54 protein-coding genes (2 of these 54 cut by a window edge) are annotated in these 57,671 nt (G+C 61.3%); 30 read left to right on the top strand and 24 right to left on the bottom strand.

Annotated elements, in window-relative coordinates; all coding sequences use genetic code 11:
* The 8 genes from AB8B02_RS19940 to AB8B02_RS19905 form a co-directional block, all read right to left on the bottom strand.
* Nucleotides 1-176 carry the beginning of an alpha/beta fold hydrolase gene (locus tag AB8B02_RS19940; protein WP_439065906.1) on the bottom strand. The gene continues 970 nt to the left of window position 1, outside the view, so the window shows 176 of its 1,146 coding nt (coding positions 1-176); the start codon lies at nt 174-176; its stop codon lies off the left edge, out of view.
* A 76-nt stretch (nt 177-252) separates the two neighbouring features.
* The gene (locus tag AB8B02_RS19935; RefSeq protein ID WP_439064959.1) at nt 253-1,491 is read right to left on the bottom strand and encodes a class I SAM-dependent RNA methyltransferase; all 1,239 of its coding nucleotides are present in this window, start codon (nt 1,489-1,491) and stop codon (nt 253-255) included.
* Entirely contained in the window at nt 1,484-2,239 is a 756-nt protein-coding gene (locus AB8B02_RS19930; RefSeq protein ID WP_439064958.1) for a TlyA family RNA methyltransferase, read from the bottom strand. Before AB8B02_RS19930 ends, AB8B02_RS19935 begins: the two co-directional genes overlap by 8 nt.
* 2 nt (nt 2,240-2,241) lie before the next feature.
* A complete protein-coding gene (locus AB8B02_RS19925) occupies nt 2,242-2,784 on the bottom strand; it encodes a nucleoside 2-deoxyribosyltransferase (protein ID WP_439064957.1) in 543 nt (180 codons plus the stop codon).
* A 140-nt stretch (nt 2,785-2,924) separates the two neighbouring features.
* Nucleotides 2,925-4,850 carry a 1-deoxy-D-xylulose-5-phosphate synthase gene (gene dxs, locus AB8B02_RS19920; RefSeq protein ID WP_184511912.1) on the bottom strand — a complete coding sequence of 642 codons (1,926 nt, stop codon included), beginning with the start codon at nt 4,848-4,850 and terminating at the stop codon, nt 2,925-2,927.
* Between the two features lie 343 nt (nt 4,851-5,193).
* Nucleotides 5,194-6,501, bottom strand: a complete 1,308-nt coding sequence (locus tag AB8B02_RS19915; RefSeq protein ID WP_439064956.1) for a hypothetical protein — start codon at nt 6,499-6,501, stop codon at nt 5,194-5,196.
* Between the two features lie 100 nt (nt 6,502-6,601).
* Nucleotides 6,602-6,853, bottom strand: coding sequence for an exodeoxyribonuclease VII small subunit (locus tag AB8B02_RS19910; protein ID WP_089265989.1), 252 nt, complete (start codon nt 6,851-6,853; stop codon nt 6,602-6,604).
* Nucleotides 6,854-6,945: 92 nt separating this feature from the next.
* Nucleotides 6,946-7,881: a histone deacetylase family protein gene (locus AB8B02_RS19905; protein WP_093757041.1), complete on the bottom strand. Its 936-nt coding sequence runs from the start codon at nt 7,879-7,881 to the stop codon at nt 6,946-6,948.
* 309 nt (nt 7,882-8,190) lie between these two features.
* Here AB8B02_RS19905 and AB8B02_RS19900 point away from each other — a divergent pair, with 309 nt between their 5' ends.
* Nucleotides 8,191-10,266 (top strand): putative bifunctional diguanylate cyclase/phosphodiesterase, encoded by a 2,076-nt coding sequence (locus AB8B02_RS19900; RefSeq protein WP_439064955.1) that lies wholly within the window; start codon nt 8,191-8,193, stop codon nt 10,264-10,266.
* A 1,034-nt stretch (nt 10,267-11,300) separates the two neighbouring features.
* Here the strand turns inward: AB8B02_RS19900 and AB8B02_RS19895 are convergent.
* The 3 genes from AB8B02_RS19895 to AB8B02_RS19885 form a co-directional block, all read right to left on the bottom strand.
* Entirely contained in the window at nt 11,301-12,953 is a 1,653-nt protein-coding gene (locus AB8B02_RS19895; protein ID WP_439065905.1) for a bifunctional metallophosphatase/5'-nucleotidase, read from the bottom strand.
* A 323-nt stretch (nt 12,954-13,276) separates the two neighbouring features.
* Nucleotides 13,277-14,038, bottom strand: a complete 762-nt coding sequence (locus AB8B02_RS19890; protein WP_089265991.1) for a crotonase/enoyl-CoA hydratase family protein — start codon at nt 14,036-14,038, stop codon at nt 13,277-13,279.
* A 107-nt stretch (nt 14,039-14,145) separates the two neighbouring features.
* Nucleotides 14,146-15,921, bottom strand: a complete 1,776-nt coding sequence (locus AB8B02_RS19885) for an acyl-CoA dehydrogenase (protein ID WP_439064954.1) — start codon at nt 15,919-15,921, stop codon at nt 14,146-14,148.
* A gap of 218 nt (nt 15,922-16,139) precedes the next feature.
* Between AB8B02_RS19885 and AB8B02_RS19880 the strand changes: the two genes are divergently transcribed.
* A complete protein-coding gene (locus AB8B02_RS19880; RefSeq protein ID WP_439064953.1) occupies nt 16,140-16,523 on the top strand; it encodes a YkvA family protein in 384 nt (127 codons plus the stop codon).
* 13 nt (nt 16,524-16,536) lie between these two features.
* On the opposite strand, the gene AB8B02_RS19875 is transcribed toward AB8B02_RS19880, so the two are convergent.
* Both AB8B02_RS19875 and AB8B02_RS19870 read right to left on the bottom strand, forming a co-directional pair.
* Nucleotides 16,537-18,954, bottom strand: coding sequence for a TonB-dependent receptor (locus AB8B02_RS19875; RefSeq protein ID WP_439064952.1), 2,418 nt, complete (start codon nt 18,952-18,954; stop codon nt 16,537-16,539).
* A 106-nt stretch (nt 18,955-19,060) separates the two neighbouring features.
* Nucleotides 19,061-20,482: an ATP-binding protein gene (locus tag AB8B02_RS19870; RefSeq protein WP_439064951.1), complete on the bottom strand. Its 1,422-nt coding sequence runs from the start codon at nt 20,480-20,482 to the stop codon at nt 19,061-19,063.
* Between the two features lie 214 nt (nt 20,483-20,696).
* Here AB8B02_RS19870 and AB8B02_RS19865 point away from each other — a divergent pair, with 214 nt between their 5' ends.
* Nucleotides 20,697-21,317, top strand: a complete 621-nt coding sequence (locus AB8B02_RS19865; protein ID WP_068734560.1) for a response regulator transcription factor — start codon at nt 20,697-20,699, stop codon at nt 21,315-21,317.
* A 71-nt stretch (nt 21,318-21,388) separates the two neighbouring features.
* The gene (gene fghA, locus AB8B02_RS19860) at nt 21,389-22,234 is read left to right on the top strand and encodes an S-formylglutathione hydrolase (protein ID WP_439064950.1); all 846 of its coding nucleotides are present in this window, start codon (nt 21,389-21,391) and stop codon (nt 22,232-22,234) included.
* A 13-nt stretch (nt 22,235-22,247) separates the two neighbouring features.
* On the opposite strand, the gene AB8B02_RS19855 is transcribed toward fghA, so the two are convergent.
* A complete protein-coding gene (locus AB8B02_RS19855) occupies nt 22,248-22,727 on the bottom strand; it encodes a DUF3280 domain-containing protein (RefSeq protein ID WP_089266262.1) in 480 nt (159 codons plus the stop codon).
* 163 nt (nt 22,728-22,890) lie between these two features.
* Between AB8B02_RS19855 and AB8B02_RS19850 the strand changes: the two genes are divergently transcribed.
* From AB8B02_RS19850 to AB8B02_RS19830, 5 genes are read left to right on the top strand one after another with little or no spacing between them, the layout of a single operon-like run.
* Nucleotides 22,891-24,072: an ABC transporter substrate-binding protein gene (locus AB8B02_RS19850; RefSeq protein ID WP_439064949.1), complete on the top strand. Its 1,182-nt coding sequence runs from the start codon at nt 22,891-22,893 to the stop codon at nt 24,070-24,072.
* A 17-nt stretch (nt 24,073-24,089) separates the two neighbouring features.
* Nucleotides 24,090-25,061, top strand: coding sequence for a YVTN family beta-propeller repeat protein (locus tag AB8B02_RS19845; RefSeq protein ID WP_199711998.1), 972 nt, complete (start codon nt 24,090-24,092; stop codon nt 25,059-25,061).
* Nucleotides 25,058-25,879, top strand: coding sequence for an ABC transporter ATP-binding protein (locus AB8B02_RS19840; RefSeq protein WP_439064948.1), 822 nt, complete (start codon nt 25,058-25,060; stop codon nt 25,877-25,879). Before AB8B02_RS19845 ends, AB8B02_RS19840 begins: the two co-directional genes overlap by 4 nt.
* Nucleotides 25,876-26,724 carry an ABC transporter permease gene (locus tag AB8B02_RS19835; RefSeq protein ID WP_439064947.1) on the top strand — a complete coding sequence of 283 codons (849 nt, stop codon included), beginning with the start codon at nt 25,876-25,878 and terminating at the stop codon, nt 26,722-26,724. Before AB8B02_RS19840 ends, AB8B02_RS19835 begins: the two co-directional genes overlap by 4 nt.
* The gene (locus AB8B02_RS19830) at nt 26,721-27,329 is read left to right on the top strand and encodes a hypothetical protein (RefSeq protein ID WP_439064946.1); all 609 of its coding nucleotides are present in this window, start codon (nt 26,721-26,723) and stop codon (nt 27,327-27,329) included. The genes AB8B02_RS19835 and AB8B02_RS19830 overlap by 4 nt, the downstream gene beginning before the upstream one ends.
* A 211-nt stretch (nt 27,330-27,540) precedes the next feature.
* Here the strand turns inward: AB8B02_RS19830 and AB8B02_RS19825 are convergent, their stop codons facing one another.
* Nucleotides 27,541-28,242, bottom strand: coding sequence for an alpha/beta fold hydrolase (locus tag AB8B02_RS19825; RefSeq protein ID WP_120287034.1), 702 nt, complete (start codon nt 28,240-28,242; stop codon nt 27,541-27,543).
* Between the two features lie 247 nt (nt 28,243-28,489).
* Here AB8B02_RS19825 and AB8B02_RS19820 point away from each other — a divergent pair, with 247 nt between their 5' ends.
* On the top strand, nt 28,490-29,374 hold the full coding sequence (locus AB8B02_RS19820) for a LysR family transcriptional regulator (RefSeq protein WP_120287033.1): 885 nt from the start codon (nt 28,490-28,492) through the stop codon (nt 29,372-29,374).
* 121 nt (nt 29,375-29,495) lie between these two features.
* On the opposite strand, the gene AB8B02_RS19815 is transcribed toward AB8B02_RS19820, so the two are convergent.
* From AB8B02_RS19815 to AB8B02_RS19805, 3 genes are all read right to left on the bottom strand, one after another.
* Nucleotides 29,496-30,851, bottom strand: coding sequence for a serine hydrolase domain-containing protein (locus tag AB8B02_RS19815; RefSeq protein WP_120287032.1), 1,356 nt, complete (start codon nt 30,849-30,851; stop codon nt 29,496-29,498).
* A 63-nt stretch (nt 30,852-30,914) separates the two neighbouring features.
* Complete coding sequence (locus tag AB8B02_RS19810) at nt 30,915-31,469, bottom strand: PQQ-dependent catabolism-associated CXXCW motif protein (RefSeq protein ID WP_439065904.1); 555 nt, start codon at nt 31,467-31,469, stop codon at nt 30,915-30,917.
* Between the two features lie 2 nt (nt 31,470-31,471).
* Nucleotides 31,472-32,368, bottom strand: coding sequence for a substrate-binding domain-containing protein (locus AB8B02_RS19805; RefSeq protein WP_439064945.1), 897 nt, complete (start codon nt 32,366-32,368; stop codon nt 31,472-31,474).
* A gap of 156 nt (nt 32,369-32,524) precedes the next feature.
* On the opposite strand from AB8B02_RS19805, the gene AB8B02_RS19800 reads away from it, so the two are divergent.
* Entirely contained in the window at nt 32,525-33,451 is a 927-nt protein-coding gene (locus AB8B02_RS19800) for a quinoprotein relay system zinc metallohydrolase 2 (protein ID WP_089266264.1), read from the top strand.
* A 55-nt stretch (nt 33,452-33,506) separates the two neighbouring features.
* The gene (locus AB8B02_RS19795; protein WP_089266003.1) at nt 33,507-34,337 is read left to right on the top strand and encodes a quinoprotein dehydrogenase-associated SoxYZ-like carrier; all 831 of its coding nucleotides are present in this window, start codon (nt 33,507-33,509) and stop codon (nt 34,335-34,337) included.
* Between the two features lie 26 nt (nt 34,338-34,363).
* Here AB8B02_RS19795 and AB8B02_RS19790 read toward each other — a convergent pair whose 3' ends face one another.
* A complete protein-coding gene (locus AB8B02_RS19790) occupies nt 34,364-34,705 on the bottom strand; it encodes a hypothetical protein (protein ID WP_089266004.1) in 342 nt (113 codons plus the stop codon).
* Nucleotides 34,706-34,808: 103 nt separating this feature from the next.
* Between AB8B02_RS19790 and AB8B02_RS19785 the strand changes: the two genes are divergently transcribed.
* Nucleotides 34,809-35,165, top strand: coding sequence for a hypothetical protein (locus AB8B02_RS19785; RefSeq protein WP_089266005.1), 357 nt, complete (start codon nt 34,809-34,811; stop codon nt 35,163-35,165).
* 3 nt (nt 35,166-35,168) lie between these two features.
* Here the strand turns inward: AB8B02_RS19785 and AB8B02_RS19780 are convergent, their stop codons facing one another.
* Nucleotides 35,169-35,378, bottom strand: coding sequence for a hypothetical protein (locus tag AB8B02_RS19780; RefSeq protein ID WP_068734580.1), 210 nt, complete (start codon nt 35,376-35,378; stop codon nt 35,169-35,171).
* 79 nt (nt 35,379-35,457) lie between these two features.
* Nucleotides 35,458-36,333: a hypothetical protein gene (locus tag AB8B02_RS19775; RefSeq protein WP_439064944.1), complete on the bottom strand. Its 876-nt coding sequence runs from the start codon at nt 36,331-36,333 to the stop codon at nt 35,458-35,460.
* A 175-nt stretch (nt 36,334-36,508) separates the two neighbouring features.
* On the opposite strand from AB8B02_RS19775, the gene AB8B02_RS19770 reads away from it, so the two are divergent.
* Complete coding sequence (locus AB8B02_RS19770; protein WP_231079394.1) at nt 36,509-36,817, top strand: EthD family reductase; 309 nt, start codon at nt 36,509-36,511, stop codon at nt 36,815-36,817.
* Between the two features lie 87 nt (nt 36,818-36,904).
* On the opposite strand, the gene pqqA is transcribed toward AB8B02_RS19770, so the two are convergent.
* Together pqqA and AB8B02_RS19760 are read right to left on the bottom strand one after the other, a co-directional pair.
* On the bottom strand, nt 36,905-36,985 hold the full coding sequence (gene pqqA, locus AB8B02_RS19765) for a pyrroloquinoline quinone precursor peptide PqqA (RefSeq protein ID WP_081421972.1): 81 nt from the start codon (nt 36,983-36,985) through the stop codon (nt 36,905-36,907).
* Nucleotides 36,986-37,103: 118 nt separating this feature from the next.
* Entirely contained in the window at nt 37,104-38,081 is a 978-nt protein-coding gene (locus AB8B02_RS19760; RefSeq protein WP_170849575.1) for a helix-turn-helix domain-containing protein, read from the bottom strand.
* A 446-nt stretch (nt 38,082-38,527) separates the two neighbouring features.
* Between AB8B02_RS19760 and xoxF5 the strand changes: the two genes are divergently transcribed.
* The 9 genes from xoxF5 (at nt 38,528) to AB8B02_RS19715 (ending at nt 49,938) form a co-directional block, all read left to right on the top strand.
* Entirely contained in the window at nt 38,528-40,333 is a 1,806-nt protein-coding gene (gene xoxF5, locus AB8B02_RS19755; protein WP_089266008.1) for a lanthanide-dependent methanol dehydrogenase XoxF5, read from the top strand.
* Nucleotides 40,334-40,440: 107 nt separating this feature from the next.
* Nucleotides 40,441-40,932, top strand: coding sequence for a c-type cytochrome, methanol metabolism-related (locus tag AB8B02_RS19750; protein WP_231081034.1), 492 nt, complete (start codon nt 40,441-40,443; stop codon nt 40,930-40,932).
* A gap of 101 nt (nt 40,933-41,033) precedes the next feature.
* Nucleotides 41,034-42,143 (top strand): S-(hydroxymethyl)glutathione dehydrogenase/class III alcohol dehydrogenase, encoded by a 1,110-nt coding sequence (locus tag AB8B02_RS19745; protein ID WP_068734594.1) that lies wholly within the window; start codon nt 41,034-41,036, stop codon nt 42,141-42,143.
* A gap of 76 nt (nt 42,144-42,219) precedes the next feature.
* Nucleotides 42,220-42,783 (top strand): S-(hydroxymethyl)glutathione synthase, encoded by a 564-nt coding sequence (gene gfa, locus AB8B02_RS19740; RefSeq protein WP_231079395.1) that lies wholly within the window; start codon nt 42,220-42,222, stop codon nt 42,781-42,783.
* 446 nt (nt 42,784-43,229) lie between these two features.
* The gene (locus tag AB8B02_RS19735) at nt 43,230-44,096 is read left to right on the top strand and encodes an ABC transporter substrate-binding protein (protein WP_244527955.1); all 867 of its coding nucleotides are present in this window, start codon (nt 43,230-43,232) and stop codon (nt 44,094-44,096) included.
* A gap of 49 nt (nt 44,097-44,145) precedes the next feature.
* Nucleotides 44,146-45,756, top strand: coding sequence for an amino acid ABC transporter permease/ATP-binding protein (locus tag AB8B02_RS19730; RefSeq protein ID WP_439064943.1), 1,611 nt, complete (start codon nt 44,146-44,148; stop codon nt 45,754-45,756).
* A 46-nt stretch (nt 45,757-45,802) separates the two neighbouring features.
* On the top strand, nt 45,803-47,044 hold the full coding sequence (locus tag AB8B02_RS19725) for an acetamidase/formamidase family protein (RefSeq protein WP_439064942.1): 1,242 nt from the start codon (nt 45,803-45,805) through the stop codon (nt 47,042-47,044).
* Between the two features lie 128 nt (nt 47,045-47,172).
* Nucleotides 47,173-49,533, top strand: coding sequence for an acetamidase/formamidase family protein (locus AB8B02_RS19720; RefSeq protein WP_439064941.1), 2,361 nt, complete (start codon nt 47,173-47,175; stop codon nt 49,531-49,533).
* An 18-nt stretch (nt 49,534-49,551) separates the two neighbouring features.
* Nucleotides 49,552-49,938: a RidA family protein gene (locus AB8B02_RS19715; protein WP_439064940.1), complete on the top strand. Its 387-nt coding sequence runs from the start codon at nt 49,552-49,554 to the stop codon at nt 49,936-49,938.
* 25 nt (nt 49,939-49,963) lie between these two features.
* On the opposite strand, the gene AB8B02_RS19710 is transcribed toward AB8B02_RS19715, so the two are convergent.
* Nucleotides 49,964-50,401: a MarR family winged helix-turn-helix transcriptional regulator gene (locus AB8B02_RS19710; RefSeq protein ID WP_068735340.1), complete on the bottom strand. Its 438-nt coding sequence runs from the start codon at nt 50,399-50,401 to the stop codon at nt 49,964-49,966.
* 173 nt (nt 50,402-50,574) lie between these two features.
* On the opposite strand from AB8B02_RS19710, the gene AB8B02_RS19705 reads away from it, so the two are divergent.
* From AB8B02_RS19705 to AB8B02_RS19675, 7 genes are all read left to right on the top strand, one after another.
* A complete protein-coding gene (locus AB8B02_RS19705; protein WP_439064939.1) occupies nt 50,575-51,756 on the top strand; it encodes a substrate-binding domain-containing protein in 1,182 nt (393 codons plus the stop codon).
* Nucleotides 51,757-51,922: 166 nt separating this feature from the next.
* Nucleotides 51,923-53,437, top strand: coding sequence for an amidase (locus tag AB8B02_RS19700; RefSeq protein ID WP_184511887.1), 1,515 nt, complete (start codon nt 51,923-51,925; stop codon nt 53,435-53,437).
* Nucleotides 53,438-53,472: 35 nt separating this feature from the next.
* Nucleotides 53,473-54,330, top strand: coding sequence for a branched-chain amino acid ABC transporter permease (locus tag AB8B02_RS19695; protein ID WP_439064938.1), 858 nt, complete (start codon nt 53,473-53,475; stop codon nt 54,328-54,330).
* Nucleotides 54,331-54,334: 4 nt separating this feature from the next.
* On the top strand, nt 54,335-55,555 hold the full coding sequence (locus AB8B02_RS19690; protein WP_320445368.1) for a substrate-binding protein: 1,221 nt from the start codon (nt 54,335-54,337) through the stop codon (nt 55,553-55,555).
* Nucleotides 55,556-55,626: 71 nt separating this feature from the next.
* Nucleotides 55,627-56,658, top strand: a complete 1,032-nt coding sequence (locus tag AB8B02_RS19685; RefSeq protein ID WP_439064937.1) for a branched-chain amino acid ABC transporter permease — start codon at nt 55,627-55,629, stop codon at nt 56,656-56,658.
* A 2-nt stretch (nt 56,659-56,660) separates the two neighbouring features.
* The gene (locus AB8B02_RS19680) at nt 56,661-57,395 is read left to right on the top strand and encodes an ABC transporter ATP-binding protein (RefSeq protein ID WP_439064936.1); all 735 of its coding nucleotides are present in this window, start codon (nt 56,661-56,663) and stop codon (nt 57,393-57,395) included.
* On the top strand, nt 57,388-57,671 hold the beginning of the coding sequence (locus tag AB8B02_RS19675) for an ABC transporter ATP-binding protein (protein WP_068734624.1). Its footprint extends 418 nt past the window's final position; only the first 284 of its 702 coding nucleotides appear in the window; the start codon lies at nt 57,388-57,390; its stop codon lies off the right edge, out of view. Before AB8B02_RS19680 ends, AB8B02_RS19675 begins: the two co-directional genes overlap by 8 nt.

Genomic DNA, 57,671 nt, shown 5'->3' with positions numbered 1-57,671 from the left:
GCAAGCTGCGGCATCACCTTGCGCCAGCTGAAGGCCAGCTCGGGAAATCCGTGCACCAGCAGGATGCAGGGCCGGCCCTTGGTTTCGAAGCCGGCCTCCAGCACATGGACGCGCAAACCGTTGATGTCCTCGACAAAGCGCGAGCGAATTCCAGCCGGCAGAATGTTGGGATCGATGGGTGTCACGTCGCCTCCATGCTGCACTTGTGCGGCAGCGTGAGTGCACTCCAGCGCAAGCACCGTGAAAAGACAACTAGCGTTTGAAGCGGGCCACCAATTCGATATGGGGCGTATGCCGGAACTGGTCCACGGGTGTGACGCGGTCGAGCTTGTAGCCGCCATCGATCAGGGTCTTTGCATCGCGTGCGAAGGTCTGGACGTTGCACGACACGGCGACGACGACGGGGATCCTGCTGGCCGCGAGCCGTTCGACTTGTGCCTGCGCGCCCTGGCGCGGCGGATCGAACACGACAGCGTCGAAGTCGCGCAATTCCTGCGGCACCAGTGGACGGCGAAACAGGTCGCGCATCTCTGCCTTGATGGGCTTCAGGCCCTTGGTGTCCTTGATGGCCTGCTGCAGCGATGTGATCGCGCCTGCATCGCTATCGAAAGCTGTAATCTTCGACTTGGTGGCCAACCGCAGCGCGAAGGGACCGATGCCGCAGAACAGGTCGGCAATGTTCTTCGCGCCTTTGCCGAGCTGGAGCACAAGCGCCGCCAATGTCTCTTCACCGGCGGCCGTGGCCTGCAGGAATGAGCCCGGCGGCAGTGTAACCTGCGCGCTGCCCATCGTGACCACAGGCGGTACGCGCATCAGCACGAGTTCACCATGCCGCGTGAGGCGTGCCAGTTTGTGCGCCTCGGCGATGCGCGACAGCGCTGTGATGATAGCGGTCGGCAATGGCCCGGTGCCGCGGACGTCGATATCGAGTCCGTTGCTGGCCGCCGTCACCTGAATGTCCAAGGGCTTGCTGACCGGCTTCAACACCTCGGCCAGCGCGCGCGCTGCATCGAGCGCGCCATCCAGCGCGGGATCCAGAATCGGGCACGCGTCGATAGCGATGATGGCGTGGCTTGCCGATGCCGCGAAGCCGACACGCAGTCCGCCATCGCTGCCACGCCGGGCATGCAACGTCACGCGACGGCGGCCGGCGCCATGGGCATCGACGATCGGATCGACCGGGCAAGTGATCTTCGCCTGCGCCAGCGTGTCGATCACGATCTGGCGCTTCCAGGCCTGATAGGGATCGGGTTGCCAATGCTGGATGGCGCAGCCGCCGCAGCGCGTGAAGTAGGTGCAGAACGGATCAATTCGTTCCGAGCTGGCGGTGTCGATCTGCAGCAATCGTCGACGCTCCGGATGTTCGTCGTCGCGTTCCGTCTCGACGATCTCATGCGCCAGCGTGTAGGGCACGAACAGCGACGCGCCACTGGTGAGGCTGACGCCGTCGCCGCGCTGGCCGACATGATCGATGGTCAGGTGTTCAGCCACGCCGGGCACCCATGAAGAACTCGATATTGCCATCGCCGCCTGTGATCGACGACGGGAAGACCTCGATATCGGTGCAGCCGAGCGTCCTGGCAAAATCCGTGATGTCGTCGCAGATGGCCTGATGCACGGCAGCGTTCTTGATGATGCCGCGCTTGGATTGCTTCCGGTCGGCCTCGAATTGCGGCTTGATCAGCGCCAGCAGACTCATCGGCGCCGCGGCGAGCGACAGCGCGATGGGCAGTACCGCCTTCAACGAAATGAAGCTGACATCGATCACGACCACATCCGGGCGGGCCGGCAGGCGCTTGTTCTCATAGCTGCGGATATCCGTTTCTTCCATCGAGATGATTTTCGGATGGCCGTGCAGCGATGGATGAAGCTGGCTGTGCCCGACATCGATGGAGAAGACCATGCTGGCGCCGTTGGCGAGCAGCACTTCTGTAAAACCGCCGGTGGAGGCGCCGACGTCGAGGCAGACGTGGTCCTCGATCTCGATCGGATATAGCTCGAGCGCGCCGGCCAGCTTGACCCCGCCGCGCGAGACCCAGGGATGCGCCGGTTCAGCCTCGATCGCGGCGTCGAGCAGTAGCGGTTCTGACGCTTTGGCGACCGCTTTGCCGTTGGCCTTCACAAGCCCCGCTTCGATGGCGGCTTGCGCACGCGCGCGGCTTTCGAAAATTCCGCGGTCGACGAGAAGCGTATCGGCGCGTTTGCGCGGCGCGGCAGCAGTGTTCTGAGATTTCGTCATGGTCAGTACGATGCAGCAAGTTTCAAACAGGCTTCGAAGCTCGTCAGATCCTGCCAGAGATCATTGGGTGCTTCGCGGGGGACGATCATGGGCGCGCCATAGAGATCGAGCGCGTGGATCATCATTAGATTGTCGGCGAGGCCGAAATTTTCGACGGTGAGCCCATCCGCATCCACCAGATGTCCGTCCCGATCGGTGACCTCTGTCATGCGGCGGACACGGTCGATATAGAGCGTGGGGTCATTGCAATAGCCGAAGCAGAGCTTGCCGTGGCCCGCCATATAGCCAAGCTCGAACACCGTGCCGGCATCGGCGCTGGGACCGCGGAACGGCGTGAGATTGGCGATGATAATGTCGCAATGATTCATCATCGCTTCGTTGCCGTGGAAGATCTGGCGCGAAGCGTCGCCGGCATTGATGTCGATGGCGTTATCGAGCGGGAAGAACCCGTGCGCGCCGTAGCGCTTGCAGAGCGCGACCTTCTGCCGGCCGATCTCGGCGGCATTGGGCAGGAACACGTCGGGGCCTGCGAGATAGATATTCATGAAGTCCCCGTCTCATGGTGAGCCGCGCCGACATTGACGAGCCAATTCAGACGAGAACGAGGCAATCCGGCGGTTCCTGCCGAATTGCCTCGTCGTATTCTCTTCGCAATTGCAAACGCGATGTCGCGTTCAACGACAGATCAAGCGAGCTTGACGGTCTCGGCCTTGAAATCCTTGCCGAGGGTCTCGAACACCTTCTTGACGATCCCCTTGGAGTCCAGACCCGCTTGGGCATACATCGCTGCCGGCGTGTCGTGATCCTGGAACATGTCGGGCAGCACCAGCGAACGCATGCGCAGACCGCCGTCGAGCATGCCGTTGTCGGCGAGCAGCTGCATCACATGCGAGCCGAAGCCGCCAATCGAACCTTCTTCGACGGTCAGAAGGATCTCGTGATCGCGGGCGAGCTTGAGGATCATGTCAGTGTCGAGCGGCTTCATGAAGCGTGCGTCGGCAATCGTGGTCGACAGGCCATGGGCGGCGAGTTCGTCGGCGGCCTTCTCACATTCGGCAAGGCGCGTGCCGAACGACAGAAGAGCAACCTTGCTGCCTTCGCGGACGATGCGGCCCTTGCCGATTTCCAGTGGGATGCCGACTTCAGGCATCTCGACGCCGCGGCCTTCGCCGCGCGGGTAGCGCAGGGCGCTCGGTGAATCGTTGATGGCGACCTGGGTCGCGACCATGTGCACCAGTTCGGCTTCGTCGGAGGCGGCCATGATGACCATGTTCGGCAGACAGCCGAGATAGGCATTGTCGAATGAGCCCGCATGGGTCGCACCATCCGCACCGACCAGTCCGGCACGATCGATGGCGAAGCGCACGGGCAGATTCTGGATCGCCACGTCGTGGACGATCTGGTCGTAGCCGCGCTGCAGGAAGGTCGAGTAGATCGCGCAGAACGGCTTGTAGCCTTCGGTGGCGAGGCCAGCCGCAAAGGTCACCGCATGCTGCTCGGCGATGCCGACGTCGAAGGTGCGGTTCGGGAACGCCTTGTTGAAGATGTCGACGCCTGTACCCGACGGCATGGCCGCGGTGATGGCGACGATCTTGTCGTCCTTCTCGGCTTCCTTGACGAGGCTCTGGCCGAACACGTTCTGATAGGCCGGGGCGTTGGGCTTGGACTTCGATTGGGTGCCGGTGGCGACGTCGAATTTGACGACCGCATGATATTTGTCAGCGGCGGCTTCGGCCGGACCGTAGCCCTTGCCCTTCTGGGTCACGACGTGGAGCAGGATCGGGCCGGTCTCCATGTCGCGGACGTTCTGCAGTACGGGCAGCAGGTGATCGAGGTTGTGACCGTCGATCGGGCCGACATAGTAAAAGCCGAGCTCTTCAAACAGCGTGCCGCCGTTGACCATGAAGCCGCGTGAATATTCTTCGACGCGCTCGGCGCGGTCTGCAATCAGCTTCGGCAGATGTTTGCCGAGCTGTTTGGCGGCATCGCGCAGCGAGCGATAGGTCTTGCCCGAATACATGCGCGACAGATAGGCCGACATGGCGCCGACCGGCGGCGCGATCGACATGTCGTTGTCGTTCAGGATGACGATGAGGCGGGAATTCATCGCGCCGGCGTTGTTCATGGCTTCATAAGCCATACCTGCCGACATCGAACCGTCACCGATCACGGCGATAACGTTGTTCTTGCCGCCGGAGAGGTCGCGGGCGACCGCCATGCCGAGGCCAGCAGAAATCGAGGTCGAGGAATGCGCGGCGCCGAACGGATCGTATTCGCTCTCGCTGCGCTTGGTGAAGCCCGACAGGCCACCGGCAGTGCGGAGCGTACGGATGCGGTCGCGGCGACCGGTGAGGATCTTGTGCGGATAGGCCTGATGGCCGACGTCCCAGATGATGCGGTCGCGCGGCGTATCGAAGACGTAGTGGAGGGCGGTGGTCAGTTCGACAACGCCAAGACCGGCGCCGAAGTGGCCGCCGGTGACGGACACCGCATCGATGGTTTCCTGACGAAGCTCGTCGGCAACCTGACGAACCCGCTCGATCTTCAGCTTCCGGAGATCGGCCGGAGTCTTGATGGTATCGAGCAACGGTGTCTTACTAAAATCGGTCACGGCACTATTCCAATTTTACATGTCCGGGACTGCGTCTGGCATCGGGGCCGTCGCGTTTCCGCGCGCCCACTGGACAACCGCAGCCTCCAGAACCGGGAAGCCTGTTTCGAGGCCTTATAATGGGCTTCGATTTTTCAGTGTGATATCTAACATGCTTGGCGGCGACTTCATCTGATCATTTTTGCCAGATGAATGAAGCGCTTATCTACGTTAACGGCCGGCGTTTCAGCCTGCTCGTCAGCGCATAGTCCTAGTCCCTTTACACCAAAGCGATGGCCAAAGCCAACCGCTGTGCCTGCGGGGGTGGCAGCACAAAGGCGCTGTGGACATTCGCGCGGTGTGCCTAGCCGATGCGCCGGGCGACCGGTTCCGTCTCATGGGAACCCGTGTGGGTAGGGCTCTTCGCGCCCAAATCGAGCTTTTTCCATGCGTTTTCGCGGGTAGTGGGGGTGCCATCCACCAACGCCAAAGTTGTGGCCGGCTGACTGACACGCCCCCTGAGAGGCACAGGCCCGCAAACGATCATGAAGAAATCGTAGGCATGCGGCCGCTCATTGGCCATGACGAATTGGAAGTGCACCCGGAAGAATTTCCAACGGAACCGGTTGTAATGTTCCGGGCGGATGATTTCGCGGAACCGGACGGGGACGATGGTTGGATTCCGCCGGGCCGGGCCGGCGTCGATCCCGTGACCGGCGATGGGATCGAACGGAAAGAAGTTCATCACGTCCTTGCGGGATTGGCAGTCGATCCAGTCGATGGAAGGCTCCACGGCCAGCAGCCGCAAATTGTCGCGAAAGCCTTGCGCGACTCTATGGAAGCCGACGATCGGCATATTGCCGCCGAGCGTCAGCAGCACGACGCGAGGGCCGTGGCTACCGAGTTCCGGATCGAGTTTCAGCGCGCGGGCGAGGATTTCGGAGCCAAGGAACGAGCCGGAGCTGTGACCGACCAGTACGATTTCCTGCGCTTTGGTAGACTTGGCGACCTGGACCAGATGCTGCGCGAAGCGGTCGATCCGGGCGTCCCAGTCCGGCCGGTTGCCGTGGGAAAACTGCCAAGTGAAGATCGTATCGGCCATCAGATAAAGCAGATAGGTGTGCTTTTCGGTGTATTTCAGCAGCGTGCCGAGCACCGCCACGAACACCGCCGCAGCGCCGCAGCCCACCAGAAATCCGTGTATTCCAAGTGCCTGCAGCCCTAGCGCGAACAGCCAGGCGATGCCCGCCGACCAGATCGCTCCGTTGAGTAGCAGGACGTGGGGCCAGCTGATGAAGGTGGCGAAGCGCCAATGCGCCTTCCAGAACCGGCCCATCGTGCCGGAGAAGACAAGGCCCCAATAGATGGCGATGGCGTGGATCAGCGTGCGCCAGATCGGCACGGCCAGATCGCGCTGGATCATGTCTTCCCAGCGCAGGAAATCGTAATCGGTCGTGGTCTGCCAGCCGTCGCCCGAGGTTTCGATGCGCCAGGAGGCGGATTCATGCGCGAATTCGCCGTCCGTATGACCTTTCGGTCGGCTGACCGAGGTGGTCAGGCCATAAAGGCGGCCGAACTTGCGCAGTTCGGTCCGAAACATGCGGTAATACTGCGAGAGTCCCCGCGGATCGTATCCCTGCACATAGATGACATGACGGTGCTGGACGCGCACGCTGGTTCCCCGGACTGACGGCGGACTATAAACAGGCCGCGCCATGCGCCAAGCGCTAATTCGGCCGCGGGGTGGTGCGAGGTCTCAGCCGCGCGATTTCCTACTGGACGTCCAGCGGTTCGGTGCCGACCGCTTTGCCGTTCGAATCCGTGGTGATCTTGTCCACGCGGGCTTCGGCCTGACGCAGCAATTCGTCGCAACGCCGCTTCAGCGCCTCGCCGCGCTCATAGATGGCGACCGACTCTTCCAGCGGCACCTTGCCGTCTTCGAGGCGCTTCACGATCGATTCCAGTTCTTCGATCGCGGTCTCAAACGTCAGCTTCTTGACGTCAGCATGGGTGTTCTCGGCCATTCGGTTTCCCGTGTGCGCATTTTGGAAGGACGGAGTCAAAGATATGTTTGAGGGCGTATTGTGGCGGGTACGTTTTGCGACCTGCGCCCCTTTCAGCGCGATGCCCCCATCAGCGCAGAGACATGGGCCGCGGCCGATTCTTTCAAGCCCTGCAGATCATAACCACCCTCGAGTACCGAGACAATGCGGCCACCGGCGGTGCTGTCGGCGAGATCCATCAGCTTGCGCGTCACCCAGCCGAAATCCTCGGCGTCCAGATTAAGCGACGCGAGCGGATCGCGACGATGCGCATCGAAGCCGGCAGAGATGATCAGCAGTTCCGGTGCGAATTTCTGGAGTTGCGGCAGGATGAGATTGTCGAAGGCAGAGCGAAATTTTGCACTGCCGTCGCCGTCATGCAGCGGGGCATTGACGACTGTGTCGTGCTCGCCGCGCTCCTGGGATGCACCGGTACCGGGAAACAGCGGCATTTGATGTGTCGAGCAATACATCACGGTGGGGTCGGCCCAGAAAATGTCCTGCGTGCCATTGCCATGGTGGACGTCGAAATCCACGACGGCCGCGCGGGTAATGCCGTAGGTGCGCTGCGCATACCGCGCTGCAATCGCCGCCTGATCGAAGAAGCAGAAGCCCATCGGCTTGTTGTGCTCGGCATGATGGCCGGGCGGGCGCGTCGCGACGAAGGCATTGGTGTGCTCGCCTTTCATCACCGCGTCGGTCGCCGCGATTGCGCCGCCGACGCCGCGCATCACCGCTTCCCAGGTGCCGGGGGACATCGACGTGTCGCCGTCGAGATAGACGAGGCCGCTGCTCGGCGCGACATGGCGCAGCTCATCGATGTAATGATTGTCATGACAGAGGCTGACGACGTCGAGATTGCCCTCCGGCGCTTCGCCCCGCACCAGCGCGTTGAAGCGGTCTTCGCTGAGTGCCTGCGCCACCGCGCGCATACGGTCGGGGCGTTCGGGATGACCGGGCGGGGTGAGGTGATCGAGCGAGGCCGGATGGCTCAGAAGAAGTGTCGTCATGCAAATGGTCCGCAAGCGCAGGGTGCGCTGGTATGATGAGACGATAACCTAGCCGGTCAGGTCAGGTTCCGATAGGGGGGCATCGCTGGTGCGGTCGTCCCCTAACAAAGCTACCGATCAGAATTATGGATCGCTTTCTTCACATTCGATTCATGTCGTTTCATCGACACCGCCTGACGCCGCGGAATTGAAATGCGCGTTAAGTCGCGGCTGCTATCGGTGGAGGCCGCGGCATTCTGCGGAGAAGGTGCGCATATTCCATCGTCGGACTCCGCAGTTGCGCTCGCGTCTGGGGTGGGTTCGTACGCGATGAGTGAATCGAAATATCCAAGGCGCGTACCCCATCTCTTGCGTTCGGTGTGGCCGTTCGTTGCCATCGTCTTGCTGCAGGCATTTCTCGCCGGCACCAGCATCCACATCCTGTCGTCGGTCCGCGCCTATGTCACCGGCGAAAGCCGATGGTCGAAGGGGCAGATGGAGGCGGTGCATTCGCTCAGCCTCTATGCCGAGACCGGCGACGACAAATATTATCGTCTCTATCAGGCGAGCATCGCCGTGCCGCTCGGGGATCTCATCGCGCGCCGCGCGCTCGAACAGGCGGTGCCGGATCTGCGGGCTGCCTATGACGGATTCCTGCAAGGCGGCAACGATGCCGCAGACATCCCCGGCATGATCTCGCTGTTTCGCAATTTCAGCAAGGTCGTCTATCTCGCCCGAGCCATCGAGACCTGGCACGCCACCGATCCCGTGATCCAGAATTTGGTGGATACGGCCGACGCCATTCACGCCAGCGTCACCGATGGCAAGGTGGGATCGATGCGCCTTGCAGCCCTGAAGGCGCAAATCGACCAGATCAATGAACAGACCTCGCCGCTGGCAGTGGAGTTCTCCCGACGCCTCGGCATCGGCTCCCGCGCCATTCAAGGCATTCTGCTGGTCGCCAATGTGTTCACCGCGGCGCTGTTGATCCTGCTCGGCATCTGGCGGACACGTAATCTGCTGATCCAGCGTCAGCGCTTCGAGACGGCGCTGAAGATCGAGAAGGAGCGTGAGCAGAAATACATCTCACGTCTCGCGTTCCAGGCCTCGCATGATGCACTGACGGGGCTGGCGAACCGCCGCGAATTCGAGCGTCGGGTCCAATACGCATTGCCGCGGATCGACGCCGATGCGCGGCCGCATGCACTGATGTTCCTCGATCTCGATCAATTCAAGATCGTCAACGACACCTGTGGCCATGCTGCCGGCGATCATCTGCTGCGGCAGGTCTCGGGCATACTGAAAAAACATCTGCGCCCGGACAATCTGTTGGCCCGCCTCGGCGGCGATGAATTCGCTGTGCTGCTGGAACGCTGCGAGCCGGATCGTGCGGCGGCGACCGCCGAGCGATTGCGGCGGACGGTCGAAGAGCTGAACTTCGTCTGGAACGGACGTTCGTTCAACGTCACCGTCAGTATCGGCCTCGTCTGTATCGCGCAGCCCGAGGTGACACTGGAAGAAGCGCTGCGCGCGGCCGATGCAGCTTGTTACATGGCCAAGGAGAAAGGCCGCAATCGCGTTACACTGCATCAGCCCAGCGATTCCGAATTGCTGCAGCGGTTCGGCGAAATGAACTGGGTCCAGCGCATTCACGATGCGCTGGAACAGGATCGCTTCTGTCTCTATGCCCAGAAGATCATTCCGCTCAGCGAGCGCGAGGATGGCACTCTGCATGTCGAACTGTTGTTGCGGCTGCGCGACGAGGCGGGGCAACTGGTTGCGCCCGGCCATTTCATTCCCGCGGCAGAACGTTATGGTTTGATGACGCTGATCGATCGCTGGGTGGTCAGGAATGCGTTCATCATTCTCGCCGCGCGATTGGTCGAAGGTGCGACGCCGGTCTCGACCTGCGCCATCAATCTGTCCGGCGCGACATTCAAGGATGAAAGCTTTCTGGACTATGTCCGCGAGCAGTTCCGCATCTATCGGATACCGCCGACCATCATCTGCTTCGAGATCACCGAGACAAGCGCCATCGCCAATCTCGCCGATGCCAATAAATTCATCCAGGCGCTGCAGCAGATCGGTTGCCGCTTCTCGCTGGACGATTTTGGCAGCGGCATGTCGTCCTTCGCCTATCTCAAGCACCTGCCTGTGGACTATCTCAAGATCGATGGCTCCTTCGTCAAGGACATGCTCACCGATCCGATCGACCGCGCCATGGTCGAGATGATCAGCCATATCGGCAAGATCATGGGCAAGCGGACGGTGGCGGAATTTGTCGAGAGCGACGAGATCATCACGACGCTCACCGAGATCGGCGTGGACTTTGCGCAGGGATATGCGGTGGGCCGGCCGGAGCCGTTCGATGTCCATAGCGAGATCGATCGGAGAAACGTGGCGTAGAAGGTGGAGCGGTTGAATTTCATGATCGTCATGGCCAGATGGCGCGAAGCGAGCTTCGCAATAATCCCAGGCCTCTCCCCACGTCATGGCCGGGCTTGACCCGGCCATCCATCTTTCTTGTGCGACGGTGTGCGGGCCAAGCTGGATCCCCGGGTCAAGCCCGGGGATGACACCTGTGGGTGCGGCGCCTCCATCGCAGATTCAAATTTCAAACAGCCACTGCTCTTCAGACATGCGTCATCGCCCCCATTGTTTGCGGCGCGGGGCGCCGTCGTCCTTTGCATTCCCACCCCCTTGTGAGAGGGCGTGCGGAACGCCAGGTGCCCGTTGCACCCTTGGGCCTGATGCGAATGCGGTCTTCCGCAATTGAGTGTGCATCAGGACTTTCGGAGGCGCCGAGCAAGTGCCCGGCGTTCCGCATGCGGTGTTTTTTCGGTTGCTTGCACTTTGCCTCGACGAACGCTCCGATCGCGAATTAAAGTCCCAAGGCGATGGGAAGGGAGCCTCAAGCGACTGGGCCGGACACGTTTTGACTTGGTCGTCCGTCACACTGTCCAGGGCGTCTTTCCATCCGAAGGTCGGCCGTCTCCTTGCCAGTGGCAGTGCTGGCGCAGATCCGTCCTGCCCGAAGACAGACGTTCCCCCATGAACCGCGTGACGCCGCATCTCCGGCGTCCACCGCATCCCACCCCGCGAACGTGACGATCGCGATCGCCCCTCTCGGTGGGGCAGGACAGAGGGGGAATATAATCAATGCAGGGATATTGTCAACGGGGGATAGGAAAAAATGTTTGGGCGCCCCAAACTGTCATTCCGGGGCGCGAGGAGACGCCGCAGGCGGCGTATCGCGAACCCGGAATCTCGGCATGGGAGTCTCTGATCGTGCCAAACACATCGAGATTCCGGGTTCGCACTACAGCGGCTCCGCCGCTTTCGTGCGCCCTCAGGCAAACCAATTGGTTTGCCGGGGAATGACGAGTGTGGATCGAGATTCCGGGCCTCGGAATGACAGCTTCGGGCAGACAGTCGTTCCGCTAATCCACCCGCGCAATCCGCCCCAGCGGCATCGGCGACACCGGGCTGTTGGCCTTCATGTAAGCGTTCAGCGCATCGACATCGTAGACGCCGACCAGCGGCTCCTTGCCCTCTTTCAATACCGTGAAGCCATCGCCGCCGACGGCCAGAAAGCCGTTCACGGTGACGCGATAGTTGGCCGTGGGATCGATCACCTTGCCATCCAGCATCATGCGCCCGGGCGGGACGCGCTGACCCGCCGCCGCCGTGTTGTCCCACGCGTAGCTGAAGCCTTTCGAGGCCTGCAGGATGCGCGGCCGGCTCGGCGTGTTCCATTGCTGCTCGAGCATCGCCTTGATTTGCGCGCCGGTGAGCGTCAGCGTCACCAGCTGGTTGCGGAACGGCTGCGCTGCGAAGACGTCGCCATAGGTCACGCTGCCGTCGGCCGATCTGGTGATGTCGGCGCGGATGCCGCCGGGATTGGTAAAGGCGATCACGGCGGCGCCGAGATTGCCGGCCGATGTCGCGGCGAGATGTGCGTCGGCGATGATATCGCCAAGTGGGCTTTCGCCGGTCGTCATGTCGGGCATGCGCGACAGCGTTGCGGTGATCGATCCCGCAGGACGGCGGGCGATCGGCGCGGCAACCTTGTCATAGGCGGCGAGCAAGGCGGTCTGCGCGGGATCGGCGGGATAGGTCGCCGTGCGCACGATGACGTTGTCGGCCTTGGCGCTGATGACATCGCGCGTCGTACGGTCGAGCTTGAGGTCGATGGTGGTGACCAGCGTGCCGTATTTGTCGCCTGACGTGACGAGGCGTCCGTCGATCTGGCAGGTGTAGGCGCGGTGCGTGTGACCACTGACCACGACATCGACCGCCTTGTCGAACTTCTTCACAATATCGACGATTGGTCCGGAGATGCCCGGGCATTCATTGTAGTCGCCGGTGGGGAAGCCGCCCTCATGGATCAGCACCACGATGGCCTCGACGCCTTTGGCCTTCAGTTCGGGCACCAGCGCATTGACCGTCTCGGCTTCGTCCCTGAATTCGAGACCGGCAATGCCGGGCGGCGCCACGAGGCCGGGCGTACCTTTCAGCGTCAGGCCGATGAAGGCGACGGGAATGCCGTCGAATGTCTTGATCTGATAGGACGGCAGCAGCGACTGGCCGGTCTTGGTATCGATGGTCGAGGCGGCGAGATAGTTGAACGTCGCGCCGGCAAACGGATGCGGGCCTTGGCAGCCATCGACGGGATGGCAGCCACCGTTCTGCATGCGCAGCAGCTCCTCGCGGCCTTCGTCGAATTCGTGATTGCCGACCGAGGCGATCTCAAGGCCCATCATCGATAGTGCCTCGATGGTCGGTTCATCATGAAACAGCGCGGAGAGAAACGGGCTGGCGCCGATCAGGTCGCCCGCGGCCACGAATACGCTGTTCGCCTTGCCGGCGCGGAGCTGCTTGACCAGCGTCGCCATATGCTCGGCGCCGCCGGCGGGCACGGTGATCTTCTTCGTCCTGTCGGCGGGATCGTCGATACTGATACCGCCGGGGGCAGGGCGCAGATTGCCGTGGAAGTCGTTGATGGCAAGGACGGTGACGTCGACGGGGGTGGGGGTCTGGGCGTAAGCACCCGTAAAGCTCAGCGACCATGCCGCGAGCACCGCAAGTACGATGGTCTTAACCTCTCCCCGTGTCCATGCGAAGCGCAGCTTCGCTAGGCGGGGAGAGGTCGACCGGCGAAGCGCAGCGAAGCCGGTCGGGTGAGGGGCAGGGCACGATGTCAGCAAAGCGGAGGGTCTCTCAGGTCGGATATTCGCAGCTTTGGTTGCGATGAGTGGTCATTCATGCCGCTATCGTTTGACATGACAGCGACACGATAGCTCACAATTGCGTTGACGACAGTGCCATGCCCCTCACCCGACGTTCATGCGCTGCGCGCCTGAACGTCGACCTCTCCCCGTGAAGAACGGGGAGAGGTTAAGAAAGCGCAGAATCATCACCCCTTCTTGCGCGCGAAGAACGCCTTGAACGCCGCGCTCGCTTCCTGCGACTTCATGCGCTCGCCGAACAGATGGCTCTCCTGATCGATCCGCCGCGTGAGATCCTCGGGCGGGAGCTTCAGCAGCCGGCGCGAGATTGCCACGGCTTCCACCGGCAATGCGCAGATCTCGCGTGCGACCTTGCGCGCCTCGACTTCGGTGTGACCGGGCGGCACGATTTCGTTGATGAAACCGGCGGCCTGGCCATCTTCCGCCGTCATCGTGCGGCCCATCACCAGCGCGGCGAAGGCCCGCTGATGACCCATGGTGCGCGGGAACAGCAGGCTGGAGGCGGCTTCCGGCACCAGGCCGAGATGAATGAACGGCGTTGAGAAGGTTGCGGTGGTCGAGGCCAGCACATAGTCGCAGTGGAACAGCATGGTCGTGCCGATGCCGATGGCAATGCCATCCACCGCGGCGATGATCGGCTTGGTGTTCTGCGCCAGCGAATACAGAAACTTCACGGCGTTCGACGCGCGTGGGGACTCGGCCTTTTCGGCGCTGTCCTTCAGAAAATCCTGCAGGTCGTTGCCCGCGGTGAAAGCGCCGGAGCCGCCGGTGATGATCATGCAGCGGATATCGGGATTGTTCTGCGCGGTGTCGATCGCGTCCGACATGGCGTGATACATGTCCTGCGTCAACGCGTTCTTCTTTTCCGGCCGGCGCAGCGTGATCACGCGCGTGGCCTCGTCGTCGGTCACGATCAGATGTTCGGTCATGTCAATTCCCTGGCATAGCCCATAGCGCCCCGCAAAAAGCGCGGCTGCCGCGTTTCCTCTGCCGGATATTACATCAATCCGCTGCGGCCGATATGGTGGGCGATGGTTTATGCCAGCAAAACAGCATCGGCCGACATCACGGATTCACTGGAGTCCATCACGGTGCGTTCAAGCGAACCAGCCTGCACCGCAACATTCTCGGCGAAGAACCGCGCAACTGTCACATAGCGTGCAGCGTCGCCGTCGCCATCGCGTGCGGCAAGGGCTTCGTTGGCCAGCATGCATCCGCCGAGCGCGGAGCCGAACAGCCGCAGATAGGGCGTGGCGCCGGACAGTGCGTCGTTCGGCGCCGAGGCCAGCTTCTCCAGCAGCCACTTGCTCGAACGCTCCAGCGAGCCGAGCGCGTCGCGGAGTTTTGCGCCGGTGGTGCCGAAGGCGGGATCGTTGGAGGCCTCGACGCGCGACACGATGCCTCCGAGTTCGTCCAGCAGTGCCCATACGGATTCGCCGCCCGATGCCGCGAGTTTGCGCGTGACGAGATCGATCGACTGGATACCGTTGGTGCCTTCATAGATCGCGGTGATGCGCGCATCGCGGTAGTGCTGCGCAGCGCCGGTCTCCTCGATGAAGCCCATACCGCCATGGATCTGCACGCCCAGTGACGTCACTTCATTGCCAATATCGGTGGAGAAGGCCTTGGCGATCGGCGTCAGCAGTGCGCCGCGCGCGGCCGCTTCGGTGCGCACCTTGGCGTCGGGCGAACGTGCGGCGATGTCGAGCGCCACGGCGGTGGCGTAGCAGATGGTCCGCGCGGCGGCGGTGAGGGAACGCATCTGCATCAGCATGCGCTTGACGTCGGGATGGACGATGATCGGATCCATGCCGGCCGTCTTGCTGCCGATACCGCGGCCTTGTTTACGCTCCTGCGCGAAGGCCAGTGCCTGCTGATAGGCGCGGTCGGCAATGCCGACGCCTTCAAGCCCGACGCCGAGCCGGGCCTGGTTCATCATCGTGAACATGCAGAGCATGCCGCGATTTTCCTCGCCGATGAGGTAGCCGACCGCGCCGCCCTTGTCGCCCATGGTCATGGTGCAGGTGGGGGAGGCGTGCATGCCGAGCTTGTGTTCGACGCCGGACGCATGGATATCGTTGCGTTCACCGAGCGAGCCGTCGGCATTGACCAGGAATTTCGGGATCAGGAACAGCGAGATGCCCTTGGTACCGGCGGGGGCGTCGGGCAATCGCGCAAGCACGAAATGCACGATGTTATCGGTCATGTCGTGATCGCCATAGGTGATGAAGATCTTGGTGCCGGAGATGCGATAGCTGCCGTCCGGCGCACGCTCGGCGCGCGAGCGCAGCGCGCCGACATCGGAGCCGGCCTGCGGCTCGGTGAGCTGCATGGTGCCGGTCCATTCGCCGGTGACCAGCTTTTCCAGATAGATCTTCTTGAGCTCATCGCTGCCATGGGCGTCGAGCGCCTCGATGGCGGAGAGCGTCAGCAGCGGGCAGAGGCCGAAAGCGATATTCGACGCGCTCCAGATCTCGGTGCAGGCGGCATTGATCGCCAGCGGCAGGCCCTGGCCGCCGAAGGCTTCGGGGCCGGAGACGCCGTTCCAGCCGGCGGCAGTCCAGCGCGCATAGGCATCGGGCCAGCCGGGGGCGGTGGTGACTTTATTATCCGAGAGCTTGATACCGTTCTTGTCGCCCACGGTATTGAGCGGCGCCAGAACGTCACTGGCAAAGCGGCCGGCCTCTTCAAGCACGGCAGCGGTCATATCGGCGTCGAAGTCGCCGTAATGGCCGGCTTTCAGGGCCGCCTGCAGGCCGGCGCCATGATTCAGGGCCAGCAGCATGTCGTTGATCGGTGCTCGGTAGGTCATGGCATCTCGCTCCCAGCAATTCTTTGGGTACACTTTTTCAGCTTTCCGCCGTCTTCCCACGAAACGGGCAGCTCCTCAACACGCCAAAGGGCGCATCCGGGGCCCTCTGTGGCTGGGGCGGCAAGATCCGAGTCTCCGTATGGGGAAACGAAATCCGCCAACTTCTGCTGCAATATCAATGGCTATCTTGAAGCTGACTTGTGCGATACGACGCATCCATGTTGATGCGGATCAAAAGCTGGGCCCGGAACATCAAGACGGACACGCATGCCGTCTATCTCGCCGCGCGCGATCCGCGGGTGCCATGGTTTGCGAAAGTTCTCGCGATCGCTGTCGCCGCCTATGCGCTGTCGCCGATCGATCTCATTCCGGATTTCGTGCCGGTCCTTGGCTATCTCGACGACCTGATCATCGTGCCGCTGGGTATCTGGCTCGTGGTGGCGCTGGTCCCGGGCGAGGTGATGGCCGAGTACCGGATCAAGGCGCGCGAGGCTGCGGAACGCCCGACCAGCAGATCGGGCATGATCGCCATCCTCGTGTTGTGGCTCGCCAGCGCACTCCTGCTCGGGTGGCTCGGCTATCGCTACTGGACGCGGGCCTGATCGCCGACGCTCGTCAGAACCTGACTTTCACACCGGCATAGAAGGCACGCGGCCGCGCCGGGCTGACCGAACGTGCGTCCGTGAACTGGGCGCCGCCATTGGCAAAATTCGGCACCGAGTCGGTCTCGAAGAAAGTCCCGTATGTCGAATAACGTCGGTCGAGGAGGTTGTCGACGCGGGCGAAGACCTGCACGGATTTATCGATCTGGTACGACGCGTGGGCATTGAACACGGTATAGGCTTCAAGTTTCGGCGCCTGGTTGGAATCGTCGCCGACGAAATACTGGCTGCTGACGAACAGCGCATCAGCCCCGACCTTGAAAGCGTCAGTCAGCGCATAGTCGAACCCGGCCTTGACGCGGTGACGCGGGATCGCCGGGATCTGGTTGCCGGGCAGGATCTGGACGTTGCCGTCGTCATCCTTGAACGGGCTGTTCGATCCGATCGCGAGCGGATCAAGGAAGCGCGCATCGACGAAGGCGTAGCTCGCATAGAGCTGCAGGGTCGGTGCACGCAGCGTGACCTCCGCCTCGATACCCTGCCGGCGCGTCGAGCCGACATTCTGGAAATAGCCATAGCCTTGCAGCACCGGGCTCGGGATTGCGAGAATGTCATCGGTGTTGGTGGCGCGGAAGGCGCCGAGTTTCCAGCCCAGCGTGCCCGCATTCAGCTCCTTCGTGCCACGCAGGCCAGCTTCTATCGTATGCGAAACCACCTGCTTGAGCGGCGGATCAGAGATCAGGAAGGCACCGACGATGCAGGGATTGGCAGGGTCGGCGCAGCCGAGTTCCAGCGGGGTCGGCGCGCGGTTGGCTTCCGAATAGCCGGCATAGGCGGTCAGCTCAGGCGTGATCTTGTAGGTACCGCCGATGATCGGATTGAAACGGTTGAAAGTGTGGTCACCGTTGAGCGCGGTGCCGATCTGATCCTCAAGCACGATCTGCGCCGTGTTGAAGCGGCCGCCGCCGGTGATCGAAAAGGCATTGGTCACGTCGAACGTGTCGAGCGCGTAAATGCCGCCATAGCGATTGGTGGTCCGCAACGACACCGGGCCGATCGCGATCGGATCGCCGGACTGGCCGAGGGAAATCCCGCTGCCGGTGACGACGTAATCCGGGCCGATGGTGCCGAGTTCGGCGCTGGCCGTGAAGTGACTGGCGCTGGACGAATAGCTGGCGCCGACGACAAAGCGGTTGTTATGGCCGAACAGCTGATCGGTATTGGTCGCCTGCAGGGAGCCGCCCACCGTGGTCGAGCGCGTCGAGGTACGATCATTCTCGCCAAGAACCGCGCCGGGCGCGAAAGGATTGGCAATTTGCGCGCCGTTCAGGCCGTTGGCCGGCGTGTCGTCATCGCCGAAGCACAAGAGGGTCGGATCTTCGCAGGGCTGGGTGCCGGTCGGATTGCCATCCTGGGTCTTGTTCCGGAAGAATCTCAGATGCGCCGCCGCCTCCACCGTCCAGGTCGGCGTCGCCTCGACCTTGCCCGTGAAATTGAGATAGCCGACGCGGTTATTCGAGGTCTGCGGCGTCGTATAGGTGGCGCCATAATTCTGCTGCAGCAGTTCGACCGGAACGGTCGCCGAGGCGCCAAACTTGTTGTTGGCGACGCCCATATTCAGGTGAAGCTCGCTGCTGTCGCTGCGATAGCCCACATCGCCATAAAAGCGTCGGACGTCCGATGTCGCGAAGTTGCGGAAGCCCTTGTCATGCAGCCCTTCGAGCGCGCCATAGACGGCGAATCCCTCGACCTGCTTGCCCCATTGCGCCGAGCCCTGGATGCGGCCGAACGAGCCGCCCATCGTGCTGAGCTCGGCTCCCTGATAGTTGAAGCCGTCCTTCATCTGGATGTTGACTGCGCCGCCCAGCGCGTTGAGGCCGAACGCGGGATTATTGGTGACCACGCTGACCGAGCGGATCGCCGCGGTCGGGATCAGGTCCCAATTGACGGTGTCGCCGAAGGCTTCGTTGATACGCACGCCATTCTGATAGACCGCGAGCCCCTGCGGCGTACCGGCCACCGGCGACGCCACGAAACCGCGAAATTGCAGGTCAGGCTGGAAAGGATTGCCCGCGACTTCGTTGATCAGAATGCCGGGCACTTGCTGCTGCAGGGCATCAGTAACGTTCAGGGAATTGGCACGTTCGATCGCACGGGCATCGACATAATTGATACTCGCCGTGACCTTGTCGACGTCGATGCCGGAACGCGACGTCGGCGTGGTCGGATAGACGTAGACCGTACGCGGCCGCTCGGCGACCCGCTGGGTGGTCTGACGCCGGGGGGCGCGTCTACTGGCGGTGGCGGGGGCGGACACCACGACCGGAGGCAGCACCTGCGGTTCTCCAGGTGGACTTTGCGCAAAAGCCGTTTCGGAAACCGGTAGAAAACCCGTCGACAGCGAAGCCACGACCAGCACTCTTACGCGCATCTGTTTCACCCCATTCCGCGTCGGCGCTCTGATGGCACCGTTCGGTAGCGTGATACTAGCGAGTGTGAGAGGCTGCGCTATCTGCAAATGTCGAAATCCGTCTCAGTTATTTTCCCGATAAAGTCGGGACAAATTCCCGATCGCGCGTTGCAGGCGCATTTGGCAGCGGCTCCGTCACGGGAATGATGGCCTCGACAGTCACACCGTCCGCATCAGATCTGACCGTGAGCGTCCCGCCCAGGGCCCAGACCCGCTCTCTCATGCCGACCAGACCAAAGCCGCCATTGCGATCAGGATCGAGGCCGCGGCCATTGTCGCGCACGCGGACCAGCACGTTGTCACAGTCAGGCTTCGCCGCCGCCCCCATCACCGGTTCGATGATCACGCTCACGGCAGAGGCTTGCGCATGGCGGAACACATTGGTGAGTGCCTCCTGAACGACGCGATAGGCGGTTAGTTCGGCAACCTCACCAAGCGGAGCAAGCGTCGGGGATATCAGGCTCTCGATAACGACCTCCGGATGGGATTCGCGCCAGAGACGCAGCAAGACCGTAATGGCACCGGACAGGCCGAGATCCGTCAGCCCGACCGGCCGCAATCGCTCGAGAATGCGGCGATTGAACTGCTGCAGGACATCGACCTGCGCCAGAATGGCAGCGCCATGCCTCGACAAGGCACCTGTGCCCGACGGATCGTGATCGGCGAGACGCATCACTGCGCCCGCATGGGCGCGCAGGGCGAACAGATACGGCCCGAACTCATCATGCAGTTCGCGTGCGATATCCTTGCGCTCGATATCCTGCAGCGAGACGGCCCGTTGGGCCAGACGTCGCCGGTCCTCGAGCACATCGCCCAATGTGGCTGCGAGATGATTGAGCCGGATGCAGAGTGCGGCAAGTTCCGGCGCTCCCGCGGGGGCGACGCGTGCCTGATAGTTCCCGGCTTCGATATCGACCATGGCCTGCGACAATGCATCGAGCGGCGCCAGCGCCCGCCTGACGACCAGGCTCGTGACGACGAACAGCACCATTGCAACGATCAGACTGAGTGTCAGCTGGGTGACGATGCCGTCCCATATTTCCCGCATCTCGTCATCGGGATGCGAGGTGACCAGCAGTGTCTGCCGCTTCTCGCCAATTGTTACCGACACCGATTCCGATATCCGCTCGGGATGAATCAAGGATACGAACCACGATGGCGGAGAACCCGTGCTGTCGCTCCGATCCTGACCGTCACTCTTCGGGGAGGGAATGTTCCCATCGCTTTGCCTGACAATACTGACATGTCGCAATCGATTCAGATCGGCGACAATTTTATCAAGCCGCGCATTCGGATCCTGCGCTTCGCTCAGGCCAGTTCCGATACTTTCGATGACTTCACGTGTCAGCCGGATCACGCTCTGGTCCTCGGCCTGGACGCGCGGGCCAGCTTCCAGTGCGAGCCGCACGACATTGGCGACCAGGCCAAGAGCGAGTACGAGCGCTACCAGGAGATTGATCCGCGCGCGCAGCGAAAGATTCTGCCACATGACCATGCTTTCACTCGCATCTCGCCTGCATGCCGCGACTATGAACTTGACAGCGAAATTCGACGGCGATCATATCGGATCGAGGCGACCTTCGATTGTCAATCATGTCACTCCAAAGGCGCGCGGCTGATGCAGCGCAGCAATCGAGGAGCAGGCCGAGACTTGCTGACAGAGTTTCTTGGTTTCTTGCCGACAGAGTTTACGGGGTTAACCCATGCGCGTTCTGATCGTCGATGATCACCCCATCGTCACATCGGGCTGCCGCGCGGTGTTCGCGGACGATCCGGAGATCGAACTGCTGGAAGCCTCCGATGCCGCCAGTGGGGAGCAGGTTTTCCTGACCGGAGACCCCGATATCTGCATCATCGATATCAATCTGCCGACAGTTTCCGGATATGAACTGGCGCGGCGCATCCTGCTGCGCGACGACACGATGCGCATCATCATGTTCAGCATGAATGACGATCCGATCTTCGCAGCCCGCGCGATCGAGAGTGGCGCCAAGGGTTATGTCTCCAAGACCGGCGACCCACACGATCTCCTGGAGGCCGTCTATGAGGTTGCGCGCGGCGGCGTGTATCTGCCACCGGCGATGGCACGAAGCCTTGCTTTTGCCGGTCCTGCGCTGACGCAAAGTCCGCTGTCGAAGCTGAATTCGCGCGAGATGGAGATCCTGCGACTGCTCGGTGCCGGCAAGAGCCTTGCCGAGATTGCATGGATGGTTCACGCCTCCTACAAGACGGTCGCCAATACATCGTCACTCATGCGGCAAAAGCTCGGCGTCCGCAGTTCAGTCGAACTGGTGCGCTTCGCCATCGAGCGTGGCATCGCCTGACCGGGCGTCCCTGACCTGACATCACTTGTTTCGGCGATGTCGCATCGCTGCCGCATCCAACCTGTAAAGTCATGACCATGCAGACAGTTTCGCTCAATCGATCATATGGCGGCACGCAGGGTGTCTACAAACACGCCAGTCGCGCGACCGGAACTGACATGACATTCTCGGTCTATGTGCCGCCGCATCAGGACGGCGCCAGGCTGCCCGTGGTCTGGTATCTCTCGGGTCTCACCTGCACCCACGCCAATGTCACCGAAAAAGGCGACTTTCGAGCCGCATGCGCCGAATTGGGGCTGATCTTCATTGCCCCGGACACCAGCCCGCGCGGTGCCGATGTTCCCGGTGACGCCGACAATGCCTATGACTTCGGGCTCGGCGCCGGCTTCTATGTCGATGCCACCCAGGCGCCCTATGCCCGCAACTATCGCATGTGGAGTTATGTGACCGAGGAGCTGCCGCAGCTCGTGGCCGACCAATTCCCGATCGATAGCGGTCGTCAGTCGATTCTCGGCCATTCCATGGGCGGGCATGGCGCACTGACCATTGCGCTGCGTCATCCCGATCGCTATCGCGCGGCCAGCGCTTTCGGGCCGATCGTGGCGCCGTCGCAAGTGCCGTGGGGGATCAAGGCGCTGGGCGGCTATCTCGGTGACGACAAAGCGGCGTGGCGAAAGCACGATGCGGTTGCCCTGATCGAGGACGGCGCGAGATTCCCCGAATTGCTGGTCGATCAGGGCGACGCCGACAATTTTCTGACCGAACAATTGCGGCCTGAACTGCTGCAGAGCGCCTGCGACAAGGCAGGCATTGCGCTGACGCTGCGCCATCAGCCCGGCTACGATCACAGCTACTATTTCATCTCGACCTTCATGGCCGATCATCTGCGCTGGCACGCGGCGCGGCTCAAGGGGTGAGCTGCGGCTCGCGTTACTGGGGCTGCGGGGCACCGTAATTCGGAGCGAGCAGGCGGTTGCGAACCAGATAGCTCGTCGCGCGTGACCAGCTTTCATCGGTGTTGCCGCGCAGATCAGCGCTCATTGTGGCAACCAGCCGCCCGGTGTGAACATTCCGCAGGGTGATGTTCATATTGAGGATCAGGTTCGAGACCTTCTGTACGAGCCCCGTAATGACGAGGTCGGCGCCGATCTGCTGCGCGAGTTGTACGTCACAGCCGCCGCATGCCTGCAAGTTCCGGCCTTGCGCCGCAACATTGAGGGATGACATATCCAGCAGCTCGAAACGGCCGGATTGCTTCATCTCCTCGCGAAGCTGGTCGGCAGCATGGAGCAGTCTTGCCTGCTCGTCGCTGCGGCGTCCCTTCACCTCGCCTTCGAGGCTCGTATCCAGCCATTCGAAATTGAACACCGCCACTTTAGGCGCCGCGGCGTGAGCCGTCGCTGTCATCATCAGTAACAGCACGGTGATCGATAGGGCTCTCATCGCGGACCTCGCATCATTAAAATGCAACGCGTCGGCAGAATCCGAGGTTGCAAGCTACGATAATTGGTTCATGTTTCAAGCACGAGACCCTTTACCAGCGCCAAGCCGGGAAGGAGTAGCCGGAGGGAACATGATACGGTGGTTGATCGGCGCGATCAGTCTCTGCGCCGTGACGTCGTCTGCGTTGGCGGCCGAACCGCTGACGATCAGCATCGGTTATCTCGGTCAGGCCGGCATCAAGGCAACTCTTTCGCTGGTCGAATTACCGTCCGAGAACGATGGCATCGCCGGCGCGCGGCTCGCCATCGAGGACAACAACACCACGGGCAAGTTCCTGAAGCAGCAGTTCGGGCTGGACGAGGTCCGTGTGAAGGACGGTGACGATGTTGCCGGAGCCGCACGCGATCTCGCTGGCCGCAGCACCTTCATCATTGCCGACCTGCCGCCCGATGCATTGCTGCAGGCGGCCGACGCGGTGCGTGACCGCGGCGGCATCCTGTTCAATGTGGGTGCTGCCGACGATCGGCTGCGCGAGGCGGACTGCCGGGCCAATGTGATCCATATCGCGCCGACGCGATCGATGCTGGCGGATGCACTGGCGCAGTATCTGGTGTGGAAGCAGTGGAAACGCTGGCTACTCGTGGTCGGCTCGCATGACGACGACCGGCTTGAAGCCGACGCCTATCGCCGTGCCGCCGCACGGTTCGGCGCAAAGATCGTGCAGGAACGTGTCTTCGAAGACACTGGCGGCGCGCGGCGTACCGATAGCGGTGTCACATTGATCCAGCGCCAGATACCGGTCTTCACACAACAGGCACCGGCCTATGACGTCATGATCGCCGCCGACGAGAGCGAAGTCTTCGCCTCCTATCTGCCGTATCGCACCTGGGATCCGCGGCCGGTCGCGGGATCGGCGGGTCTGGTACCGACCAGTTGGCATGCTGCACAGGATCAATGGGGCGCCGTGCAGATCCAGAACCGCTTCACCAAACCGAATGCGCGCCGCATGACAGCGCGCGACATGCAGGCCTGGCTCGCGACCCGCATGATCGGCGAAGCCGCGTCCCGCACGAATTCGGGCGATGGCAAAGCCATTCTGGCGTTTCTGAAGTCGCCCGATTTCTCCATCGCCGGCTTCAAGGGGCAGCGGCTCACGATCCGAGACTGGAACCTGCAGCTACGCCAGCCGATCCTGCTGGTCGACGGGCGCATGGTGATTTCGGTATCGCCGCAGGACGGCTTCCTGCATCAGGTCTCGGAGCTCGACACGCTCGGTATTGATCGTCCGGAAAGCAAATGCAGGCTGCAATGATGATGAACAGATCGAAGATGCTGTGCCGCGTCTGGCTGTGCGGAGCAGCGACATGGCTTGCAACAGCGGCGCCTGCATCGGCCTTTCTCGCTTATGTGTCGAATGAGAAGAGCAACACGGTCTCGGTGATCGACACCGATAGCTGGACCGTCACGGCGACTATCAAGGTCGGTCAGCGTCCGCGCGGCATCGAACTGACGCGCGATGGCAAATCGGTACTTGTCGCGGTCGGCGACGACGACACCATTCAGATCATCGACGTCGCCAGTCAGAAGGTGGTCGACTCGCTGCCGTCCGGTCCGGACCCCGAGCTGTTCACCCAGGATGCCGCCGGCAAGGTTCTCTATGTCGCCAATGAGAACGACAACACGGTGACCGTGATCGATCTCGAAAAGCGCGTGCGCATGGGCGACGTGCAGGTCGGTGTCGAGCCCGAAGGCATGGCGATCAGCCCTGACGGCAAGATCCTGATCAACACGTCTGAAACCACCAACATGGCGCATTTCATCGACACCGCGACGCGCGAGATCGTGGCCAATGTCCTGGTCGACGCGCGTCCGCGCTTCGCCGAATTCAAGCGCGACGGCTCGGAACTGTGGGTGTCCTCAGAGATCGGGGGCACCGTGTCGGTGATCGATCCCACCAAGCGGGTCGTGACCGACAAGATCGAGTTCAACATTCCCGGTCTGCGGCGCGAAGCCATTCAGCCGGTTGGCATCGGCATGACCCGGGACGCCAAAATCGCCTTCATCGCGCTCGGCCCCGCCAACCGGATCGCCGTCGTCGATGCGGCGACCCACAAAGTGATCAAGTATCTGCTGGTGGGCCAGCGGGTCTGGCACATGGCGTTTACCCCCGATGAGAAATATCTGCTGGTCACCAATGGCGTCTCCAACGATGTCTCGGTCATCGATGTCGCTGCGCAGAAAGTCATCAAGACCATTCAGGTCGGCGAATTGCCCTGGGGCATCGCCATGGCACGGCCATGACCACCATCGACACATCCCGGCCTGAACAGGTCGCGCACGACGCGCCGGAGCCGATTGACGCGCCGGCGGTCACACCCGCGCTGTCGGTCGCAGGCATCAGCCATTGCTATGGCCGTCGGCAGGCGCTGTCGGATGTCTCCTTCAATGTCGCGCCGGCGAGTTTCACGGCTCTGCTCGGCCTCAATGGCGCGGGCAAGAGTACGCTGATAGCGCTGATCACCCGGCTGTTCGGCATTCAAACTGGACGGATCAGCGTATTCGGCCACGACATCAGCGATACGCCGAGCGATGCCTTGCGGCTGCTTGGCGTGGTGTTTCAACCACGTACGCTCGATCTCGATCTGTCTGTCATGCAGAACCTGCTCTATCATGCCGCGCTGCAGGGCATCGCGCGGCGCGAAGCCCGGCTGCGCGGCGACGAGGTGATTGCGCGCATCGGCCTTGCCGACCGGGTGAACAGCCGGGTGCGCGATCTCTCCGGCGGACAGATGCGACGTCTGGAGATCGCCCGCGCGTTGCTGCACCGGCCGCGGCTGCTGTTGCTGGATGAAGCGACCGTTGGCCTCGACGTGCAGGCGCGCGCCGATATTCTTGCGCATGTCCGGATGCTGGTCGCGGAACAAGGCATCGGCGTGCTGTGGGCAACACATCTGTTTGACGAGATCGCCGCCAGCGACGATCTCGTCGTGTTGCATCACGGTCATGTGTTCGCACGCGGTTCCGTGACGCAGATCCTGGGCGAAACCGGCGCTGCCAATTTCGACATGGCTTTCCGGAGCATGACCGAGGCGGCCGACCGGCGCGGGAGGTCATCGTGAGTACGACATTCCTCGCGCATGAGCGTCGCAAGCTGGGTTTCGGCAATTATGTCACCTGCCTCAACGGCATCCTGTGGCGGGAAGCGTTGCGCTTCCTGCATCAGCGCGAACGTTTCGTTTCGGCGCTGGTGCGTCCGCTGGTCTGGCTGTTCATTTTCGCCGCCGGCTTTCGGCAGGTGCTGGGCATCTCGATCATCCCGCCTTACGAGACCTATATTCTCTATGAGGTCTATATCGCGCCCGGTCTTATCGCGATGATCCAACTGTTCAACGGCATGCAGTCCTCGTTGTCGATGGTCTATGACCGCGAGATGGGGAATATGCGGACGCTTCTGGTCAGCCCGCTGCCGCGCTGGTTCCTGTTGGTCTGCAAATTGCTGGCCGGGACAGTCGTCTCCCTGCTGCAGGTCTATGCGTTTCTCCTGATCGCCTGGTTCTGGGACATCGCTCCGCCGCTCATCGGCTATCTCACTGTTCTGCCGGCACTGATCCTGTCCGGATTGATGCTGGGATCGCTGGGCATGCTGATCTCGTCGCGCATCAAGCAATTGGAGAATTTTGCGGGGGTCATGAACTTCGTGATCTTCCCGATGTTCTTTGCGTCGTCCGCACTCTATCCTTTGTGGCGCGTGCAAGAGGGCAGCCCGATGCTCTATTATCTCTGCCTGTTCAATCCCTTCACCCATGCGGTCGAACTGATCCGCTTCGCGCTCTATGACAAGGTCAACTGGGTCTCCCTTGCCGTTGTCGCGGGCTGTACCGCCGTATTCATGATCGGTGCAATCATTGCTTACGATCCCGGTCGCGGCCTTGCCCGCCGGGCACCAGCCGGGGGCGAGACATGAACAGAGCGATCGGCATCATCACAGCACTCTTGTTGATCTGGTCGGGCACTGCGCAGGCCGCGGATCCGCGTTATCCCGACTGGCCGTGCGTTCAGGCCAAGGTACCGGAAATCTCGCTGGCTGCCGTCTGGGCCGGACCGTCGATCGATGATGTCGCCAGCGCCTGGAAAGACGACGTGGATGTCAGCGCGCTTGTCGAACGTCTGGCGACACGGCGCGTACCTGTTGAGGAAGCCCAGAAGGCGGTCACGGACTTTCTGTCGCGATCGCCGGACAAGGCCAGGTCAGGCAAACTGATCTTCGCCGGGCTGTTCGACAGCCTGAACGCGCAGCGCGCGACGGTGCTGGCCGGTCTCGAACGCGTCACGCGTAAACAGCGCGAAGCGGCCGACCGGGTCCGCGCCGACACAGCCATGCTGCAGACATTGCAGAGCGCGTCGCCACCCGATCAGGCGAAGATCGACGAACTCAACAACAAGCTGCTATGGGAAGCCCGCATCTTCGACGACCGGCGCCGCGTCGTCACCTTCGTTTGCGAGGTACCGACGCTGATCGACCAGCGGCTGTTCGCGCTCAGCCGCACCATCCAGCAGGAGATGGAATGATATCGCGTGCCAGGGCGTGGACCTATAAAATCGGCTGCTTGGAGTAGGCTCGCTTGATGTCCGCTTGGCACCCAACACTGGCGGAAAGCCGGCTATCCAACGACTTCGCCTTCGCGCCATAGGCGGTCGTCGCGCACCAGCTACATAAACGAGAAGGAGAGACCGCCGTTGCCGACTGTCTCTCTTACGTCCCGGCAATGGCCTAGCGCGATTAGCTTTTTTGAACGGCGGCCGCGGCCTTGCGGATCACCTCGATAACGATGTCGGGCTGAGAGAGCATCGGCACGTGACTGCTCGCCACTTCGGTGACGGTCGCTCCCATGCGCTTCGAGACCCAGCGCTGCAGGTCAGGGTGTACTGTACGGTCTTGCGTGGCCAGAATGTACCAGCTCGGCTTCGATCTCCACGCGATGTCGTCTGCGCTGAGCTTCTGTTGGCGGAACAGATCGTAGACGGGCGCATAATGCGTCGCCCACACGAGTTTCTGGTCTTTCTCGGAAAGATCTCCAGCGAAGAACTCGGTGCCATTCGGAAGCATCCAAGCGCGCCCGTCCGCGACCTCGACGCGAGAGAAAATATCTGACGGGTACTTGTCAAGCTGGTCCTGCACGGTCTCGCCGGCGTCAGGGGCGACAGCTGCGATGTAGACGAGGCCCACTACGCGCTCATCGGTGCCCGAGGCGGTGATGGTCGCTCCACCATAAGAATGACCGACGAGGAGGACCGGGCTGCCGACACGGTTGAGCGTGCGCTTCACCGTCGCCAGGTCCTCTTCGAAGGAGTCCAGGCCATATTGAACCGCGATGACTTCGTGTCCGTCCGCCTGCAATGCAGGAATGACCTTACTGAAGCATGAGCCATCGGCCCAGATTCCATGGCAGAAAACGATGGTTGGTTTGGCTTGCGCAGGCATATTGCGTTCCCTTTTTTTACGAAGTGAGAAGTGGGATTCTAACTCTGACGATTTGCTGGCCGTCTACTCTACGGGGGAGCGATGAAAGGCATTTGAAGACCTAGACCATGGCGTCCAGGGATCTGAACAATGACAGCGGATCTCGCCTTGTATCTGCGAGATCGCTCATTGCGATGGCTAGACTATTCGTTCATAGATGGCCGAATAGATAGAAGTCGTTCGGTTCTTTCGAGATCAAATGTCCTGAATGGCGACGATTTTGGAAAAGACGGCGGGCCTGCTCGCCTTTGTGCGGACGGTTGATGCCGGGTCTTTCGCCGGCGCCGCAAGGTTGATCGGCGCCAGCCCTTCAGCGGTATCGAAAAGCGTCGCGCGCCTGGAACAACGTCTCGGTGTCCGCCTTCTGCAGCGGTCGACGCGCACGCTCAGCCCGACGTCCGAAGGCGCCGCGTACTACGAGCACGTGGCTCCCCATCTGCGCGCTATAGAGGAAGCCGAGGACATCGTGCAGATTCCGGGCAACGTACGTGGCGTGCTTCGGGTCTCCGTGCCGACTACATTTGGGCGTCCGCTAATTTCTGCCTGGTCTGGCTCGTTCCTCGAACGCTACCCAGACATCAAGCTCGACCTCAGCGTCACAGACCGCCGCGTTGATCTGATTCGCGAAGGTTTCGATCTCGCGGTGAGAATCGGAGAATTGGAAGACACGAACTTGATCCGTCGGTCGTTGGGTGTCCTGCAATATGTCCTGGGCGCATCGCCAGACTATCTCCAGCGCCGGGGAATCCCCCGGTCTATCGATGATCTCAAGCAGCATGCTTGTCTTGGCCATTTGCTTGCCGGCCGGCCGCAACCGTTTACTTTTGCCGATGGCACGCGGATCGTTCCGGCTGGCCCCTTCGATAGCGACGACGCTCAATCCTTGATCGAGGCAGTCCTAAAGGGGGTCGGTATCACGCAATTCATGCGCCTGGCGATCGAGGATGACCTTGCGGCCGGACGATTGAATATCGTGCTGCCAGAGATACCCATGTTCACCACGCCGATCCATGTTCTCCACGCGTTCGGACGGCAACTTCCGCTACGAGCGCGCCTGTTCATCGATTTTCTAGTCGAGGCGTTGGGCGTTTGAACTCGCCGATTTTGAATGCGCTACGATAAAGCCGATGCTGCTCAACAAGCAGCGTCGCGTTCCCCGCGTAAATGACGGGGCGCTGCTCGACTGTCCGGCCTCGTCATTTATCCAGCAAGCTTCAAAAGCCTGCGGCGACGATGGTGCGCAGCAGCTTCGCGTTGCTGAAGCCAATATCTTCACGCGTCAATCCCATACGCAAGATCACCAATTTGCGCGAGGGAATGATCGCGATCACCTGACGGAGGTGACCTTGCAACATAAACGTGTCGGCGGGGAGATCGAATCCTTGGCCACGCGCCAACCAAAGCTGTCCACGACCATAGACGGGGCCTTGGCCCTGATCGGACGCTGGGAAAGGTGAGCGCATATAGTCGACAAAGCCCGCCGGCAAAAGCTGTTGGCCGTTCCAATCCCCGCCCAATCGCAAAAACTCGCCGAAGCGCGCCCAATCGTGCGCGTTGGCGTAGAGGAAGCCTTCGCCGAGAAACGTGTCGGCCTCGTCGGCTTCGATAACAGCGCTATTCATGCCCAAAGGGTTGAACAGTCGTTCGCGCGGATAAGACAGAGCCCCCTCGCCAATCGCGTTCTGCCATAGTCGCGTCAGCAGAACGGACTCGCCGGACGAATAGTGAAATGTCGTTCCCGGTGAGGCGACGAGCCTTCGATCCCGCGCGAAAGCCGCCGCATCCCGCACGAGATACTCCATGCGTCCCGGGTCGGTGTGACGCCCCTGATCTTCGTTCCATTCCAGTCCGCCAGACATGGCCATCAGATCGGCGACCGAGATGTCCGAGCGGGCGTCCCCCGCCCATTGCGGAAACAGATGTTTCTTATCGAGCGAAAGTTTGCCGTCCTTGATGGCCAGCCCGACCAGGGCCGCCGTGACGCTCTTGGTCATCGACCAACCCAGCAAGGGCGTTGAAGGGGTGAAACCCTGGCCATAGGTTTCGGCGACGATGCGCCCGTCGTGCACGACAACGATCGCTCGCATGCCCGGACCTTGCAAAACCGGATTGTTCACCGCCGCCTGCAAACGTGCGTTGTCGGATAACTGCACTTTTTCGCCGGTCGGCCAGAGCGTGTCGGCGTCTGTCGTAGGTGAGGGTCGCAGCGCGGCAGGATGATTCCAAGACGTGCCATTCAAGACGTTGGTGCAGCCCCGTCCCTCGACATACTGGGCGTGACGTTTGGCGAAAAGACCGAAAAGACTGGCGTCGACGCTGTGGTCGACGGCGCTGACGTCGATTTTCACGAGGCGGAAGATCGGATGTCCGAGGGCCAGCAGGTCGGTACGCAAGATCGCATCCGCTTCGCGCTTGGCCATGAATACGTTCGAGCAGATGGTCTTCGCCGCAGCAGCGGAGGCGAGCTGTAATTCGTCTTGATGGGCGATGACGATCCAACCGCCAAGCCCCAATATCGCCAAGGCCAAAACACCGACGACGAAACCGAAAAGCCTGAGCGCCCAATGCATGATGTCTTATCCCAGCCAAGGGGAGTTCTTTACTATGGCGCGGAAGATGGTTCCAAGCACGCCCTAGTTCGCCTGCGACCGTGGTTCAGGCTGCGCATCCGCGAGGGGTAGATCCTCCAGCTCCCAACCGTCGGTGCCTTCCGGATACCAGACGACATTGCTGTAGCCATAGGACACCGCGCGCTTTGCGGCATTCCACGACATCCAGCAATCGGCCTGACAGTAGATCACCAGAAGCGCAGCACGGTTGCCGGCCGATGCGCGCGCGAGACCATCCCGCAGATAGGCCTCGGTCTCGGTGGCCAGCCTGCCGTAGCCGGTGTCGGGCAGCCACAGGCTGCCCGGAATGTTGTGCCGCGGCTTGTCGCGCCAGACCGTTTCCGGCGGCAGATTGGCCGGCTTCGGCGGACGCGGCATCACATCAATGAAGGCGCCGCGTTTGTCGCGCCAGATCGCCTCCGCGTCTTTCGTCGTGATGACGCGTCCGCCTTTCAGCGTCGCCGGCACCGGCGTGCGATAATTGTCGGTGCGATAGTCATCGGGCTCGGGGACGATATCCTGGGCCCGGGCCGTCGTGACCATCACTAATGCCATCGCGAGAAGGATGGCGTAACGCATGGTCACGGCGACTTGGCCGCCGCCTCCGGCCCGATCGGACGGTTGTTCTCATCGAGAATGGGAACACCGAAATCGAGCAGGACCTTGTTGATGGCTGGCTGGTTTTCCTGAATCAGTCGGTTTAGCTGCCGCTTCCAGTTCTGATCCGCGGAGCGCACGCCCATGCCGATGCGATAGACGAGGCGCGGCCCGGTGGTTTCCTTGACCAGCGGCGTGACATGAAGCGGAGGATTGGCGTTCTTGGCGTAGAAGCCCGCCATAGGCCCCCACAGGATCGCTGCGTCGATATCGCCAGATGTGAGGTCCTTGATCATGGCCAGTGCCGATGAATCGATGCGGGTATCGATCACCAACGGATAGGGCTTCGCATTCACCATCAAGCCGTTGACCGCCATATTGGTGGCCGGCGGCGTCCCCGCCACGATGCCGATATGCTTGCTCTTCAACCTGGCGTCATCCAGTGTCGTGACATCATCGAGACCGGCGCCGGTCTTCGATACCAGGGCATAGGCCGTCCGGTAATAGGGATTGGTACCCTGGACGAGGTCGTCGCCCTGCGGGAAGCCCATGATGACATCGCAACGATGCGCGCCGAGAGTCATGCGAACGAAGCCCGTCGCCTGCGGGAAATAGACGTAATCGAGCTTCTTCTGCAGTTTGGCTGCGAACAGCTCGGCGAGCTTGTTCTCCAACCCCTCGCCCTTCTCATTCGAGAACGGCATGTTACGCGGATCGGCGCAAACACGCAGCGACTGCGGATCGACCAGCTCGATCGAGAGATCGTCGGTCGCAGCAGTCTGGCCAAGCGCGGTGCATAGGCCCTCAAGCAGCAGCGCACTCGCAACGAGCGACGTGAGTAGCGCGCGACGTTTTCCGGATCGTTCCGCTCTGTGGTGCATGCGCTACCTGCCGTTCACATTTGATGGGTGACACGACAAAAACCTAGGCCTCTCGTTTTAAGCGTGCAAGATGCAATGGGGCGCTTCCGATGTTGCGCCGCACTTTCCGGGTGATTGCAGGATCGCTGCTTGCCCCGGAGTGATATGGAGATGCAAATGACATCTCGCTTTGCGATGCATGTAGCGCTCATCATGCTGGCAATGCTCGCATCTGCTCGCGCGCAACAACAGACTTTGGCGATCAGTGAAATCGCGCCGGGCGTCTTCATGCATCAGGGGCGCATCGCCTTGATGTCGTCGGACAATGACGGCGCCGTCGCCAATATCGGCGTCGTGATCGGCGATCGGGCGGTTGCCGTGATCGACACCGGGGGCAGCGTGCGGGAAGGGCGACAATTGCTGGCTTCCATTCGCGCGCATACAGACAAGCCCATTCGTTACGTCATCAACACCCATGGTCATCCCGATCATATGTTCGGCAACGCCGCCTTCGTCGCTGACGGAACCGAGTTTGTCGGTCATATGAGGCTGCCGCAGGCACTGGCCGCACGCGGGCAGTATTATCTCGACGCATTCAGGCGCAGCATGGGCGACGCCCTGATCGATGACGTCCGTATCGTACCGCCCACCCGGCTCGTCGATGGAGAGCTCGTCCTCGATCTCGGCGGGCGCACACTTATCGTGAAAGCCTGGCCCACCGCCCATAGCGATAGCGACGTCACGGTATTCGACACGGCGACGAAGACGTTGTTCGCTGGAGATCTGGTCTTTCTCCGCCATATTCCGGTGCTCGATGGCAGCATCCAGGCATGGCTCAAGCTGCTGGACGATCTCGCGGCGCTGCCGGCCGAACGCGTCGTTCCCGGCCATGGTCCAGTGAGCGATTGGCCGCAAGCCCTCGCCGCTGAACGCCGGTATCTCGAAACACTCGCGTCCGGTATCCGGAAGGACGTCATCGATGGCAAACCGATCGCGGAAGCTACGAAACACGCGGCAGAAGCCGAGCGCGGCAAATGGGAGCTTTTTGACGACTACAACGTCCGCAACGCAACTGCAGCATACTCACAATTTGAATGGGAATGACCGCCGGTTGGGGTAGTATCAAGCGCGTCGCTTCTTCCCTTGCGAGGGCCGTACCATGCCGGAATTTGCAATCCGCAGCGTCTGTGCCGCCATCCTGCTGAGCGCCGTACTCAGTCCGCATTCTGTGTCCGCGGCCGGTCCGGAGCCTTACGATCCATGGCCGGGGCTGGTGCAGGATATTTTCGACAGCCGACCGATGGAAGACGGCAGCAACCTGATCGCACTCGAGATGCCGACGCGCGCGGAGGATGCTGCCATCGTGCCGGTGACGTTGCGCCTCAAGCCGACATTCGACGCACGCTCGCGGGTGGTGACGATCACGCTGGTGATCGACCAGAACCCGGCGCCCATGGCCGCGAAATTCAAGCTCGGGGCCGACGCAAACGTCTCGGAGATTTCCACCCGTGTTCGAATCAACAATTACACCAACGTCCATGCCGTCGCGGAGACCAGTGACGGCAAACTCCATGTGGTGCAAACCTATGTGAAGGCATCCGGTGGCTGCTCTGCGCCGGCGGCGAAGAATGCCGAAGAGGCCAAGGGCCGGTTGGGCCAGATGCGCTACAGGGAGTTTGCTGGAGCGCAAAACGAGGAAAAAAGCGGTACGCGCGAGGCGCAGGTCATGATCGGCCACCCCAATAATTCCGGCCTGCAGATGGATCAGGTCTCGCAACTCTATATCCCGGCCCTCTATGTCGACCGGCTCCAGCTTTGGCAGGACAACAGCCCGGTCCTGTCGGTGGAGGGCGGGATCTCGATCTCCGAAGACCCGAATATTCGATTCACTTACGTCTCAAATGGCGCAAAGACGTTCCGCGCCGAGGCCAAGGACACCGATGGACATCAGTTCAGGCATGAGTGGAAGGTCAATGGCTCCGGCATGTAACGCAGCGCATCATGCACAGCATAGCGCTAGAAGCAGCGCACCTCAGCCTCGGCCTGGGCACGCCTGACGTCATTGATGGCGCTGTTAGCCTGCTCCGAGGTCCGGAACTGGGCGCTCAGATTGCCCCGCACCTGCGACATGCTCAGCGCCGTTTCCGCCGTGATATAGCGGGTATAGGGCACCAGCGACGCCACGACATCGATCGAGCACGAGCATTGCTCGATCGACTGCCGGGTCTCGCCATTCGCTTTCATGCAGCCGAAGACATATTCGGCGCGCGCGGAGGTCGGATAGTCATTGACCTCCGCCGCCCTTGCCGATCCCGACAAAACGGCAACGGCCGCAAGCGTGACGAGATATCCTGTCATTCGATCGGGTCCCACGAGAGCCTCGCAAAGCTGGCGAAGACGACTGGCGAACTATACTAAGAAAACGAAACGGCTCAATAAGCCGAACAGATATGGAGGGGACATGTCACGCGCATCTCTATCGATGGCTGTCATATTGCTGCTCATCGCAGGCCATGCTCATGCCCAGGGCAAAGCCGGCAAGGGCATCCGGCTCTGGAACCTGACGACATCGACCATTACCGGGTTCCAGCTATCCCCGGCAGGAAAGCAGCAATGGAGCGCCAACCTGACATTGGCGGACAAGGATAAGGAAGTCGATCACGACGAGCGGCTGCGCATCACGGGGATAGAGCCCGGCAGTTACGACGCCAAGGTCAGCTATTCCGAGGCGCGCCAGTGCGTGGTCAGGAATATCGAGATCAAGGCCGATGCGGTATTCTCGATTGCGGACAAGGACCTGCAGGACTGCAACAAGTAACGATCATGCCTTGTCATGGCTATGCGGATATTCGCAGCGCCACTTCACCGCGGTCCATTTCGGGTGTTCGCCGATCCACTGGGCGATGTAGGGCGGCGCTGCCATGGCGCATTGATGCAGCGAGAAGTCTGCCGTGAACGACAGGTTTCGCTCTTCGCAGGTGTTCGGCGACATTACCGCGCAGACTGTCAGGACCAGATTGATCATATTCATGTCGGCATCCCAGATCGTTCACCGGACGATAACATCTGAAATACGCGCCCGTCAGCGCGAAGTTTCGGCGATTTCCAGGCTAAAAATTGATCCCGTAAACCAGACGGGCCTGGTGACGCTCGAAATTGACCAGATCCAGCGTCGATCCGGGCACCTCGGAGTGGCCCCATACTTGCGTGCTCCAACTTGCAGTCAGCCGTGATCGGTCCGAAAGCTGGACATAGGCGGTTGGCCCGACGAACAGCGCCTGACCAGACAGTTCGCCAAGGCCGATCCCTTCATATCGGCGCATATAGCGCGCTTCGCCGCCGAGAAGGATGCCGGGGCGCACCTGCATCATGACGCCGAGCGCCGCTCCGATGCTCGCCTCGCGTTCCCGCGTTCCGGTATCGACATAGCGCGTCCATTCCGGCTGATAGATCAGATTGAGTGCCGCAACAGCAACGTCAGGGACGATCTCGCGATCGAAGGCCAGCGTCAGCCCAGTGCCGTAGCTCCTGACCCGCGCTGCGCTCGTTTCGTCGATCCCGTTGAACTGCGCGTCGATCGCGAGCGTCATGCCGACGGGGGCCGTCTCGCGATCAAGAAATCTGTAGCGGAAATCCAGCGATGCCCCCTGCCAGGCAAGCGTGCGCTGATCGGCGAATCCGGGAACGCCAGTGATCCGATGGGCCGAGAAACTGCTCCCGATCTCGATGCGAATGTCCTTCGCGGGAACGAACTCCAGTTCGAATTCCTGCTCGCCCGCGCGATAGCGACCGCCGGATTTGCCGAATCGCCCGGTCGTCTCGCTCTGGAATTCCCGCTCGCCCACGCGGCCGACGTCACTGCCGATCATGAAGCCGAAAATATGCTCGGTATCGATGTCACCGGCCTGTGCGCGCGGCACGGCGGCCAGCGTGCTGAATGCAAGAATCGCCGCGTAGACTGTCCTGACGCCGCGCTGCACCTGCATCCAATCCTGTCATCGAAGAGAGGCGTATATATAGAGATAACGCACCGCGCGAGCCTAGTCGAAATTGGCCCAGCCGCGAAGACGTCTCTGCGATTGACTTGAACATCGCACCAGGATCGGTTGCTATACGCATGCGGCGCGCCGTTAGTGCCAATAGTCAGGGAAGGATATGTCCATGGCGAGACTCCTGGTCCTCTACAAAACACCGAAGAAGCCCGCAGCCTTCGACAAATACTATCAATCTGTACATATCCCGCTGGCAAAGAAGATTCCAGGGCTGAGACACTATGGTGTCAGCACGGGGGGCGTCACAACGCCGACGGGAGACAGCGATATTCATCTGGTCGCGGCGCTGGATTTCGAAACGGTTGCGGCGCTCAAGCTTGGCCTCGCCTCGCCGGAAGGGCAGGCTGCAGCAGGCGATCTCGCGAATTTTGCGGATGGCGGCGTAGATCTTCTGATTTTCGATACGAAGGACGCCTGACAGCCGCAACGCGGGTTCAGCGGCCTCTGCCCGGCTCACAAACCGCAGTCTGCGAGCCGGGAGAGATCGATCAAGACGATCAATCTGTCACTTACGGGCCGCGCAGGCGTACATGTTGATTTCCATGCCGACCTGCACTTCCACGATCTTCGGAGTCTTCCAGCTCATCTTGGTCTCCTCAGAGTTTGCGCGATGATTGCGCCGCCGCACGATAAGCAGTGAGACGACGTCTTTCAACTTAACTCCTCAGGTTGCGGCGCAAAATGTGCAGGCAACCGAAGTTTAACTACACTTCCTCGGTGAGAGCAGGCCGCTGATGGCCGTGATGCGCTTTGTGTATCGCGGATGGAGCCACGCCAAAATATTTCCGGAACACGCGACTGAAGTGCGAGGAACTTGAGAAGCCCCAGGAAAATGCGACGTCCGTGATCGTCTTTCCGTTCTGCGCTTCCAGCTCCTGCCGGCAATTCTGCAGCCGCGCCTGCCAGATATAGTCGCTGACGGTTATTCCGCGGTCGCTGAACAGCATATGCAGATAACGTTTGGTGCAGTGCAGTGCAGACGAAATCTGATCGATGCTGAGCTCGGGGTCCCGCAAGTGTTCCCGAATGAAACCCTGCGCACGGACATACATGGCTTCCGGACCGACGCGATCGAGCGTCATGTCGACTTCCCGCAGCGGCAACAGCAACAGATCAATTAGTGAATCCGCAACACCGATGGCACTGTTTGGCGATAGTCTGGTCGCTTCGTGGAAGGCAGCCTGTACAAATTCGTGTGCGATGCGCCCGGTGCCGGCGCGCGCCGACAGTTTGCAGGCGGCCAGATTTCCCGCACCGAGGCCGCGCTCATGCAGCAGCTCCTTGGGCACGATCACGACGTCATGGCGTGTAAAGGCCGGGCTGACGATGGTATGCGGGCACGATACATCATAGACGAGGCAATCGCCGGGTCCGATATCGATCCGGCGACTGTCCTGTTCGAAATGCGAAACGCCATAAGTTTGGAACACAATCTTTACGTATGGATGGTCGCTTTGCCGAATTCGCGGGGCCGCGTGGCCGATTCGATGCTGGCTCGCCTCGATGTGACACAATTTCAGCCGCGAAACCGATGTGCAGCTGATCAGCGCATCGAATGTGGATGCTTCCAGCGGATCGATGTCAAAACGCCCGCACAGATCGGTCAGGGCATCTGACCAAACCTGGATCTGCCTTGTCGGCGTCAATCCGGATGTGCTGAGAGAACTAAGCGTATCGGACATGAACAATTCACCGATGAAAGGTCATCACGTAACAATTCGTCACGAGACGGAACTATACTTACAGAACGAAGCACATATCGAACGAAGCACATATGGAAAAATGTGCGAAACAATATGTAACGGCACAGCCCGCAGCTCGTGAATTGTGGTCAGAGTAACTCACTTCTCCTTCCGATCCTCTGACTCGATACCAGCCCCGTCAAGTGAAACATCACCCTTAGGTCGCAGTGCGGCGATCCGTGTGCAGTGCGAAAGGCGCGAGCTTTCCAGATACCGTTCAGGTTTTTCGTCAATGTACGAGAAAATTATCTTGCACGGGTTCTCTGTCGAGCAAGCCTGCTTCGCTCTTGGGCAAGTATGCAGCAGCGGATCTTGCTACTCATAGATACCAAAATGAAGCTGGGCCGCTTGACGAGACCCGGCATTATGTCTGGGAGGACATCACGATGCGAAAGGTGCTGCTTGCGACCTGTCTTGGCACAATGGCGGCCTCTGCCGCGAGTGTTGCCATCGCCAATGATGAACTGACAAAGATGGCGCAGAACCCGAAAGACTGGGTCATGCCAGCGGGCGACTACGCCAATACGCGCTATTCGAAGCTGAACCAGATCACGGCGGCTAATGTCGGCAAGCTGCAGGTGGCCTGGACCTTCTCTACCGGTGTTCTGCGCGGCCACGAAGGCGGTCCGCTGATCATCGGCAACATGATGTATGTGCATACGCCGTTCCCGAACAAGGTCTACGCAATGGACCTGTCGCAGGACAACAAGATCGTCTGGAAATATGAACCGAAGCAGGATCCGAACGTCATTCCGGTGATGTGTTGCGACACCGTCAATCGCGGCGTTGCCTATGCGGACGGCAAGATCTTCCTGCACCAGGCCGATACCACGCTGGTCGCGCTCGACGCAAAGACCGGCAAGGAAGTTTGGACCGTCAAGAACGGCGACCCTGGCAAGGGTGCAACGGGCACGTCGTCCCCGCTCGTGGTCAAGGACAAGGTCCTGATCGGCATCTCGGGCGGCGAATTCGGTGTTCAGTGCCACATGACTGCCTATGACCTGAAGACCGGCAAGCTCGCTTGGCGCGCCTTCTCGGAAGGACCGGACGACCAGATCATGGTGGATCCGGAAAAGACCACTGCGCTTGGCAAGCCCGTCGGCAAGGACTCCAGCATCAAGACGTGGCAAGGCGATCAGTGGAAGATCGGCGGCGGCTGCACCTGGGGCTGGACCTCCTACGATCCGGAGCTGAACCTCGTCTATTATGGCTCGGGCAATCCCTCGACCTGGAATCCGAAGCAACGGCCGGGCGACAACAAGTGGTCGATGACCATCTTCGCGCGCGATGCCGACACAGGCATGGCCAAGTGGGTCTATCAGATGACGCCGCATGACGAATGGGACTATGACGGCGTCAACGAAATGATCCTCAGCGATCAGCAGATGAACGGCCAAAACCGCAAGCTGCTGACGCATTTCGATCGTAACGGCCTCGCTTACACCATGGACCGTGTCACCGGTGAATTGCTGGTTGCCGAAAAATACGATCCGAAGGTGAACTGGACCACCGGTGTCGACATGAACAAGTCGTCGCCGACCTATGGCCGTCCGAAAGTGGTCGATCAGTACTCCACCGAGAAGCAAGGTGAAGACGTCAACACCAAGGGCGTCTGCCCGGCGGCGCTCGGCACCAAGGATCAGCAACCCGGAGCCTATTCGCCGGATACCCAGCTGTTCTATGTGCCGACCAACCATGTCTGCATGGACTATGAGCCGTTCAAGGTGAACTACACCGCCGGCCAGCCTTATGTGGGTGCGACGCTGTCGATGTATCCACCTCCGGGCGAAACCCATATGGGCAACTTCATTGCCTGGGACAACAAGACCGGCAAGATCGTCTGGTCCAACAAGGAACAGTTCTCGGTCTGGTCGGGGGCGCTCGCCACTGCCGGTGGCGTGGTGTTCTACGGGACGCTGGAAGGCTACCTGAAGGCGGTCGATGCCAAGACGGGTAAGGAACTCTACAAGTTCAAGACTCCGTCCGGCATCATCGGCAACGTCACCACCTACGAAAACAATGGCCGGCAGTATATCGCCGTCCTGTCAGGCGTCGGCGGCTGGGCCGGCATCGGTCTCGCAGCGGGTCTGACGGATCCGACTGCCGGTCTCGGTGCCGTCGGTGGTTACGCAGCCCTGACCAACTATACCGCACTCGGCGGCGCGCTGACGGTCTTTGCACTCCCACAGTGAACTGACGCATCAGTCACCGGCGCATGGCTTCGTCCATGCGCCGGTCTTTTCTGAAATCGCATGCCGAGGACAAGCTATTGCGTCACATCTGGTCTGTCATTGCCACGATTGTTGTCGTGGCCTCCGGGAATACGAGCTTCGCCGAGAATGCCGGCGATCCGAAAGCCGTTAAATCCGAAGACGGCAAGTATTTGGACAAGGAGGGCAATCCGACATTCAACGTTTCCGCGGATGGCACCATCGACTGGTACACATATTCGGGTTACCGGCGCTATCACTCGGAATGCCACGTTTGTCATGGCCCGGATGGGATGGGATCGACCTACGCACCGGCACTGAAGGACTCGCTGAAAACGATGAGCTATGGCGACTTCCTCGGGGTTGTCGCCAGCGGTCGCAAGAATGTCAGCACGTCGCAGGAAAGCGTCATGCCGGCCTTTGGCGATAATACCAATGTCGCCTGCTATATGGACGATCTCTACGTCTATCTGCGTGCGCGCGCCAATGATGCAGTCGGCCGTGTGCGCCCGGGCAAGCGTGAGGAAAAACCCGCAGCCTATACCGAGGCCGAGAGCGCCTGCATGGGGAAACCACACTGATGCGGATCACAAGCGATCCGCTGACCTGCAGTTCCGGATGACGCGGGCTCGGACCGCACGGGACCGGATGACGCAAGATCAAATGACCGAGGGAGTTGAGAATGAAGACCCGCGCCGCAGTCGCCTTCGAAGCAAAGAAACCGCTTGAGATCGTCGACGTCGATCTCGAAGGGCCGAAGGCAGGCGAAGTTCTGGTCGAGATCAAAGCGACCGGCATTTGCCACACCGATGCCTATACGCTCGATGGTTTCGACAGCGAAGGCATCTTTCCTTCCATTCTCGGCCATGAGGGCGCAGGTATCGTGCGTGAGGTCGGTCCCGGCGTCACCTCGGTCAAGCCCGGCGATCACGTCATCCCGCTCTACACGCCGGAATGCCGGCAATGCAAAAGCTGCCTGAGCCAGAAGACCAATCTCTGCACCGCGATCCGCGCCACCCAGGGCAAGGGCGTGATGCCGGACGGGACCTCGCGCTTCAGCTATCAGGGCAAGCCGATCTACCACTACATGGGCTGCTCGACCTTTTCGAACTTCACGGTGCTGCCGGAGATCGCGGTGGCGAAGATCCGCGACGACGCGCCGTTCGACAAGAGCTGCTATATCGGCTGCGGCGTCACCACGGGTGTCGGTGCCGTGGTCAATACGGCGAAGGTCACGCCGGGCTCCAATGTCGTCGTGTTTGGCCTTGGCGGCATCGGCCTCAACGTCATTCAGGGCGCACGGATGGTCGGGGCCGACAAGATCGTCGGCGTCGACATCAATGACGACAAGGAAGAATGGGGCCGCCGCTTCGGCATGACCCATTTCGTCAATCCGAAGAAGGTCGATGGCGACATTGTTCAGCATCTGGTGGGGCTGACCGATGGCGGCGCCGATTACACCTTCGACTGCACCGGCAATACCACGGTCATGCGCCAGGCGCTTGAAGCCTGCCACCGCGGCTGGGGTGTCTCCGTTGTCATTGGCGTCGCGGAGTCCGGAAAAGAGATCGCGACCCGGCCATTCCAGCTCGTCACAGGGCGTGTCTGGAAAGGCACAGCCTTCGGCGGCGCGCGGGGTCGTACCGACGTGCCCAAGATCGTCGACTGGTACATGAACGGAAAGATCGAGATCGATCCGATGATTACGCATGTGCTCAAGCTGGAAGAGATCAACAGGGGATTCGATCTGATGCACGAAGGAAAATCGATCCGATCGGTGGTCGTGTTCTGAATGCAGGCTGCAACACCAGAGTGCCAATACAACAATGCTTCACACAAGTGACGCATCATACCAGGAGGATAGGCTGATGACTGTTCATATCCACCCGTCCGTCGACGGCGGTGTCAAACAAGGTTCGGGCCATTTTGCCGGCGGAACGCTGGTCTGCAAATGCAGCGACAAGCCGGTCAAGGTTGGCGTCAAAGGCGACGTCGCTCACAATCACGCCTGCGGCTGCACCAAGTGCTGGAAGCCGAGCGGCGCGACGTTCTCTGTCGTCGCGGTGGTTCCGCGCGAAAACGTCACCGTACTGCAAAACGGCGACAAGTTGCGCATCGTCGATCAGGCCGCAACCATTCAGCGCCATGCTTGCACCGGATGCGGCACCCACATGTTCGGCCGCATCGAGAACAAGGGACATGCGTTCTATGGCCTCGACTTCATTCATCCCGAATTGTTCGAAGAATCCGGCTCGGCTGCACCGGGCTTCGCCGCCTTCGTCTCGTCGGTGATTGAATCCGGCGTGAAGCCGAGCGACATGGCCGGCATACGGTCGCGCCTCAAGGAACTGGGACTCGAGCCTTATGATTGCCTTTCGCCTGCGCTGATGGATGTCCTCGCCAATCACGTAGCAACGGCCAAAGCGGCCTGAGTCAACACGGCATATGAGCATCCGCCGGTGGCAACATGTCGCCACCGGCGTTGTTATTAGTAGATTTGCTCCGGCAAGGGGCTTCGACTTTGTGGGTCACCCCGAATAATCGCGCTTCGGCCTCGCTGCGATCGATCCGCTGCCTTGTGCGACAATACTCACGGCATTTGACTGCACGGCGGAGTCGATGGCTCGACGACCGCTTCTGGCGGGCAGCCGACATGCGGCAGAGCCTCGTCGCCCATTAATGTGGCAGCTCTGCCCAAATCATGGGAGCGGACGATCCAAATTATTGTACGTTCCGGGACAAGCTTTCTGCGCGCAGGGGGTCATAGGCTTCTTCGAGGTTAGGAACATGGTTCAGGCCATGACAACGTCGAAGGAGCGATCGAATGGTCAAGTTGCATTTTGCTGACATCCGTAGGCTTTGGCCTGAAACGGGCGCGATGATCGGATGGCGTGCGGCGGCAGTGGGCGCGCTATTGGCGGTCGGCACCTTTGTTCCGATGTCGGCGCAGGCGGCCGTGCCGGCGGCTTGCGCCGAGTTGCAGGCGAAATATCCGGACTGGAAAGGCAAGACACTCGTCAACGCCATCAATCCGCATACACCGGGCTATGAATCGATCGATCCCAAGGATCCCAACAAATATATCGGTTTCGATATCGATCTCGGTGAGCAGATCGGCGAATGCCTTGGCTTCAAGCTGACCTACAAGGCGGTGACCTTCGCGGCCTTGCTGACCACGCTGGCATCGGGCCAGGCCGACATCGTGATATCCGACATCTATGCCACCGAGGAGCGCGCCAAGGCCGCCGATTTCATCACCTATTCCAAGGTGTTCGACGGCGTGCTCGTCGCCAAGGGTAACCCCAAGAAGATCACCGGTATCAACACCTCGCTGTGCGGCACGGCTGCGGCGGAAAACACCGGCTATGTCGAAGTGCCGCTGATCCAGGCGCTGGGGCCGGAATGCAAGAAGGAAGGCAAGGCGGAGCCGACCATCCAGCTCTATGACAACAATGCCAACTGCATCCAGGCGATCCTTGCCGGCCGCGCTGATACCTATATCAACGACGTCAACACCGTCGACAACGCGGTGAAAGCCTATCCGGACAAGCTCGAGAAGGCGGTCGCGGTGACGATCCCCTATCAGGTCGGCATTGCCGTGCCGAAGGACAAGCCCAAGTTCCGCGATGCAGTGAAGGCCGCACTCACCGAGATCTACAAGTCCGGTGATCAGCTCGCACTGCTGAAGAAGTGGAAACTCGATCCGGAAAACCTGATGGAGCCCGGCCTGCTGACGGTGAAGTAACGCCGGTCCGCAAGCAAGGATCACTCTCACGTAAGGGCTTTCTGCCTCCATGGAGCTGTTCCTCCACTATCTCAGCATGCCGTATATGATCGAGGGCATCCAGGCGACCTTGCAGGTCACCGCCCTCGGTCTGTGCGGCGGGCTGGTCCTCGGTGTGATCCTGGCATGGATGCAGCTCAGCAGGTTCAAGCCGCTGGCATCCTTCGCCCGGGTCTATGCCGTGATCTTTCGCGGCACCCCGCTGATCCTGCAGATGGTGTTTGCCTATAACGCCCTGCCGCAGATTGGCATTAAGCTTCCCGCCATTCTCGCAGCCGGCCTGGCGCTGGCCTGTAACGAAGCGCCATTCATCGCCGAGATGCTGCGCTCCGGCGTGCTCGGCGTTGACCGCGGTCAGGTGGTGGCCGGTCAGGCGCTCGGCATGACCCCGGGCGTCCTGATGCGCCGGATCATCGCGCCGCAGGCGATCCGGTCGATGATCCCCGCTTTCGGCAACGAAGCGGTCAGCGCGCTGAAGAATTCGTCGCTAGCCTCCGTCATCGCCGTGCAGGAGCTGACGCTGCGCTCGACGCAACTGGCGTCCTCGACCTTCGATTTCTTTTCGATCTTCTTCGCGTCGGGTCTGATCTATCTCCTACTCACAGCGGCGATCGCCGGCATCCAACTGCTTCTGGAATGGAAGTTCGACCTTGATCGCACGGCAAAGCAAACTACATTCATGCGCTTCCTGCCGTGGTACCGCGCCCCGGGCATCGACGATCCCTTGGTTCAGGATGCTGGCGCTCCGCCGGAGCTTCTGCCCGATGGCGGTGTCGCCGAACTACCGCCGCCGCGACTGCGGCCGGAACGCGGCGATCCCATCAAACGCGCGGAGATGCTGGCGCGCAACAATGTCGCCGTCGAGGTCTCCGATCTCCGCAAGAGCTACGACAGGAACGTGGTGCTCGACGGCGTCGACATCACGGTCAGGATCGGTGAAGTGATCGCGCTGCTCGGACCAAGTGGCTCCGGCAAGAGCACGCTGCTCCGCTGTATCAACAATCTCGAACTGTGGAACGGCGGCGCCATCAAGGTCGCCGGCCGCCAGCTCGGCTTCAACGCGCATGGCAAGCCGCTGTCGCCGCGGCTGCTGGCGAATGCCCGCGCCGAGGTAGGCGTCGGCATGGTGTTCCAGCAGTTCAACCTGTTCGGCCACCTCACGGCCAAGGAGAACATCGCCGGCCCGCTGCGCTGGGTGCATGGCGTCGCGCGCGCCGATGCCGAGCGTCGTGCCGATGAACTCCTGGCGCGCGTCGGTCTCAGCCACCGCGCCGATGCGCTGCCGCGGCATCTGTCCGGTGGCCAGCAACAGCGCGTCGCCATCGCCCGGGCCATCGCGCCCAATCCAAGCGTGCTGTTGCTGGACGAGCCGACGTCGGCGCTCGATCCCGAATTGGTCAACGAGGTCCTCGAAGTGATCCGCAGGCTCGCCGTCGAGGACGGTCTGACCATGATCATCTCGACGCATCAGCTGCGCTTTGCCAGCGAAGTGGCCGACCGTGTGGTGCTGCTCGCCGGAGGCGCGATCATCGAAGAAGGCCCAGCCAGTGAAGTCCTGACCAATCCGCGCAATCCCGTCGCGCAGCGTTTCCTCAATGCGATGGAGGCGGAAGTCTCGTGATCGTCGCGCCTGTGAAGTTCGTCCATTTGCTACCGAGGGCCTCAGCATGAAACATCATCTTCTTCCGGTGTCGCCGAAGACCGTGCACTGGGGCTATTTCAGCAAGGTGGTCACGCCGTCGCTGACGCTGAAGTCGGGCGACCGCGCTACCATCGAAACGCTGACGCATCATGCCAATGACGATTACGAGCGCATGATCGAAGGCGATCCCGGCGCCGAGAGCGTGTTCAAATGGACCCGCGAGCACAAGGCGGTGGTGCGGCGTGGGTCGGGCCCGACGGAAGGTCCGTTCATCCGCGGCTCAGGCGAAGGCGTCGGCGTGCATCTGCTCACCGGGCCGGTGGCGATCGAAGGCGCAGAGCCGGGCGATGTGCTGGAAGTGCGTATTCTCGACGTGCGCCCGCGGCCGGCCTGCAAGGCCTGTTATGCCGGCAAGTGTTTCGGCTCCAACGTCGCCGCGAATTGGGGCTTCCACTATCACGACCTGATCGAGGAGCCGAAGCCGCGCGAGGTCGTGACGATCTTCGAGCTCGATACGTCGGGCGAGCCGTTTGCTAAAGCGGTCTATAATTATGTCTGGACGCCGCAGACCGACCCCGATGGCATCCTGCATCCAACCATCGATTATCCCGGCGTGCGCGTCGATCACGCGACCATCAGGAAACGCGAAAACATCCTGCCGAACGTCAAGGTGCCGGCACGGCTGCATTTCGGCACCATGGGCCTCGCGCCATCCGAGGAGGATTTCGTGTCGTCGATCCCGCCGAGTTACACAGGCGGAAATATCGATGACTGGCGCGTCGGCAAGGGCGCCAAGATGTTCTATCCCGTGGCGGTGCCCGGTGCATTCTTCTCGGTCGGCGATCCCCATGCCGCGCAGGGCGACAGCGAGCTCGGCGGCACGGCCATCGAGACCTCGCTGACCGGCGATTTCGAGTTCATCCTGCACAAGCATCGTGACCTCGGCGGTACGCCCCTCGAAGGCCTGACGCATCCGATGCTGGAAACCGCGGAAGCTTGGTCGGTCTACGGCTTCACCTTCCCGAACTATCTCGCCGAACTCGGCGCCAATGCGCAGCTCGACGTCGCTAATCATTCCAGCCTCGATCGGGCCATGCGCGATGCGTTCCGCAAGCTCAGGCGTTTCCTGATGACGGTGCACAAGATGAGTGAAGACGAGGCGATCTCGCTGATGTCGGTCGGTGCGGATTTCGGGGTGACGCAGGTGGTCGATGCCAATTGGGGCGTCCATGGCACAATCCGCAAGAACGTCTTCCGCTGCGACTAAGCGGATGAAATTGCACTGAATTCGGCTATGAGGATGATGGCGCGGTGATCGGGGAAGTTGCAGGGCAGGGCGCTGCGTCCTTCGGGATGGCACGGAGGTTGCTTCGCTTCGGCTATGAAGGTCGATGCATGAGCCTCCGTCCGTTCACCAGTGAATCCTACTCTGAAGACGACCGCCCCGAAGCATGGCGCGACGTCCTGAGTTCGATTGGCTTGCAGCCGACAGCTGCGACGACCACGCATCACGGGCATGCCACCGCAGTTCGTCGCACCTTCGAAGGTATTGCTCTGGCCAAACTGTCTGCCGGCGCACAGGCGATCTCGCCGCTGTCGGATCTGGCCAGCGATCATCCGCTGGTGTTGCTGCCGCTTGAGGATGGTGTCGGCCTGAAGACAGTCGCCGGACATCAGATCGTGGCCGCTGGGCATCTGCTGCTGCTGCCGCGCAAAGGGGACTGGAGCGTCGCATTCCAGCGCGACATGCGCGCGGTGGTGCTCTCGGTGACGTCCGATCCGCTGCACAGCCGCCGCGCCGGTGCACCCGCCATCGCCGATGTCCAGATCGTAGGCCCCGGCGGCTTCGGCGACGTGTTCGCGCGTATGATGGAACAGGCGGCCCGCAACCTTGAAACATTGTCCGATGCCGAATGGTTGGCGATCGCACAAAGTCTTGCCGATCTGTTGCCGACCTTTACACGTCAACTGGCCGAGCCGACGACCGATCTCAACAGCGGCACGGCGACCAAGGCTGCGACCTTGCATCGGCTGTGCCAGACCATCGAGCGACGCCTCGACGATGCGGATCTGACGCCGGCCAAGGTGGCGCAGGCCGAGGGCATCTCCGAACGTTATCTGCAGAAACTGTTCGAAGGCACCGGCAGCAGCTTTACGCATTACCTGCGCGAACGCCGGCTGCAGCGCACCTGGGCCGATCTGTCGAATCCGTCCGAGGCGCATCACTCGATTTCCGAGATTGCCTTTCGTGCCGGCTTCAATGACTCCGCGCATTTCAGCCGCACGTTCCGTCACCGCTTCGGCCTGTCGCCGCGCGAATTCCGCCAGAATGAAGCCGAGCGCTTGACGGCGTCGGCCACGGCGGCGGGACAACGCGGATGGCCGCAGGAAGCGCTGGCGCAGTTGCGCAGCCAGCACGCGCCGCCGACCGCGGGGAAGATTGCGCAGCCGGAGCCGGCCGCGACGATCACGCACGGCATCGCGGAGGCTTCGAAGAATCAGCGGCATCATCATCTCGCCGCCGATGCATCTCGCGTGCATTGGGGCTATTTCAGCCGCTCGTTGCCGCCGCAGATCGAGATCAATTCCGGTGACACGATCACCATCGAAACACTGACGCAGCACGCGTCCGACGATCCCGAGCGGATGATCAAGGGCGATATCGGCGCTGAGAGTGTGTTCCGCTGGACGCGCGATCAGAAGAATGTCGATCGCCGCGGCGCCGGTCCGATGGACGCCTCGATCTATGGTCGCGGTGCCGGTGAGGGCTTTGGCGTCCACATCTGCACCGGGCCGGTGGCGATCAGGGACGCGCAGCCCGGCGACGTGCTGGAAATCCGCATCCTCGACATCGTGCCGCGCGCCAGTCGAAATCCGGATTTCGACGGCCAGGTTTTTGGCAGCAGTGTCGCGGCATGGTGGGGTTATCACTACAAGGAATTTCTCGCCGAGCAGAATGCGCGCGAAGCGGTGACGATCTACGAAATTCTCGATCACGACGACGTGCCATATGCGCGCGCGCTCTATTCATATCGCTGGGAGCCGCAGACCGACCCGTTCGGCACCGTGCACAACACCTACGACTATCCGGGCATTCCGATTACGCCGGCCTCTGTACGGCGTCGGCATGACGTGCTCGACGGCATTCGCATTCCACTGCGCCCGCATTTCGGTGTCATTGCCGTGGCGCCGCGCGAGGCCGATCTCGTCGATTCAGTGCCGCCAGCCTATTTTGGCGGTAATCTCGACAATTGGCGGCTCGGCAAGGGATCGACGGTCTATCTGCCGGTTTCGGTGCCCGGCGCATTGCTGTCGGTCGGCGATCCCCATGCCGCGCAGGGCGACGGCGAACTCGGCGGCACGGCGATCGAATGTTCGATGACCGGAACCTTCCAGGTGGTCCTGCACAAGAAGGGCAATCTCGCCGGCCAGGCGTTCGCCGATCTCACTTATCCGCTGATCGAGACCGAGAGTGACTGGGTGCTGATGGGCTTCAGCCATCCGAACTATCTCGCGGAATTCGGCGCCAAGGGGCAGAGCGAGGTCTATGCGACCTCGTCGCTCGATCTCGCGATGAAGGACGCCTTTCGCAAGATGCGGCGCTTCCTGATGAACATCAAAGGTCTCACCGAAGATGAGGCGATCGCGTTGATGTCGGTCGCGGTCGACTTCGGCGTGACGCAGGTTGTCGACGGCAATTGGGGCGTTCATGCCATTCTGAGCAAGCGAGTGTTCGACCACACGTCAAAATCATAAGGTCCAGGAGACGCGCTGTTGCAATTTCACATGATCACCGGCGGGCCGAAGCCGGTCGCGCCGTTCAGCCATGCTGTAGAGACCGGCGGCTTCGTGTTCGTCACCGGGCAGATGCCGGACACGCCGGCGATGCCGGGCGTGCTGCCCGATGGCATCGTGGCTCAGACCGAAGCGGTGATGGAAAATCTGCGCGTGGTGCTCGCGGGGCTCGATCTCGGCTTCGAGCACATCACCATGACGCGGATCTATCTCACCGAATTCAAGCGCGACTACGTGGCGATGAACGAGACCTATCGCAGCTATTTTCCGCCGGATCGCCTGCCGGCGCGGACCTGTGTCGGCGTCACGGGCCTCGCTTATGACGCTCTGATCGAAATCGACCTGGTTTGTCGACGGCCCAGATAATGGTCGGTGCGAAGAGATGGAAAACCTAGTTCGCCTTTTCGATCAGGCTTTCGAGCAGGCGCTTCAGGTCGGCCGTTGCCTTGTTGCCGTAGTTCTCGGCGATATGGGCTTCCTGGCTCAGCGCCAGAGAGTTCAGCCGCTGGGTCAGTGTCTTGCCGCGGTCGGAGATGAACATCACCACCTTGCGGCGGTCGTCGGGGTCCTGCACCCGGTAGACCAGCGCGTCAGACACCATGCGATCGACCATCTTGGTCAGGGTCGGATGATTCAGCAGAACCGCATCGGCGAGGTCGCCCATGGAGTGGCCCTTGCCGTCGGACAGTACTTTCAGAATGCGCCACTGTTCGACCGGCACGCCTTCCTTCTTGAAGCGCGCATCGAGCTGGCGATTAATTTCCCGGTTCGCCTGCGCCAGCAGATAAGCGAGGTGTTCGGTGATGGGCGTGCTCGGCGTTCTGGCCACGGTTGGGAAACTTTGCTGGAAGGGGTGATGAATATTAAGCGACTTTGCCTGATCCATATGCACGGGAATCGTTGAATATTCAATATTTTCCTCTACGATATTTTCTTTCGCACGATTTTACTGCCGATAAATTGACGCCGCACCGCCGCTGACAACGTCGAAAGGAGAGCGACATGCTCTCGTCACTGCAGATTGCAACGACCGGTGCGCTGCCGATGCCGGCGCCATGGTTGCTGAAGGGCTTTCAGGACAGCGGGGGAGGTCGTGATGCGATTGCACGTCCCGATCTGTTTCCGCGGCGTCGCAATCGCGAAAAGCTGCGCGTCGTCAATTTTATCGGCCTGTCCGGCCCGGCCGGGATCTGGGGCCTGGCGGGCACCAATAGCATGATGCTCGCGGCTTCGGAGATCAATCGGCGCGGCGGCATTCTCGGGCGCGAGATCGAGCCGGTGTTTCATGATGCCGGCGGCGATATCGATGGCGTTGTCCGCACGGCAGCCGACATGATCGCGGCCGGTGATGCCGATGTCATCATGGGCTCGCATATCAGCGCGGTCCGCGTCGCGTTGCGCAAGGTGATCGCCGGGCGCGTGCCCTATATCTATACGCCTGTCTATGAAGGCGGAGAACGCACGCCCGGCGTGATGGCGATCGGCGAGACGCCGCGCGATCAGTCGCGCCCCGCCATCGAATGGCTGGCGAGTGAAAAGAAAGCGGCGCGTTGGTATCTGATCGGCAGCGATTACGTCTGGCCGTGGCTGGCCCACAAGGCCACCAAGACATATATCGCCGGCGCCGGAGGGCGCGTGGTGGGGGAGGAATTCGTTGCGCTTGGCGAGCAGAATCACGATGCCCAGATTGCCCGCATCCGGGCCGCCAAGCCGGATGTCGTGGTCATCTCGCTGATCGGTACCGACAGCATCGTGTTTAACCGCGCCTTCGCCGAACATGGTCTCTCGTCGAAGGTTCTCCGACTGGCGGGTGCCATGGATGAAACGCTGCTGCTCGGCATGGGCGCGGATAGCTCCGAGGGGCTCTATTGTGCATCGGGCTATTTCGTCGACCGCGCGTCGGCGGCGAATGATGCATTCCGTGCGCAATATGAAGCATCGTTCGGACGCTGTGCGCCTGTGCCGGGATCGGTCGCGCAGTCGAACTACGAGGGGCTTCGGTTTCTCGAATCGGTGGCGACCAAGGCGGGCTCATTCGACGTCCGGCCGATGCTGAACGCGGCGTCCAGCGTGGCCTATCACGGCGCCCGCGGTGAGGTCAGCATGCGCGGCGGGCGGGCGAAAATGCCGATCTATCTTGCCGAAGCAGACGGTCTGGATTTCAGGCTCATCCGGACATTCTAGGTCAGTCGCAGACCCGATCAGGACGACTTTGAAAAATAATACTTGAAAAGGAAAATATTTCTCTTTCTAATGATGCGCGAAAGGCGACACCGTCGTCTCCTTGACGGCGTGGGCATCCCGAAGAAATGCCGTGCCGGTTGCATCGTGGATATCAGGAGAAATCATCGTGGCCGTTTCACTTCCCACTCCCGATCAACTCCTCGCCGTCGCCGATCAGTGCGGCCTCGCGCTGTCCGATGAGGACGTCACCTCGTTCCGCGCGCTGATGCAGGGATCCGTCGATGCCTACAACGTCGTGGCGGCGATGCCCGACGAAGTACCCGAAGTGAAATATCCGCGTACACCTGGCTATCGGCCCGCGCCGGAAGAGAACACGCGCAATGCCTGGTATCGCAAGTCGGTTGTGAAGGGTGCGCCCGGCGGCAAGCTCAAAGGCAAGACCGTCGCGCTGAAGGACAACATCATGCTGGCCGGCGTGCCGATGATGAACGGCTCCTCCACGCTGGAAGGCTATGTGCCGGATTTCGACGCCACCATCGTCACGCGCATGCTGGACGCAGGCGCCGAGATCATGGGCAAGGTGCATTGCGAATCCTTCTGCATGTCCGGCGGCAGCCACACCAATTCGACGGGCAACGTGCATAACCCACACAAGATGGGCTATTCCGCCGGCGGGTCTTCGTCCGGCAGCGCCGTTGTCGTGGCGCTTGGCGAAGTCGACATGGCAATCGGCGGCGATCAGGGCGGCTCCATCCGCATGCCGTCGTCCTTCTCCGGCACCTATGGCATGAAGCCGACCTGGGGTCTGGTGCCTTATACGGGCATCATGCCGATCGAGATATTCGTCGATCACACCGGTCCGATGACATCCAATGTCGCCGACAACGCGCTGCTGCTGGAAGTGCTTGCCGGCGATGACGGCTATGATCCGCGGATCAAGTCGCCGGAAGTGCCGGAATACACCAAGGCGCTCGGTGTCGGTGTCAAGGGCATGAAGATCGCCATCGTCAAGGAAGGTTTCGAGCAGCTCGGCGCCGAAGACGCGGTCAATCGCAGCGTCCGCGAAGCCGCCAAGCGCTTCGCCGATCTCGGCGCGACAGTGGAGACGATCTCGATTCCGATGCATCTTACCGCAGCGGCGGTGTGGACCCCGATCGGCACCGAAGGCATGACCCAGACCATGATGGTGGGCGACGGCTATGGCCTCAGTCGGTCGGATCTGTATTCGACCTCGCTGATGGACGCCCATCGTGGTTGGCGCGGGCAGGCGGACTCGCTGTCCGAAACCACCAAACTGCTGCTGCTGTTCGGCACCTACATCAACAATAATTTCGGACCGCGCTTCTACGGAAAGGCGCTGAATATCTCACGTCGCGTCACGGCTGCCTATGACAAGGCGCTGGCGAGCTATGATCTGTTGCTGATGCCGACCACACCGATGAAGGCAACACCGCTGCCGGCGCCCGGCGCGCCGCGTGAAGAAGTCGTCGGCCGCGCCTTCGAGATGATCTCCAACACCTCGCCGTTCGACATCTCGCATCATCCGGCGATGTCGATCCCCTGCGGCATGGTCGATGGCCTGCCCGTCGGGTTGATGCTGGTCGGCAAGCATTTCGACGAGATGACCATCTATCGCGCCGCGCACGCTTTCGAGCAGTCCGCTGATTGGAAGACGATGTGAGGAATCCATGCAGAAGCGGGGATCGGTGATCGCGCATGGATAATCTGATCATGGCGATCTTTGAGATCGCCAGTTTCGGGGCGATCGTCGTGCTGGTCGTGCTGGGGTTGGGGATCATCGCCAGCATGATGGGTATCTTCAATTTCGCGCAGGGCGAGTTCGTTCTGCTCGGGGCCTATGTCACCTATATCGTCCATTCCGCCGGCGCGCCGGTGTGGCTGGGCATGATCGCTGCACCCTTCGTGGTCGGTGCTTTAGGCTTCGTGCTGGAGCGGCTGATTGTCCGGCGCTTCTATGCCGCGCCGATCGTGGCAATGCTCGGCACCTATGCGCTCGGACTGATCATTCGCGAGGTCGTGCGCGGCCTGATCGGCGGACTGTATCTGTCGGTGCCGGAGCCCATCGGCGGTTCGGTGACCATCGGCGGCATGCATTTCTCAACCTGGCGTCTGGTGATCATCGTGATCACCGCGCTGGTGATGGCAGGGAGCTATCTGCTTCTGGCGCGCACCGCGTTCGGCCTGCGTATCCGCGCTTCGCTGGAGAATCCGACGCTGGCGCGGGCCTCCGGCATTTCGACCAACGCAATCTATGGCGCAACCTTCGCGTTCGGCGCCGCGCTCGCAGGTCTGGCCGGTGCGCTGATCGTGCCGGTGTTCACGCTGTTCGCCGATCTCGGCATCCGCTTTCTGATTCAGGGCTTCGTCGCCGTCATGGTCGGCGGCATCGGCTCCTTTGCCGGACCGGTGGCTGGCGCAGGCCTGATCGGCACGCTCAGTGCAGCGCTGCCGTGGGTGATTTCGCCCGTTATCGCCGATGTCGCGGTATTCGTGCTCGCCATCATCTTCATCAAATTCCGGCCGCAGGGCCTCGTTGCAGGAAAAGGGGTTTAGTCCAATGTCTCATGATGCCAACACTCTCAGCCGCCGCCGCTTTCTCGGCAATGCGGCCCTGTTCGGGACGGCCATCGCCACCGGTGTAGGCAGTTGGGTGATCCGGCCGGACTGGGCCAATGCGGCGGCCGGACCGATCAAGGTCGGCGTCGGCACCGATCTCACCGGGCCGATGGGCTATGCCGGCAATGCTGACGCCAATGTGGCCAGGATGGTGATCAAGGACATCAACGATGCCGGCGGTCTGCTTGGCCGGCCGCTGGAACTGTATATCGAGGACACTGCGTCCAATGAATCCGTCGCGGTCGGCAATGTCCGTAAGCTGATCCAGCGCGAGAAGGTCGATCTGGTCATCGGCGGCATCACCTCGTCGATGCGCAACGCCATCAAGGACGTCATCGTCTCCCGCGGCAAGACGCTCTACATCTACCCGCAGCTCTATGAGGGCAAGGAATGCACGCCCTATCTGTTCTGCACCGGGCCGACGCCGGCGCAGCAATGCGATGAATTCATTCCCTGGCTGATCAAGAATGGCGGCAAGAAGTTTGCGCTGCCCAGTGCCAATTACGTCTGGCCGCATACGCTGAACGTCTATGCCCGCAAGGTGATCGAGGCCAATGGCGGCGAGGTCGTGTTCGAGGAGTATTACCCACTCGACCAGATCGATTTTTCGTCGACCGTGAACCGCATCATTTCGAACAAGGTCGATGTCGTCTTCAACACCGTCATTCCGCCAGGTGTCGGACCGTTCTTCAAGCAGCTCTCCGAAGCAGGCTTCCTCAAGAATGGCGGACGGCTCGCCTGCGTCTACTATGACGAGAACACGCTCAGCATCAATCAGCCGGCCGAAATCGAGGGCCTCGCAAGCTGCCTCGATTACTTCAAGGCGCTGACGCCGGAAGATCCGTTCAGTGCCAAGCTCCAGGCGGCCTACGAAAAACAGTTCCCGGGCAATTTCCTGTTCGCGGCTGGCAGTGCCGCGACCGGCACCTATCGCGGCCTGAAACTGTGGGAGGCGGCCGTCAAGGAAGCCGGCAGTGTCGATCGTGATGCAGTTGCCAAGGCGCTCGACCATGCCAAGATCGCCGAAGGCCCGGGCGGGCCGGCCGAGATGGTCCCCGGTCAGCGGCACTGCAAGATGAAGATGTATACGGCGGTGGCCAAGGGCGGCAAATATGAGGTCGTCGCGCGCAGCGCCGGTCTCGTCGATCCCAAGGAATGCTGAGTCGATAGTTCGAACCTCGCGGGAGTGGCCGATATCACTCCCGCTTCTCTTTCTCTCATGCCGGCGACCTGATGACCGAGACGACGCCACTCTCTACCGTATCTCTGACGCGAGGCATCAGCGCATCGCGCCAATGGCGCGTGCTGCCGATGATCGAGATCGCAGTGCTGGTCATTGGCCTGCTGCTGCCGCTAGTGCTGCAGGACTATCTCACCGTCTATGCCACGCGCGTGCTGATCCTCTGCCTGTTCGCGCTGTCATTCGACCTGGTCTGGGGCTATGCCGGAATCATGAGTTTCGGCCAGGCTGTGTTTTTCGGCTCGGCCGGGTATGGCGTGGCGCTGCTGGCGCGCGATCTTGGCATTACGTCCATCCTGCTCGTGCTACCCGCCGGCCTTCTGATCGGCTTCGCCTTTGCGCTGCTGCTCGGCGGCTTTCTGTTGCTTGGTCGCCATCCCGCCAGCGTCATCTTCGTCGCGCTGGGCACGCTGACCGGCTCCTATGCCTGCGATCGTCTGGCGCGGGGCTGGTACTATCTCGGCGGCCAGAACGGCATTCCCTCGATCCCGCCGATGACAATCGGCAGCTATGAACTCACAGAGGGACCTGTCTATTACTACATGGCGATCGGCTTCCTGATCGTGGTCTATCTGCTCTGTCGTTTCCTGATGCGCTCGCAATTCGGCCTCGCGCTGGCTGGCCTGCGCGAAAACGAACAGCGCATCGCCTTCTTCGGCTACAAGGTGCAGCACCTCAAGGCGATCATCTTCTCGCTGAGCGGGGCTATCGCCGGGCTCGCCGGCAGTCTCTATGCGTTTCACGAAGGCTTCGTCTGGCCCAACATGCTGGGCGTCGTGATTTCCACCCAGGTGGTACTCTATGTGTTGTTCGGCGGTTCCGGCACGCTGATCGGTGCTGTGATCGGCACGGTCGTCATTGAGGCTGTCAGCTTCTGGCTGTCGAACAGCTATCAGGACATCTGGCCGATCATTCTTGGCGTATTGCTGCTGCTGGTCATCCTGTTCCGGCCCGCAGGACTGGTCAGTCTGTTGTTGTCAGAGCGCGAGCGCGTCGGCAGTTTCGGCCGTCCGGGGAAGCGATAATCATGGCGCTTCTGGAAGCAAAAGGCCTCATCAAGATATTCGGCAAGCTCACCGCGCTGAACGGCGCCGATCTCACCATCGCTGCCAATGAATTCCACGGACTGATAGGTCCCAATGGTTCCGGCAAGAGCACGCTGATGAAATGTATCGCCGGCGCCGAGACACCGACGCAAGGTACGGTGACGTTCGGTGGCCGCGACATCACGCAGGCCTCGCCGGCGGAGCGCGCTCGCGCCGGCATGAGCCTGAAATTCCAGATCACCAGCGTGCTGCCGGCCCTGACGCTGTACGACAACATCTTGCTGGCATTGCAGGCACAGACATCGCTGCTCAATCTGGCGCTGTCGCGCACCCGCGGCGTGCTGCATGACAAAGTCATGGCGATGCTTGAACAGTTTCGTCTCGTCGATCGCGCCCACGAGCCGGCCTCCGCGCTGTCGCACGGGCAGCAGCAATGGCTTGAGATCGCTATGGCGCTGGCGCCGGAGCCGAAATTGTTGCTGCTCGACGAGCCGACCGGCGGCATGAGTCTGGAAGAGCGGCGCGTTACCGGCGAATTGCTGCAGCCGATCAAGGCGCGCTGTTCGCTCGTCATCGTCGAGCACGATCTCGATTTCATCCGCGATATCTGCGACCGCCTCACAGTGCTGGACCAGGGCCAGATCCTGCAGACCGGCACGGTGCAGCATGTGCAGTCGTGCCCCAGGGTCCAGGAGGTCTATCTCCGCCGTGCCTGACGATAAATTCCTCGATATCCAGTCGCTGGATGCCGGTTACGGCCGCAGCCAGGTGCTGTTCGGCGTTACGCTCAGCGTGCCGTGGCGCGGCGGCGTCGCCATTCTCGGTCGCAACGGTGCCGGCAAAACCACGCTGATGAAGGCTATTGTCGGTGAGTTGCCGGTGCTCGGCGGTGCAGTGAGCCTCGATGGCCGCGATGTCGGCAAACTGCCGACCGAGCAGCGCATCCGCCGCGGCGTCGGCTATGTCCCGCAGGAACATTCGGTGTTCGCGAA

The organism is Tardiphaga sp. 862_B3_N4_1 (assembly GCF_051811085.1).
Classification (GTDB): domain Bacteria; phylum Pseudomonadota; class Alphaproteobacteria; order Rhizobiales; family Xanthobacteraceae; genus Tardiphaga; species Tardiphaga robiniae.
The sequence above is the reverse complement of the archived record's forward strand: the minus strand, read 5'-3'. Positions and strand labels throughout refer to the sequence as shown.

Coding starts and splice junctions, on each gene's coding strand:
- AB8B02_RS19900 (WP_439064955.1), top strand. CDS start 8,191: ATGAGTGAATCGAAATATCCAAGGCGCGTACCCCATCTCTTGCGTTCG.
- AB8B02_RS19880 (WP_439064953.1), top strand. CDS start 16,140: ATGTTGATGCGGATCAAAAGCTGGGCCCGGAACATCAAGACGGACACG.
- xoxF5 (WP_089266008.1), top strand. CDS start 38,528: ATGCGAAAGGTGCTGCTTGCGACCTGTCTTGGCACAATGGCGGCCTCT.
- AB8B02_RS19760 (WP_170849575.1), bottom strand. CDS start 38,081: ATGTCCGATACGCTTAGTTCTCTCAGCACATCCGGATTGACGCCGACA.
- AB8B02_RS19910 (WP_089265989.1), bottom strand. CDS start 6,853: ATGGCCGAGAACACCCATGCTGACGTCAAGAAGCTGACGTTTGAGACC.
- AB8B02_RS19785 (WP_089266005.1), top strand. CDS start 34,809: ATGTCACGCGCATCTCTATCGATGGCTGTCATATTGCTGCTCATCGCA.
- AB8B02_RS19885 (WP_439064954.1), bottom strand. CDS start 15,921: ATGACCTACCGAGCACCGATCAACGACATGCTGCTGGCCCTGAATCAT.
- AB8B02_RS19890 (WP_089265991.1), bottom strand. CDS start 14,038: ATGACCGAACATCTGATCGTGACCGACGACGAGGCCACGCGCGTGATC.
- AB8B02_RS19925 (WP_439064957.1), bottom strand. CDS start 2,784: ATGAATATCTATCTCGCAGGCCCCGACGTGTTCCTGCCCAATGCCGCC.
- AB8B02_RS19780 (WP_068734580.1), bottom strand. CDS start 35,378: ATGAATATGATCAATCTGGTCCTGACAGTCTGCGCGGTAATGTCGCCG.
- AB8B02_RS19685 (WP_439064937.1), top strand. CDS start 55,627: ATGACCGAGACGACGCCACTCTCTACCGTATCTCTGACGCGAGGCATC.
- AB8B02_RS19745 (WP_068734594.1), top strand. CDS start 41,034: ATGAAGACCCGCGCCGCAGTCGCCTTCGAAGCAAAGAAACCGCTTGAG.
- AB8B02_RS19735 (WP_244527955.1), top strand. CDS start 43,230: ATGATCGGATGGCGTGCGGCGGCAGTGGGCGCGCTATTGGCGGTCGGC.
- AB8B02_RS19790 (WP_089266004.1), bottom strand. CDS start 34,705: ATGACAGGATATCTCGTCACGCTTGCGGCCGTTGCCGTTTTGTCGGGA.
- AB8B02_RS19695 (WP_439064938.1), top strand. CDS start 53,473: ATGGATAATCTGATCATGGCGATCTTTGAGATCGCCAGTTTCGGGGCG.
- AB8B02_RS19680 (WP_439064936.1), top strand. CDS start 56,661: ATGGCGCTTCTGGAAGCAAAAGGCCTCATCAAGATATTCGGCAAGCTC.
- AB8B02_RS19775 (WP_439064944.1), bottom strand. CDS start 36,333: ATGCAGGTGCAGCGCGGCGTCAGGACAGTCTACGCGGCGATTCTTGCA.
- gfa (WP_231079395.1), top strand. CDS start 42,220: ATGACTGTTCATATCCACCCGTCCGTCGACGGCGGTGTCAAACAAGGT.
- AB8B02_RS19815 (WP_120287032.1), bottom strand. CDS start 30,851: ATGCATTGGGCGCTCAGGCTTTTCGGTTTCGTCGTCGGTGTTTTGGCC.
- AB8B02_RS19795 (WP_089266003.1), top strand. CDS start 33,507: ATGCCGGAATTTGCAATCCGCAGCGTCTGTGCCGCCATCCTGCTGAGC.
- AB8B02_RS19850 (WP_439064949.1), top strand. CDS start 22,891: ATGATACGGTGGTTGATCGGCGCGATCAGTCTCTGCGCCGTGACGTCG.
- AB8B02_RS19820 (WP_120287033.1), top strand. CDS start 28,490: ATGGCGACGATTTTGGAAAAGACGGCGGGCCTGCTCGCCTTTGTGCGG.
- AB8B02_RS19870 (WP_439064951.1), bottom strand. CDS start 20,482: ATGTGGCAGAATCTTTCGCTGCGCGCGCGGATCAATCTCCTGGTAGCG.
- fghA (WP_439064950.1), top strand. CDS start 21,389: ATGACCATGCAGACAGTTTCGCTCAATCGATCATATGGCGGCACGCAG.
- AB8B02_RS19730 (WP_439064943.1), top strand. CDS start 44,146: ATGGAGCTGTTCCTCCACTATCTCAGCATGCCGTATATGATCGAGGGC.
- pqqA (WP_081421972.1), bottom strand. CDS start 36,985: ATGAGCTGGAAGACTCCGAAGATCGTGGAAGTGCAGGTCGGCATGGAA.
- AB8B02_RS19830 (WP_439064946.1), top strand. CDS start 26,721: ATGAACAGAGCGATCGGCATCATCACAGCACTCTTGTTGATCTGGTCG.
- AB8B02_RS19825 (WP_120287034.1), bottom strand. CDS start 28,242: ATGCCTGCGCAAGCCAAACCAACCATCGTTTTCTGCCATGGAATCTGG.
- AB8B02_RS19840 (WP_439064948.1), top strand. CDS start 25,058: ATGACCACCATCGACACATCCCGGCCTGAACAGGTCGCGCACGACGCG.
- AB8B02_RS19805 (WP_439064945.1), bottom strand. CDS start 32,368: ATGCACCACAGAGCGGAACGATCCGGAAAACGTCGCGCGCTACTCACG.
- AB8B02_RS19725 (WP_439064942.1), top strand. CDS start 45,803: ATGAAACATCATCTTCTTCCGGTGTCGCCGAAGACCGTGCACTGGGGC.
- AB8B02_RS19810 (WP_439065904.1), bottom strand. CDS start 31,469: ATGCGTTACGCCATCCTTCTCGCGATGGCATTAGTGATGGTCACGACG.
- AB8B02_RS19770 (WP_231079394.1), top strand. CDS start 36,509: ATGGCGAGACTCCTGGTCCTCTACAAAACACCGAAGAAGCCCGCAGCC.
- AB8B02_RS19930 (WP_439064958.1), bottom strand. CDS start 2,239: ATGACGAAATCTCAGAACACTGCTGCCGCGCCGCGCAAACGCGCCGAT.
- AB8B02_RS19845 (WP_199711998.1), top strand. CDS start 24,090: ATGCTGTGCCGCGTCTGGCTGTGCGGAGCAGCGACATGGCTTGCAACA.
- AB8B02_RS19855 (WP_089266262.1), bottom strand. CDS start 22,727: ATGATGACAGCGACGGCTCACGCCGCGGCGCCTAAAGTGGCGGTGTTC.
- AB8B02_RS19865 (WP_068734560.1), top strand. CDS start 20,697: ATGCGCGTTCTGATCGTCGATGATCACCCCATCGTCACATCGGGCTGC.
- AB8B02_RS19800 (WP_089266264.1), top strand. CDS start 32,525: ATGACATCTCGCTTTGCGATGCATGTAGCGCTCATCATGCTGGCAATG.
- AB8B02_RS19905 (WP_093757041.1), bottom strand. CDS start 7,881: ATGACGACACTTCTTCTGAGCCATCCGGCCTCGCTCGATCACCTCACC.
- AB8B02_RS19705 (WP_439064939.1), top strand. CDS start 50,575: ATGCTCTCGTCACTGCAGATTGCAACGACCGGTGCGCTGCCGATGCCG.
- AB8B02_RS19875 (WP_439064952.1), bottom strand. CDS start 18,954: ATGCGCGTAAGAGTGCTGGTCGTGGCTTCGCTGTCGACGGGTTTTCTA.
- AB8B02_RS19720 (WP_439064941.1), top strand. CDS start 47,173: ATGAGCCTCCGTCCGTTCACCAGTGAATCCTACTCTGAAGACGACCGC.
- AB8B02_RS19690 (WP_320445368.1), top strand. CDS start 54,335: ATGTCTCATGATGCCAACACTCTCAGCCGCCGCCGCTTTCTCGGCAAT.